The organism is Methylophilus sp. Leaf416 (genome assembly GCF_001424665.1).
Lineage (GTDB): Bacteria > Pseudomonadota > Gammaproteobacteria > Burkholderiales > Methylophilaceae > Methylophilus.
In genome coordinates, this window is the sequence record NZ_LMQS01000002.1 from 518,133 (window position 1) to 575,454 (window position 57,322).

Consider the following 57,322-nt stretch of genomic DNA (forward strand, 5'->3'; position numbering starts at 1 on the left):
GTCGGCAGCAGGATACCTTTCAGCAAATCGCTGCAATACTTCTTGGGTAGGAAGATCTCTGAGTTGCAACATAATTAGGATCATTATAGTTAGCTTCCTAATTATGTCAAGCGTAATGAAAGATTTTACTCAGGCGACCATCGGTGTATATTTAGATATTTGTGATCATGATAGGAGGAAGTGATGAAGACTCTTCAGCAAGTACTCAATCAGAAAACTCACCAGGGGATCATCAGCATTGCCCCTAACAGGCCGGTGTATGACGCCCTGGTTATTCTCTCAGAGTACAAAATTGGCGCACTGGCTGTCATCAAGGATGGCGAGCTGGTCGGTATTTTCTCTGAGCGGGATTATGCGCGCGAGATTATTCTCAAAGGCCGCTCCTCAAAAACGACAGACGTAGGGGAAGTCATGACGCAAAAAGTCATCACCGGGAAACCTGACGAACTGGTGGAATCCGCCATGAACACCATGCTTGAAAAACGCTTCCGGCACTTGCCAGTGGTGGATAAAGGGAAAATGCTGGGCATGTTATCGATTGGCGATATTTTGAAAGAAACGATTAGCTATCAGCAGGAGCTGATTAAACAGCTGGAAAGCTATATTCATAGTTGAATCAGTGCTTTCCCTGATTGCACGAGCAATTCAAGCCAACATAAAAATAATGCCGCCCTGATGTGGCGGCATTATTTTTAACGCTCTATTTAAAGGCTACGCTGCCTTATTCACCAATAATCTTGATCAACACCCGCTTGTTGCGACGGCCATCGAACTCACCGTAAAAAATCTGTTCCCATGGGCCAAAATCTAACTGGCCTTCAGTGATAGCGATTACCACTTCTCGGCCCATGATCTGGCGCTTGATATGTGCATCGGCATTATCTTCACCGGTATCATTGTGGCGATAACCACTCACAGGTTCGTGCGGTGCCAGTTTTTCCAGCCAGACTTTGTAATCGTGATGCAGCCCACGCTCATCATCATTGATAAATACACTGGCAGAAATATGCATGGCATTGATCAACACCAATCCTTCTTTCACTTTGCTCTCGCGAACGCAGGCGATGACATCTTCTGTGATGTTTTTAAAATCCATCCGTGCCGGAATGTTAAACCACAACTCTTTGCGAAAACTTTTCATACTTTATTCTCCTGATTCCGATGAGCTTATTTTAACACTGGCTGACAAACTCCAGCGATTGAAGAATGCAGGCCATAAAAGCAAAAGGGCCTCATTCGAGACCCTTTATTAACCCGTTATGCAATTTAGCTGTGCACATCAACGCTTTGCGTAAAAGTTTTGCCCTCATTATCGGTGGCGACTATTTCCAGTTTACCTGGGGCATCAGGCACGAAGCTGAATTTCATATACGGATCTTCACTGGTACCCACACCCACATCTACTGTCATCAACTCTTTACCGTTGTAGGTAAATGTCGTCTTATTGATATAAAAAGCCGGCACATACCCTTGTGAAACCAGGTCACGCTGTAAACCTGTGCGCATGACGTGCCTGATATTAAAAGTAGCGGTGGCTGTTTCACCCATTTTGGGCGCATCGACATTGAGTTTGATTTTACCAGCGGCGGTACGCACTTCAGATTCGTTATTGTCCACCGTACCGCCACAGCCGCCAGCTGCGCGAATTTCACGTTTTGCCATGTATAACTTGCCATCGGCAGTTTCGCCAATCAAGCGCACATAAGAATCTGTTTCTTGCCGGATTCGGGTGGCCATGTGAAAACCATTCAAGCTATCGGTTAAATGATAAGTAGAAGCTAACTGAATCGGATTGGCATCGACTATCACATATAATTTCTTAAGATCAACTCCATTCGCGGCCGCTTTGTCATAAGTGAAAGTAACCGGCACTTGTGCTCCACTCTCGGCGCGTTTAGGCGCTTCAATTTTCAGGAAGTCCACCTCCTGAATATCCCGTTTAGGGAAAAATGCCTCTTTCACAATTGCCCATAGTTTAGGATCCGCTTCAGCTTGCGCAAATGTGCTCAAGCAAAGTGCCGACAATGCTATTACCAATATCCATAATCTTTTCATTTGATTCCCCATGTCTCGTGTCTAGCTTATTATTTATTTCAATTTGTTTATATCAACGCCATGAAAGCCATTCTGCTCCGGAAACACAACTTGAATATGTGATACTCATCACACTTTAATGCTTACAAGTATTTCTAATAGTTACGCCTGTTTGCTTGGGTCGCCAGAAGGACGCATCTCATAATCAGGGTCAGCATACTCTTCAAAATTTAGCTCTACGCCATTGCCGGCAGGGTCGCGCAGGTTAATTTGCTGTATGCCATTGGCCAATGTGCGAGTAGTGTATTCCAGCGAATAGGACTTCAGGCGCGCTTCCATCTCCGGCATATCGGTACAGGTAAATGAAACATGGTCGAAAGTGCCATGCACGTGTAGCTTCGGCGCTTCGGCAGTTTTGTATTCGGCCAGGTGAATCACGTCGTTATTGCCAATATACAGCCAATAACCATAGGTGGTACTGGCAACGCGTTTGCCAACCGTTAGCCCTAGAACATCGCAATAAAAATCACGCAGCTTGTGCATGGTGTCGCGATCAGAGCGGAAATTCACATGATTGATTTCGGTTAACGGCATGATTACCTTATGAAAAAAAATGATTACAGTCGGCAACTATAGTACAAAATTTCTTGCGTACAAAACTTAATGCAACGCAATCAGAACTGGCATAAGGCAAATCCCTGCACACCAGCATTCGCCAATTGTTGCATGCCACCCAGTTCGGGCAGGTCAATCACAAAGGCGGCCTGTTCCAGCACACCACCCAACTGCCGGACAAGCGTTACCACCGCCAGTGCGGTGCCACCGGTTGCTATCAGGTCATCCACCAGCAGGATACGCTCACCAGGCTTGATCGCATCTTCATGCATTTCTAATGTATCTATACCATATTCCAGGGTGTAAGCTTGCGAAACGGTAGCCCATGGTAACTTGCCAGGCTTGCGTGCAGGCACAAAACCAATACCCAGTTTGACTGCCAGCGCTGCGCCGATAATAAAGCCTCGCGCTTCCATCGCCACTATCTTGTCAAATGTGTGCTGTTCAAATTGTTTGCTCAAACGATCAATCGCTGCGGAAAACCCTTGTTTATCCTGTAGCAGTGTCGTGATGTCACGAAACTGGATTCCTGCTTTGGGATAATCGGGAATAGTTCGGATCAAAGACTCAAACATAATCACCTTGCAATAAAAAAACGCGCCCTGAGGACGCGCTTGAACTTACTGAGCGCTTGCAGAAACCATGCAAGCATACCCATCATCAACTGGTAGCAGTATTTTGCTGACGTACGCGAATATGTAATTCGCGCAACTGCTTCTCATCCACCTCGTTTGGCGCATTGGTCATCAGGCACTGCGCGCGCTGGGTTTTCGGGAAAGCAATCACGTCACGGATAGACTCGGCCCCGGTCATCAAGGTTACCAGGCGGTCCAAACCAAAGGCTAAACCACCGTGCGGAGGCGCACCGTATTGCAATGCATCCAGCAGGAAACCGAACTTTTCTTGCGCTTCTTCCTTGCTGATTTTCAATGCATCAAATACTTTCGATTGCACGTCCTGTTTATGGATACGCACAGAACCGCCACCCACTTCCCAGCCATTCAGCACCATATCATAAGCCTTGGACAGGCAAGCGCCAGGATTGCTGACCAGCAAGTCTTCATGGCCATCTTTAGGGGCAGTAAACGGATGGTGCAGCGCAACCCAACGATCACCTTCTTCATCATGCTCGAACATCGGGAAATCAACCACCCACAATGGTGCCCACTGGCGACCATCGACATGGCCTTTTTCGTGGCCGACTTTGGTACGTAATGCGCCTAATGCTTCGTTGACGATCTTGGCTTTATCGGCCCCGAAGAACACAATATCGCCATTTTGCGCGCCAGTACGTTCAATAATTGCTTGCAGCGCATTGACGTGAATGTTTTTCACAATCGGGCTTTGCAGACCTTCCTCGTTCAACTTGGTAATGTCATTGATCTTAATGTAAGCGAGGCCTTTTGCACCGTAAATTTTGACGAATTCGGTATACGCATCGATTTCAGAACGGCTGATGGCCGCGCCGTTAGGGACGCGAATCGCCGCTACACGGCCACCTGTCATATTGGCCGCACCGGCAAACACTTTAAAATCGACATCTTTCATCACGTCGCTGAGCTCAGTGATTTCAAGCGTAACCCGCATATCCGGCTTGTCTGAACCGTAACGGTTCATCGCTTCACTGAAAGGCATGCGCGGGAATTGCGCTGGCAGATCCACATCCTGTACTTTTTTCAGCATGCGGCGGATCATTTCTTCCACCAGGTCCATGATGTCGTTTTCTTCAAGGAATGAAGTTTCGATATCGACCTGTGTGAATTCCGGCTGACGGTCTGCGCGCAGATCCTCGTCACGGAAACATTTGGTAATCTGGAAATAACGGTCAAAACCCGCCACCATCAGCAATTGCTTGAACAATTGCGGCGATTGCGGCAAGGCGAAGAACTGGCCGTGATGTACACGCGAAGGCACCAGGTAGTCGCGCGCACCCTCTGGTGTAGAACGTGTCAGCATTGGTGTTTCAACTTCTATAAAGCCGTTTTCATCCAGGTAGTCACGCAGGTTTTTTGCCACTTTATAACGCAGCATCAGGTTTTTCTGCATGGCCGGGCGGCGCAGATCGATATAACGATGCTCCAGGCGCACAGTTTCGGTCAGGGTATCGTCATCCAGCATAAACGGTGGCGTCAATGAAGGGTTCAGCACTTCAATCTCGCTTGCCAGCATTTCCACTTCACCGGTAGGCAAATTGCTGTTCACAGTACCCTCAGGACGGGCACGCACTTTACAGACCACACGCAGCACAAACTCGTTACGGACGGTTTCTGCAATGGCAAACGCTTCTTTGGTATCCGGGTCGATCACAATTTGCGCCAGGCCTTCACGGTCACGCAGGTCAATAAAAATCACACCGCCATGGTCGCGACGGCGATGGGCCCAGCCACACAGTGTCACAGTTTGTCCGATATGTTCGCGGTTTAAATGGCCGCAGTAATGTGTACGCATCATAATAATTTTTATAAAGTTGAAAGGGTTGCGGTTAGTGCTATTTTGGCAAAGGCGCCACTGTACCCATGCTGATAATGTATTTCAAGGCTTGATCTACACTCATATCCAGAGTGATCACGTCTGCTTTCGGCAGCATCAGGAAAAAACCCGAGGTCGGGTTAGGCGTGGTTGGCACATAGACGCTGACATATTCACCTTTTAGATGATTGGCAACATCGCCACCCGGCGTGCCTGTCAGGAATGCAATCGTCCATACGCCCTGACGCGGATACTCAATCAACAATGCCTGGCGGAATGCATTACCAGAATCAGAAAACAGGGTATCAGAAACTTGTTTGACGCTGGAATAGATAGATTTCACCACCGGGACCCGGATTAATAAACCTTCCCAAAGTTCAATCAGTTGCTGGCCAAAAATATTCGTCGCTACGAGGCCGGTCGCCAGCACAATCGCTACCGTCAATATCACGCCAAAGCCGGGGATATCCACGCCCAGCAAGGCTTCCGGACGCCAGGCAGCAGGCAGCAAAAACAAACTCTGGTCCAGCGTTTGCACTAAAGTTTTAAGCACCCAGACCGTAATAAATAAGGGGACCAGTACCAGCAAACCCGTGATGAAGTATTTTTTCATGGTGTCAGCTATTTGCTTTTAATGACAGGCGCAGCCAGCAGCGCACTTGACACCTTCTGTAGAAGCGGGCTCTGCAGCTTTACTGGCACTTGAATTACTGCCGCCTTTGAAGTCAGTTGCATACCAGCCACTGCCACTTAACTGGAAATTCGGCGCAGACACTTTTTTAGAAAAGGTCTCTTTTTGACATTGTGGACAGGTGTCCACACTAGGTGCAGAAACTTTGCGCATCAGCTCTTGCTGATATCCGCATTCGCTACATTGGAAATCGTAGATAGGCATATGTAAACGCAACCCAAAGGACAACTTGCTGAAAAAGATTTATTAAGCGGCAAATTATACATTATTCAAGCTGCAAAACATCAAAACGGCGGCGATGTAATTGAATTAAAAAGACTTTAAGGACTCATGCATGCAACAAACAAGCTTTAAAATGGCAGCACTTTCCAGCCTGTTTATCTTTCTGGGTTTAGTTAGCCGCGACCTGAATGCGCATCACCAACGCCTGACGCTCAATAGTGTGCCGTTAAAAACCCGTACCCTTTCAGCACTGGCTACGGATATTTTGTATTCTGAACCGACGCTGACTATTCGCCGGATTCAATAATCAGCGGCTAGAACGGCTGATTAAACTTGCGCTTCGTAAGTGGCTTGATCCAGCAACACTTCAACACCGCCAGCACTTGGCTCGAGCTTGAAAAGCCAGGTCGTATAAGGATGATCATTCACTTTTTCCGGGGATGACAACGCATCCTCGTTTATCGCCTGCACAACGCCAGTCAACGGCGCATAAATATCGGAACCGGTTTTTACTGATTCAATCAGCCCGCACACTTCAAATTGGGTTACGGCCTGACCAACTTTTGGCGGGTCTATAAACACCACGTCGCCCAGCATATTTTGCGCATAATCGCTCACACCAACCAGCCAAGACCCATCCTCAGATTGTGCCGCCCATGTGTGTTCTTTAGAAAAGAGGTATTTCAAGCCTGTTGACATAAGTTTTAAAAAAGAAAAATTAGGTGATAATAATTGTGCCATAGACTATTATTCCGACCAATGCTTATTAAGGTAGCGCTGTCACATTAGCAGTTGTAAAGCTTTAATTTTTTACACTAGAAAATTGCGATAAGTGATTGACTCTGAATAATAACTGGGCAATAATAAAACTGGTTTCTGGAAGGTAGATCATGAGTTTTTTCAAGCATTGTCTTAAAGTTTTACTGGTGAGTTCGATTGCATTTGCGCCAGCAGGCCAAGCGATTGCAAAATCCCCATCGAAAAAACAATCGGTTTCTAGTACCCAGAAGAAATACAGCCCGCGCGTTTCATCCGAATATCGCGTTAATCCAAACAAAACCAGAGCGATGCGTCCGGCCAAAGTCAGGGCGCATGCAAGAAAAGTTTCAAAACCTGCTGTTGATGCAGAGATGTTTGACTCTTTCACAGGCAAGTCTAGCAACAGCAATCTGGCAATTGCTTCGACCAAAGCGCTGGTGATGAACCAGAACACGCACGAAATTATTTACTCCAAAAACCTGGACACCCCTACTCCAATAGCGTCAGTCACCAAACTGATGACTGCCATGGTCGTTCTGGATGCGAAACTTAACCTGGCGGAAGAAGTTTCGATTACCGAAATGGACGTCGATTACCTTAAAGGTACTTCTTCACGCTTGCCGGTAGGCACCACCATGACCAGGGAAGATTTGCTGAACCTGGCACTCATTGCTTCTGAAAACCGTGCCGCATCAGCGTTGGCAACCCATTATCCGGGTGGAAAACAGCGCTTCATCCAGGATATGAATGCCAAAGCCGCAAGTTTGGGCATGATGAATACCCATTTCGAGGACTCCACCGGACTGAACAGCAACAACGTTTCTACCGCGATGGACTTGGCAAGAATGGTACATGCAGCGTATCAATACCCGACAATCCGCCAGATCACGACCACTTCTGATTACGACTTGAATGTTCACAGAAGGCAACCACTGCATTTCCATAACACCAATGCATTGGTGAGGGAAAGTACACGCAGCAGCTGGGAAATCGGGCTCTCAAAAACCGGCTACATCAGTGAAGCAGGCCGCTGTTTGGTGATGCAGGCAACGATTGCAGGCGAACCGCTGATATTGGTCTTACTGGATTCTGTCGGAAAATTGACGCGTATCGGCGATGCGAAACGGATTAAAAAATGGATGGAGCACAACTCCAATACATTAACCTCGCATAATGATGGTCGCGGCGACATCGTGCTGACAGGCTTATCGATGAGCAAAACGCTGGGGGAAGAAGCTAACTGAGCTGATCGTAGTCACTACATAAGCACAAGCAACAAAAAAGCCCGCAAGTAATGTGGGCTTTTTTACGTCATACACAAACCTTAATTAGGCTCGGCGCCGTCAAACTCCGGGTCATACCCTTCGCTGGCTGCGGCTTTGCGCTGATGCTCTTTCCATTGTTTACGCAGCACTTCTTTTTTCTCAGGGCTCAGACTCTGGAACTGCTGATAACGCTTACGTGCATTTTCCCGTTCATAAGGCGTCATGCGACTCCACTTCACTAACTGCTTCTGAACGCGCTGTTGTTTCTGGGCATCCATTTTCGGGTATTGATGGGCAATATCCAGCATTTTTTCGCGTTGCCATGGGCGTAGGGTATCCCATTCGCCTTTCAAAGGTGCCAGCACCAAGCGTTGCTGATCAGTTAATTGCGCCCAGGTAACATTGGCAGCAGGATCATCTGGCGACAGATCATTCTTGATCGCGCCAATATCGGCCATTGCCAATAATGCCGGACGTGAATTGAGATCACCAGCCTGCACTGAAAGTGCGCTTGCAGCGACTCCCAAAGACAACACCACACTCCCGAATACAAATGAATGATTTCGCATCACTTCTCATTGTTCCATTAATTTAAACCTAATAACCAAAGCTTTACTTTAAATGTGTTCTGAATAGTGCCAGGGCTCAAACCCATTATCGACAAAAGCTTCCACCGGCAAATCTGCACTCAGTAACAAAGCATCATCGTTATGCTGGTTAGATATCAACAACATGGTAACTACAAGACAAACAGATAACGCGGCTGCACCCAGCATGCGCGGGTGGCCGAATGACGCCCAGGACAAGATATCGCCAATGATTGGTGATGTTTGTTTGGTTTCGGCAAAGCGCCTTAAGGCATCTTGCCTGGCTTTGGTTAATCGTGCCTCAACCTCCACGGATAGTGGCGTAACATCATTTTTCAATAAATCCACACATTCACGTAGAGGCAATGGCAAGTCGTCTTCCGGATGACGTTGATTGCTCATGACTTTACTCCTCTTTTTTGCAACTTCTGACCACCGAGACCAGCTTGTTCCAACAACTGGGACATGGCGCTAACCGCTCTGGAACAATGCGTTTTCACACTTCCTTGCGAACAACCCATGGCTTCCGCAGTCTCGGCGACATCCAACTCCTCCCAATAACGCAATACGAATGCTTCTCGTTGACGTGCTGGTAACTTTTCTAAAGCTTTTCCTATCAGAATCATGGTTTGCGAGCGCTCGAGCTGGTCTGCAGGATTATTGTCGGCATCTTCAACATCTATTGTTTCCAGCAGATCAAACTCTTCATCATCCTGCGGACCAAAGGAAGAAAACAAAGAAGTCCATAAATTGCGGACTTTTTGCCGACGCCAATAATCACGGGTAGTGTTTTGCAGAATGCGTTGAAATAGCATGGGGTATTCAGCAATGGGCTTGTTGGCATATTTATCTGCCAATTTCAGCATCGCGTCCTGGATTATGTCCAGTGCGGCGTGGTCATCGCGCACAGCATAAGCCGTTTGCCTGAACGCCCGTTTTTCAATCTGACGTAAAAAATCTGATATTTCTTGCGCACTCGCCACTACGGTTCCTAATCCCCGAGATAATCAAAGTTTCCACTCGCCGATGCCCGTTATTCGCCGCATTCATGATTATTTTTTTGGCGGTCAAAGAAATAGGCATCGTTTATCTCCCTGTCGATTGGAGTATATCAGTTTTAATTTTATTACTGATAGAATAAGGCTTGATGGCTGCAAAAGTATGGCTCACCTCATGACAATCAAAAAAGAATTACCTATAAACGAAGGCATGCGCTCACATGCCTTGATCGTTAAACCATGGTTTCAGGAAACTGCACGATGGTCGCAGCAATGAGTACGCCTCAGCCAGAAAAAGCACCAGACTTACAGCATCTCAGACTGTACAGCCTGTATCGACTGTGTGCTTCGGGCATGTTGCTGGGCAGCCAGCTATGGCCGTATTTCAAGCACACCTTTCAGGCTCCTGCTTTTGTGTTCTGGATACTGGTCGTGTTTTTCTTTTATGCACTGACCGTCAGCTTCAGCTTCAGGCATCTTCAGTCTAAAAGCGGGCTCGCGTTAAAACTGCAAACCAGCCTGGATATTGTATTTATTGTCGTGATGATGCATTTTCTACAGGATGGCCAAAGTGGTATCGGTCTATTGCTCATCATTAATATTATCTTCGCCGGGCTTATCAGCGATGGCCGCTTTGCCATGTTTTATGCAGCAATAGCCACGATAGGTATCCTGCTTGAAAACACCCACCAGGTATTAAAACATAGCCTGCAAAATGGTAGTTACAATGATTACAGCAGTTCTGTGCTGCTTTCATTAAGTTGTTTTGCCACGGCATGGCTGGCGCAAACACTGACCTCACGCATGCAGAGCAGTGAAAAACTTGCCACTGAACGCGGGCAGGATATAGAACAGCTCGCGCGGACGAATGCGCTGATTACGCAGGAAATGCCCAATGGCGTGCTGGTGATTGATCAGCATCAGCGCCTGAAACATTACAACTTGCAGGCTTGCAAATTACTCGGGCTGGAAGATAGCCAATGCCAGGAGATCGTAAAATCGCAGGCAACATTGAGTATGCTGACCCCTGCCATCACTCAACTTTTGCACTCATCGCCAGCCAACAGACCGATATCACAGGATGCCACCAAACTTACGATTAATAATCGGGACTTAGGCATCCGCTTTCATGCCATTTCGGAAAATATGGACAATGGCGTGGTGATTTTTATTGAAGACTGGTCACAAATCCAAACCCAGGCACACCAGGTCAAACTGGCAGCCCTGGGCAGATTAACCGCCAATATTGCGCACGAAATCCGCAACCCTTTAAGTGCTATCAGCCATGCCACCCAGCTATTGCAGGAAGATTCGGTTGATCCTGGCACAGAGCGCATGCTGCAAATTATTTCGGATAATGTGCAGCGCCTGGACCAAATCATTAAAGATGTACTGGAACTGAATCGTCGTGACAGAACCAACCAGGAACAATTCAACATCAAAAACTTTATGCAGGAATTTTACCAGCAGTTTTGTGCCGTGGAAAAAATTGACCCTGCCGCCTTCACGCTCAGCATTCCGGAAAAACACGGCATGGTGATGTTTGATCGCAGACATATCAATCAGATATTATGGAATTTATGTAAAAATGGATGGCGTCATAGCAAGCAACAGCCACGTAGCCTGCAACTCAAAGTCACTGGAGATAAAAGCGGCCAGTTCATTCATGTGTTGATTAAAGATGATGGCAGCGGCATCGATCCAAAAATCCAGCCGCATTTGTTCGAGCCGTTTATGACCACGGAAAAAACCGGTACCGGCCTGGGATTATTTATAGCGCGTGAACTTGCAGAAGCAAATGGCGCCAAACTAGATTATTCAAGCAATACAAACGGCACTCAATTTTCACTGACTATTAAGAAGGCAATCGTTTAAATGGCAAACTCCTATCGCTGTCTGGTAGTCGATGACGAAACCGATATCCGTGAATTAGTCGTGTTGACCCTTGAGCGCATGGGCATACAGGCCGAGAGCGCAAGCAATGTCACTGACGCCAAACACATGCTGCACTCTTTCAGTTATGACTTATGCCTGACTGATATGCGTTTACCGGATGGATTGGGGCTGGAACTGGTGCAACATATCAATGCACAATTCCCGGGGTTACCGGTGGCGGTGATCACCGCTTATGGTAGTGCCGAGAATGCAGTTTCGGCATTAAAAGCCGGTGCATTTGACTACATTACCAAACCGATCTCACTGAAACAATTACGCCCATTGGTGGAATCTGCACTTAAGCTTTCTTCGCAAAAAGAATCGAATGGTGCCAATACCGTAGACCTGATTGGTGCATCTCCGGCCATGAGCTATGTGCGCACGATGATTGCGAAACTGGCGCGTAGCCAGGCGCCTGTCTACATCAGTGGCGAATCCGGCAGCGGCAAGGAACTGGCGGCCAGACTTATCCACCAGAACAGCTCGCGCAAGGACCAGGCCTTTATTGCCGTCAACTGCGGCGCCATCCCGGAAAACCTGATGGAAAGCGAATTTTTCGGCTATAAAAAAGGGGCATTTACCGGCGCCATACAGGATACACAAGGCCTGTTTCAAGCCGCCAATGGCGGTACTTTATTTCTGGATGAAGTGGCTGATTTACCGCTAGCCATGCAAGTAAAATTATTGCGGGCAATCCAGGAGAAAAAAGTACGTGTAGTTGGCAGCACCATTGAAGAAACGGTTGATGTGCGCATCATTTCTGCCACCCACAAAAACCTGAACGCCATGATGGAAAAAGGCGAATTCAGGCAAGACCTGTATTACCGCCTGAATGTGATTCAACTCAAAATGCCATCCCTGCGCGAACGGCCGGAGGATATTCCGGAACTCACTGAACGCTTGTTAGCTAAACTCTGCCAGAACCAGAATATCAGCAAACCCGCTATTGCGCCTGAAGCCAAAGTGTATATCCAGCAGCTACAGTTTCATGGCAATGTACGTGAGCTGGAAAACATGCTGGAACGCGCGCTGGCATTATGTGATGGACTTACCATCGCGATTGAGGATTTATCGCTGGAGGACATGCCACCGGTAGTGTTAAGTGACAAACCAGTGTTGCCATGGCACTCGCCCGCTGCTGCCGAAGAAAATGTCGATTCGTCTATATACCATTCTCCACGCACCGAGGCTGCATTAGCTGGTGACAGCGCGATTAAACCAGCCAATGCAGGTAACACCATGCTGCCTATGGATGTCAGCTTGTCAGATTATCTCGAGGATATTGAAAAACGGACCATCTTGCAGGCACTTGAAAAAACTAATAATAACAAAACGGCTGCTGCCAAATTGCTGGGTATCAGTTTCCGTACTTTACGTTATCGATTATCCAAACTTGGTTTATCTAAAGAACAGGATATTGAAGACGTAGAAAATGAAGAGGATTAAGATTTAAGCCGAAGTTGAGACTGGTAAATTAGCCGTTTAAAAAGATTAAGGACCTTCACAGGGCCTTAATCTTTTGTAAAACATGGTCTTAATTCAGAACAATCGCCAGGTAAATTAAATAGAACAGACCATTGACCAACAAGTGCCATACCAGCAAACCACCTTTGGCAACCCGGTAGCGTAACCACACCGCCGCCAGCAGAGTAATCAAAATCCCTAAAGCGACTTCCTGGCGTGGTGCCCAGTCTGTCAGCATAATGCCGATTGCGGGCAACAAGGTGCCTTGAAACACCATGGCGCCGGTAATATTACCGAAAGCCAGTGTATCTTTACCTTTGCGTATCCAAATAATGCTGTTTACTTTTTCCGGTAGTTCGGTGGCAATCGGGATAACCAGTAGTGACAACAACAGCGCTGATACACCAAGAATCGCTGCTGCGGTTTCCACTTCATTGATAAAGCCTTTGGCACCCGCAATCAGCAATCCCAACCCAATCAGCAACTGTACTACGATAGTTACAATATTGGTTGGCAGGCCAAGCTTGGAAAGCATCATGATGTCTTCAGCCTCGGTAGCGTGGCCTTCCTCGACCAACCCTCTAGAGGCTTTAATGGTCATCAACACATAAACAAAATAGATCAGTACCATCAGTATGCTGATCGCATACCGCACTATCGCTTCCGTATGCGGCACAAACATGGCAATGGTCGCAAATATAAATGCCAGGATAAAGAAATTCAGGTCACGGACCAGGCCAGTTCGCTCGGGACGAATATGGCCGGTGCTGCCGCGTCTTTTCCATACCGACAAAGCCATCAAGCTGATAGAAAGTGTACCCAGCATGAGTGGAGCGCCCAGAATTGCGCCTATGCCGATATCATGACCGGCATGGCTATCGCCCGTTGAGGAGGTGTAAGAGAAAATGGCCAGCAGGGGCACCAATGTTTCAGGAAGAGCCGTGCCAACTGCAGCAAAAATAGAGCCGGTCACACCTTCTGAAATACCGAGGCGTTCACCCAAATGCTCCAGTGCATTGGTAAACACTTCTGCGGCAATCAGTATCACCACCAACATTAATAACAACTGTAAGAAAACCATGCTTGTTCCTGTCCTGGCGGTAATCAGTTTCCATGCAGCCTCCGCCAATGCGGCATGGAATGACAAACTTGTGGTTGCGGGCGGAATCATAACGCAATTCGCACAAATTCACCTACAATGTTGGCATGTTGCCTGCGCTTTCCTCCTTCATAGAAATTGATACCCAAGGCATGGCCAGCCCATGCCGGATCATAAACTCACCCAATACGGATGACCGTCCTGCTGGTACCAGCATAGACATGATTGTCATCCATAACATCAGTCTGCCTCCAAACGAATTTGGCGGCCCGGGAATTATCCAGCTATTTACCAACCAGCTGGATGCCAATGAGCATCCGTACTATGCAGAGATTGCGCATCTGAAAGTGTCGGCGCATTTTCTGATCCGCCGTGAAGGTGAATTAATACAATTTGCCAGCTGCGCACAACGCGCCTGGCATGCAGGCGTTTCCTCATGGGAGGGCAGAGAGCGCTGTAATGATTTCTCTATTGGTATAGAGCTTGAAGGCAGTGACGAATGCGTATTTGAAGACGCGCAGTATCTGACCTTGCAAGCGCTGATTGACGCATTAAAAAAACGTTACCCAATCCAGCATATCGTTGGCCATTCAGAGATTGCGCCAGGGCGTAAAACCGACCCCGGTCCTTTTTTCAATTGGCAGCGGATTACACCATCCAGCTAGTCGTGCCAGCTTTGGTTTATAGTGAATATTCGAGGAATGAATTACTAGAACTTCCAGAAAGTACAAGCTTATTCCTTTTGAAACTAAGCTCAGCATTAACTTTTACCTAGACCCTCCCTTGCAGGGCTCCTTACTTTCTGAGATGAGTGGTGTTTTAAAAGTAACCTTCGATGAATAAGCATCGAAAAGCATTCAATTTACAGGCAGGTTCATAATTCACAACACCTTCTGCAAAACAATCAACTGCATATTCTCCACCTGCGCTTGCCACATATCCGGCTGATGCGGAAACGGCACCGTCTCCCCAGTCGCCTGGTATCCCAGCCGCTGATAAAATTCAATCAACTCCTTCCGCAGGCTAATCACCATCATTTCCGCCCGCTGTGCCTCCCACTGTGCTTTTGCCAGCTTTTCCGCTGCCAGTATCATGGTTTTCCCATACCCACGATTCTGCAATAAAGGCGAAACAGCAATCATACCTAAGTGCACCATCTCCGCGGAATCCGCATGCCTCTCCAGGCAAATACAGGCAGCCACTACCCCACCAGCTTCTTCACCTAGCAAAATACAGGTATCCTCGCTTTCAATCAGCGCCTGGATGGTGCGTTCACTGGTGCGCACACCGGAGAGTAAATCGGCTTCTGTAGTCCATCCAGCGCGACTAGTCTCTCCGCGATAAGCGGCATTGACCAATGCGCAAATGACGGGGGTATCTGAAACCTGGGCTATGCGTTGTTCTAACATGGATGGTTTAGCTCGAAGAATGGGATTCAGTCACGTGTTGTACCACCAGGCTGCCTATCATATCGCCTTCCACGTTAACAGCGGTTCTGACCGTATCGAGCAAGCGGTCTATGGGCAATAATATCGCAATCGCTTCCGCGGGCAAGCCTACACTTTGCAATACCATCACCATGGTGACCATCCCGGCACTTGGGATGCCAGGCGCGCCCATAGCTGCAATCATGGTAGTGAAGCACACCACCAGTTGCTGACCAAGCGACAAGTCAATCCCTGCCAGTTGCGCGACAAACAAGGCAGCAGCGGCTTCGTACAAGGCGGTGCCATCCATATTCACTGTTGCCCCTAGCGGCACGACGAACCCGGCAATCTCAGGTTTCACCTGCATATTTTGCGTGGCACAGCGCATGGTGACCGGCATGGTGGCATTGCTCGAGCTGGTCGCAAAAGCAGTGATTAAGGCTTCTTTGGCATTGCGCAAAAACCACCACGGCCGCTTGCGGGTGATCAGGAATAATAAAGCAGGCAACACGACCAGCCCATGCAGCAAAGTCGTACCGGTGACCACCAGCATAAACTTGGCCAAGGTGGTAAACAGGCTCAAATCCTGTGTGGCTACCAGCTTGAACAGCAAGGCACCAATCCCGAACGGTGCCAGGCGCATGATCCAGCCTATCATTTGCATGGATAAACGCATGCCTTCTTCAATCAAACCCAGCAATTGCGGATAGCGGTCTGAAGCCATCACCAGCGCAATACCCAGCAACAATGCGTAAGCGACGATAGCGAGAATATTACCATCAGCCAGCGCTTTGAAAGGGTTCATGAAAATGCCATGCAGAAACTGGGTGAAAAACTCGGGCAAAGTCATTTGCCTGGATTCAAACTGCTGCATTGCATCGGCAAACATGGCCAGATGCAAGCCTTCGCCCGGTTTGAAAATCTGGCTGGCACTAATACCGATGACCACTGCAATGATGGTTGTGGTGGCAAAGAAGAGGAGAGTGGTTTTCCACACCAGGTTAATCTGACTATGCTGCCGCAGATTGGCAATCCCGGTCACAATGGCACAAAACACCAGCGGGATCATCACCATTTTGAGTAAGTCTATAAACAGCGTACCGACCAGATTGGTGGCGTAAAGACTCCACTTTAGTGTTTCTGAATGTGCGGGCAAGCCATGCATCGCCCACCCCCCGGCAATACCCAGCACCGCAGCGATGAGTATTTGCAGATTCAGAGTCAGTTTTGTCATTTCTATGCTTTAAGAATTAATCAATCGTGGATTAAGAATAACTCAAAAAAGTAGTATTGACATGTCCCAGTCGTCTATTGCTGATTGATTGCTGCCTCTAATCTACTGGGACAAAGATAGCTGCTAAGCCCAATCTAATCGATGCTTCAGCAGCTTATAGTGTTTTCTAATCAAGAATCCTTTGCGACCTCGGTTGTTTGACCCGCCTTCTCAAATACCGCCGCAAAAAAGCCATCCGTCCCGTGCAAATGCGGCAGTTGTTTCAGGTATTCGCCAGTATCCAGATCAATGTTCTGCTGTGCCAACACTTGACTGGCAGGGATCAATTTAAAGTCTGGATGCGCTTGCAGAAATGCTTCGGCGATCGACTCGTTTTCATCACGCAACAGGCTACACGTCGCATAAATCACGCGGCCACCTGTTTTGCACAGTTTGGCTGCACGCGCCAGAATATTGGTTTGTTTTACATTTAACTCGGCTACGTCTTGCTCGGTTTGGCGCCACTTCAGATCCGGGTTGCGGCGTAAAGTCCCCAAGCCGCTACATGGCGCATCCACCAGCACACGGTCGAACTTGCCGTTCAGGCGTTTGAGTTTTATATCATTTTCATTGTTGATCAGCTGCGCCTGCAGGTTGGATAATCCACTGCGTTTCAAGCGATGGCCTAAATTATTCAAGCGTTTTTCAGAAACATCGAACGCGTACAAGCGACCGGTGTTTTTCATCAAGGCACCTAGCGCAAGCGTTTTGCCACCAGCGCCTGCGCATAAATCAGCCACCATTTGCCCGCGTTTTGGGGCAACCAGGTAACTCAGCAATTGGCTGCCTTCATCCTGCACCTCAATCTTGCCTTCGGTAAACAGGATGTGTTTGCCGATATTCAGGCGTGAGCCCATGCGGATACCGACTGGCGAATAGGGCGTGGTGGTAATCACATTATCTTTAACGGTATTTTCAGCCAGCATGCGAGCAAGCACTTCTTCGCGGGTAGCTTTGATAGTGTTAACGCGTAAATCCAGGCTGGCTTGCTCGAACATGCTGCGGCAGATGGTCATGGCTTCGGCTTCGCCGTATTGCGCCACCAGTTTGTCCCAGAACCAGTCGCGTACATCGGCCAGAATGGCGGGCGCAAACCCTTCGCTGGTTTTGCTTTTAATTTGCACGGCCCATTCTTTTTGGCGCTCGTCTAGCATCTCGTCGAGGTCGCGTATGCTTTTGCCTTCTATCTTGATCAAATAGGCCAGGATCAGTTTACGCGTGTCTTCCTGTTCATCAGGCTCTGTGATGCTGATTTCGCGCAAGTAGCGATAGCGACGCAATACACCATAGGCGGTTTCAGCGATCCAGGCACGCTCTTTAGTGCCCAGCTCCCTATGCTGGCGAAAAAACTCACTGAGTTTGCCATCGGCCGGGCTTTCGAACTGCAGCATGTCGTTTAATAAAGCCGCCGTTTGGCGCATAAGGGTGGAATTCATAAATGTCTTTCAAATATGTTACGTCTTGCGTTATTCAGTGATCAAACGTGTGGCGACTTGCTCAATCACCATGCCGTTTTTTTCCTGTTTTCTGATCTTGACTGGCACATAGCGGTAATCGCTCGCCAGCCATAATTCAATTTTTTCGTCGGTCTCGCCACGGGTATGCGCTATGTGTACCGTTTGAATGGCCTGGTCAGCGATCACCATCGAATCTTCACCCTCAAACTCGTATTGGTAGGTATTCAGGCGTCGCCCGTTGGTGAGTGCAATATGCATTTCCTGCAGTGGCGGCACAAACATAAACTGGTACATAAAGCTGAGGATATCCTGTGTGTTACGTGGCAGGTCCAGCCGTTGCTCGCCCTTGGACGATTTCAGGGTAATAAAATTGGTTTCCCAATCCAGAGTCGCTTCATATATTTTGTCCGCCTTGCTGCCAAACGCATAACGGTAAAAATGCGGTTTTAATCCATGTGGGCCAATGTCACCGCGGCTTTGTTGCTCAAGCGTCGGGTAGAGCAATTTTAACAGACCACGCCCTTCAACCACCCAGCGGAGGCTGTATTGGCCGGATGGTTCCTGCGCATAATCTATTTTTGCGCTGCCCGCAGGCTGCTTTTCGCCATTTACAAACACCGCATACTCAGTACTTACCCGCTGATAAGGCGGCGGTAGCGCCGCATCCGGCTCTGCGATGGCACTATCAGTTTCATGCCAGGCGGCAATTTCTGCCTGCCGGGCTTCTTCTGCCTGCACTGTGTCCTGTTCGCTCATTTCTGCGGGTTGCGATGCAACAGGAGATTCGGCCACAGGTTCTGGTGGATCTTCAACTGGAATAGCTTTTGGCGCTGGTTCAGACTTGGTTACCGGTGGCTTTTCTTTGGCTACAGCTTTGACTGGTGCTTTGACCGGCGGCTTGACTGGCGCGGCTTCAAGCTGCGCACTTAACAAGGTTGGTGGCGGCTCTTCGCCTGAAAACCAGCTTTGCCAGGCAACCTCCTTCACAAGCAGCACATGCACAAGCAAGGATACGCATAACGCCAACGCTAATCGCCAGGAAACGTGTTGCCGTATCCATTTTCGCAGGCCTTGTGTGTTAATCACGCGCTTTCCCGATGTGGAGAATACCCGTTATTGGCCAGTGATGCTGGTGATCACTTGTTCCATGCGTTTACCGTCATCCTGCACGACTAACTTTACTGGCAGATAACCTTTGTCTTTGGCCAGATAAAGCGTTTTTTCGCCCTCGCTGTCTTCCAGCTTGATCACATTAAATGTACCAGCCTCGGTTTCCAACGGTGTCTTTTCTTCACTTACTACAAATGTGTGTGGCGATAGTTTCTTACCATTATTGATCAACAACTTCACCTGCTTGCCTTTTGGCGGTTGCCACATCCAGCAATACAATATGCTTAATAAATCCTGGGTACCTTTCTCCAGCTTTTCGGTTTCCTGTTCGCCTTTCACCTGCATATTGAGTACTTTTTTGCCCCAGTCAAAATCACTTATCAAGGCTTTATCAGGATGTTTGGATTGACGGGATTCAAAATGTGCAGGGCGTAACGTATTTTGGGCCACATCGCCCTGGCTTGAGAGTGTGCGCTCACCCATTAGCTTGTAAATACCTTTACCTTCGGCCAGCGAGTCGATCTGGTATTTATTACCTGTCACCGTCAGTTGGTCTTTGACACTACCTATAGTAACGCCTTGCTGAAGCAGGTCATACTTGAGGGTGAGCTGCTTGGGCGCTGCCGATAAATTCGCGGAAGCAACAAACAATAGTGCCGCCAGCCCGCTGACGACCCTATGATGTAAGCGAATCGGATTCATTACACCACCACAGTCGGCGCTTCGCCAGCCTGTTGCGTACGAATCTGGCCAATGCGGTATACCGTTTCACCTGAACCAGCCAATACAGTTTGTGCCTGCTCGGCATGTTCGGCAGCAACGATGATGGCCATGCCAATACCACAGTTAAAGGTACGGTACATTTCCACCGAAGCGATATTGCCCTGAGCCTGCAACCATTGGAACAGCGGTGGCAATGTCCAGCTCGATTTTTGCACTTCTGCCGTCAGACCTTCAGGTAACACGCGTGGAATATTTTCAGTAATGCCACCGCCGGTGATATGCGCCATGCCTTTGACCGGCAAGGTTTCCAGCAATTTGAGCACGGATTTCACATACAGCCTGGTTGGTGCCATCACTACATCTTTGAATTTACGGCCATGGAAGTCTGATTCCATATCAATGCCAGATTGTTCAATCAGTTTGCGGATCAGAGAATAGCCATTGGAATGCGCGCCGCTGGAAGCCAGGCCCAAAATCACATCACCTGCTTTGATGGTAGAACCATCAATGATATTGGCTTTATCGACACAACCAACCGCAAACCCTGCCAGGTCATATTCACCCGCCGGATACATGCCCGGCATTTCGGCAGTTTCACCACCGACCAATGCACAGCCGGATTCTTCACAACCTTGGGCAATCCCTTTAATCACGGCGGCGGCCGTGCCAACTTCCAGTTTGCCACAGGCAAAATAATCGAGGAAAAACAGCGGCTCGGCGCCCTGCACCAGAATGTCATTCACACTCATGGCTACCAGATCGATACCTACGGTGTCATGCTTGTCGAGTTGGAATGCCAGTTTGAGTTTAGTACCTACACCGTCAGTACCGGAAACCAGAATGGGCTCCTTGAATTTTTTTGGCATGGCGAACAATGAACCAAAGCCGCCAATGCCACCCATGACTTCCGGGCGCATGGTGCGTTTGGCAAATGGCTTAATCTGCTCGACCAGCGCATCACCAGCTTCCATATCCACACCGGCGTCGCGGTAAGTGACTGAAGTTTTATCAGAAGAAGTCGTCAAAGTACTCTCGTTTCTTTCTATGCTATGAATATTTAATTCAATATAAATTCATGGATATTGCAACAAAGCGTGTTACATCCACGAAATTCAGTATAATTTTAAGAATAATCATTATTTTAACGCATCTTGCCAGTTCGACCTATGCCGGATTGAGTGTATGCATTACAGGCGCCCATGTCAGATCACGAGTATCAAACGTCCAGTGTGACTCAGTTTGTCAGCGAAAATCGCTGGTGGATCGTGGCTGCGCTTTTCATTTATCTGTTTTATTTGCTGGAACCTGTGCTGACGCCCTTTCTGGCAGCCATGGTGATTGCCTACATGCTGGACCCGCTGGTAGACCGGCTCAGTGAAGCCGGATACCGTCAATGGAAAGTTGGCCGCACTCTGGCGACTTTGCTAGTGATGGCTGGCGTGATTCTGGCGCTGATTGGTTTGATGCTGATTATTCTCCCGCTGTTGCAACAACAATCAATGCTCATTGTGCAACGCTTGCCGGCAGTGGTGGATCATTTTCATCAGCAGGTGGAGCCCTGGCTGCTGCAGCATTTTGGCATTCGTTTCAATGTGAACCCGGCCTATATACAAAAACTGTTGACCGAGCACTGGCAATCAGCGAGCAGCTTTGTTGGCAGCGTATTATTGAGTGCCGGTCAAAAAGGCCTGAACCTGATTGGCATGCTCGCCAACATACTCTTGCTGCCCGTGGTGCTGTTTTATTTTTTGCGCGACTGGGACGATATGATGACCAAAATTGGTGAGTTGATTCCACGCGACCTGATAGGCCGTGTCAAAAAAATCGTCAAGGATATAGACAGTGTAGTGGCCGAATTTCTCCGCGGGCAGTTATCAGTGATGCTGTCGCTTTGCGTGTTTTACAGTGTTGGCTTATGGCTGGTTGGCCTCGATATGGCACTGTCTATCGGCATGATTGCCGGCTTACTCAGCTTTGTACCTTATCTCGGTTTTGCCCTGGCGTTTATTTTGGCCATGATCCTGGCATTATTACAATTCGCCTCACTGCCAGAAGTGGTTCCAGTGCTACTGGTGTTTGGCGTCGGCCAGTTTGTAGAAAGCTTTTTCCTGACACCTATCTTGGTCGGTGACCGTATCGGCCTGCATCCGGTACTGGTGATTTTGGCTTTAATGGCGGGCGGGCAATTATTTGGTTTTGCCGGGGTGTTGCTGGCGTTGCCGGTCAGCGCTGCCATTGCCGTCGGTTTACGCTACGTCAAAAATAGTTACTTGCGTAGCGACACTTACCTGCACAGCCAGGCATCAGTAATTCACTTATCGGATGACTGACCTTTTAATTTTTAAGCATTCGCTGTGAAACAATTATTACTGAATATCCAACCCCCGGCCGCACCGGGGTTTGGCAATTTTATTGTCGGCCAGAACCAGGAAGCTCTCAGCAGCCTGCAAGCAGCACTGGCCGGGCATGCGCCTTCACCTTTTGTATATTTATGGGGTGTTGCGGGCAGTGGTAAAACGCACTTGCTACTGGCAGCCCAGGCCATGGGTGCGCATATCGCCGATGATGTGCATACCCTGGATGAAGAATCACAAATCATCCTGTTTGATACCTTTAACCAAATCAAAGCCGAAGGCGGTGTATTGGTGACCGCCGGCAACCATGCACCCACGCAAATGGGTTTGCGGGATGATTTGGCTACCCGTTTAGCGTGGGGATTGGTCTACCAGTTACAGCCATTGAGTGATAACGAAAAAGCCGATGCTCTGCGTGCGCATGCGCGTGACCGGGGTATGAAATTACCCGATGAAGTGATCGCTTACTGCCTGAAATACTTACGCCGCGACTTACCGACACTAGTGGCAGTACTTGATGCGCTGGATGAATGGTCACTGACGACTAAAAAGCCGGTGACAGTGCCTTTGCTAAAAAACATGCTGCAACTTGAACTGGCAAATTAATGCACTATTCACCATTAAAACTGTAAGAATTTTTACCGTTTTTCTTCGACACATACATCGCCTTATCGGCCGCATGTAATAGCTGTTTCACTTGTTTGCCATGCCGCGGATACTCGGCAACGCCTATACTCACGCCAATATTAAGTGCCATGGTTCTGACAATCACCGGGCGCGAAAATAACTGTATCAATCGTTGCGCGAGTTGCACTAACTCCATGCGGTGCATATAACTGCCCACCACCAGCACAAACTCATCGCCACCCTGGCGGGCAAGAAAGTCCGTTTGCCGGAGCACTTTCTGGAACATATGAGAAACTTCAATCAGCAGTGCATCGCCAATTTCATGACCATACTGGTCATTCACCTGCTTGAATCCATCTAAATCCATAAAGAAGATGGCAAACGGTTTTGAAGTGTGTTTTGACCGCTGGAAAACACTTTCCAAATGTTCATCCACACTGCGCCGGTTTGGCAAACCGGTCAGCAGATCATGGTCAACCTGATGGCTTAACTGCTCGGTGACCGCCTGGGTTTCCAGCATCTTGCCTAACAAATCGGTGGTACTGCGGTACGAAAACAGCAACACGCCGATAATCAGCATACACAGCAAAATAGCGCCGATCACCGCCTGGATCACGCGCTGGCGTATTTCTTTTTCGTAATCCGCCCGCAAATGCTCAAGCTTGCTATCCATCTCGCCCAAGCGATCATCAATCAGCTTCATCAACTCTCGGCTTTTATCTTTACTCAGCGTAAGGTGTGAGGCATAGGAACCGGCGCGCATTTGCACCTGGATGCTGATATCCATGGCATCAAATTTTCGATTCACTAATTGTTTAACCGTTTCCAGTTCGGGGCGAACTTCACCCACAGAGGCTACACGCCTATCCAGGCTGGCAAGCACTCTACGCGTGTCTGTACGGCCCTGCTCCATCGTATCGAGGAACAAGGTATGCCCGGTCAGCAAATAGCCACGCTGGCCGCTTTCAGCATTGGTGATGGCTTTACCTAGTGCAGCCACGTCATAGCGCTGCCGGTCTACCGAATCTTTTTGCTCCGAAAAGGCCACCAGCTGATACATAGCGATAAATAACCATATCATTGAGACGCACAGAATAGTTGCGGCAATGATTAACGGGGTAAGTATTTGGCGCTTGTAATTAAACATAATTCCTCTAACGACCAAATTCGACACTAATTAAATAGAACCGATATAAAAATCTACCATACGCTAAGACTGGATGTAATAAAATACGTTTTTGATAGATAACCACTATCCATGAGATATTTATGCTACGAATTACTGAAATCAAGCTTCCATTAGTACAAGCGGAGACGCTTAAGCATCAAGACGATAAAATCAGGGCTGCTATCCTCAAGCGGCTGGAAATTCCTGAGAGCGATTTGATCCATTTTGAAATTTTCAAGCGCGGGGTGGATGCGCGTAAATCACATGCCATTCTTTATGTGTACAACATCGATATCGAGGTCAAAAACGAGTCTCAGATTCTTGCCAGGTTTAAAAAAGATCCCCATATCAAACCTGCGCCAGATACCAGCTATAAATTCGTTGCCACCAATACGCAGGCTTCGGAACACAGGCCTGTCGTAGTCGGCTTTGGCCCGGCAGGTATTTTTGCAGCCCTGATATTGGCGCAAGCCGGTTTTAAGCCTATCGTGCTGGAGCGTGGCAAAGAGGTACGTGAGCGGACCAAAGACACCTGGGGATTATGGCGTAAAGGCAAATTGAATCCTGAATCCAACGTGCAGTTTGGTGAAGGTGGCGCAGGCACTTTCTCCGACGGCAAACTGTATAGCCAGATTAAAGACCCCAAACATTACGGGCGCAAGGTATTGCAGGAGTTTGTCAAAGCTGGCGCGCCGGAAGAAATTTTATATATCAGCCATCCGCATATCGGTACGTTCAAGCTGGTCAGTATGGTCGAGGAAATGCGTAGCACCATTATCAGCCTGGGCGGTGAAATCCGTTTCAATCACCGCGTCACCGAGATTGATGTGCAGGACCAGCAAGTGCATGGCGTTTTCTTGCAAACAGGCGAATATTTATCTACCCGCCATCTGGTACTGGCCGTCGGCCACAGTGCCCGGGATACTTTTGAAATGGTTTACAACAAAGGCATTTTTGTCGAAGCAAAACCGTTTTCAATCGGCTTCCGCATTGAGCATCCACAAAGCCTGGTAGACCGTGCACGCTATGGCAAAAGTTACAGCGATGACATCCTGCAAAAACTGGGTGCAGCAGATTACAAACTGGTACATCATGCGAAGAATGGCCGTAGTGTGTACAGCTTCTGTATGTGCCCAGGGGGAACTGTAGTCGCCGCCACGTCTGAGCCTAACCGCGTGGTGACCAACGGCATGAGTCAATACAGCCGTAACGAGCGCAATGCCAATGCGGGTATTGTGGTCGGCATCACGCCGGAAGTAGATTACCCCGACCATCCATTGGCAGGCATTGAGTTACAGCGTCAACTCGAAAGTCATGCGTTTGTATTAGGCGGCAGCAACTACTCGGCGCCGGGGCAATTGATTGGTGACTTTCTGGCAAATCGCCCTTCTACCGAGTTTGGTGAAGTCACGCCTTCCTATACGCCAGGCGTGCATCTGACTAACCTTGAATCCGCCTTGCCAGAATTTGCGATCAACGCCATCCGCGAAGCAATTCCGGCGTTTGCCAAGCAGATCCCCAATTTTGATTTGGCAGATGGTATTTTAACCGGTGTGGAAACACGTACTTCCAGCCCGATACGCATCAAGCGTGACGATGACACGCTACAAAGCCTCAACACCAAAGGCTTGTTTCCCTGTGGTGAAGGTGCTGGTTATGCTGGCGGTATTTTGTCAGCGGCTGTGGATGGCATTAAAGTGGCTGAAGCAGTTTCTTTATCGCTAAACTCATCAATGAACAGCCTTAAATAAAAAAACCTGCTTCGGCAGGTTTTTTTATTGCTATATCATTACTGGCGAATCAGGTAATCAAATGCGCCCAGAGCAGCATTCGAGCCTTCGCCCATTGCAATCACGATTTGCTTGTAGGGAATCGTTGTCACATCCCCCGCTGCAAATACACCCGGCAACGAAGTCGCATTATGGTTATTAATTTCAATTTCACCATACTTGCTCAGGTCTATCGTACCTTTCAGCCAGTCCGTGTTCGGTACCAGGCCAATCTGGATAAATACACCTTCCAGGGCTACATGCTTGCTTTCGCCACTGACGCGGTCTGTATAGGTCAAACCATTGACACGCGTGCCATCACCGGTAATTTCAGTGGTTTGTGCACTGGTCAGAATAGTGACATTTTCCAGAGTGCGTAATTTGCGTTGTAACACGGCATCCGCTTTCAGCTCGGTATCAAATTGCAGCAAAGTCACATGGCCCACTACACCGGCCAGGTCAATCGCCGCTTCCACACCGGAGTTACCACCACCAACCACTGCCACGTGCTTGCCTTTAAACAACGGGCCATCGCAGTGTGGGCAATAGGCAACACCTTTGTTTTTGTACTCTGCTTCACCTGGCACATTCAGGCTTCTCCAACGTGCCCCGGTTGCCAGAATCACTGACTTACTACGCAAGGTCGCCCCGCTTTCCAGTTTCACTTCAATCAGGCCGCCATGCTTTTGGTCGGTCTGTTTAGGTTCAGCCAGACTAACTGCACGTTGCAACGGCATGATGTCGACTTCATAAGTTTTCACGTGTTCTTCTAGCGCTGCCACCAATTTAGGCCCTTCAGTTTCCTTGACCGAAATAAAGTTTTCAATCGCCAGCGTGTCGTTGACCTGGCCGCCAAAACGGTCCGCCACGATGCCGGTACGGATACCTTTACGTGCAGAATAAATCGCCGCTGAAGCGCCAGCCGGGCCACCGCCCACCACCAGCACATCAAATGGCTCTCTGGCATTCAGTTTTTCAGCTTCTTTCGCTACCGCGCCAGTGTCCACTTTCGCCAGAAACTCTTCCACCAGCATGCGGCCAGAAGCAAACATCTCGCCATTCAGGAAAGTGGCTGGCACCGCCATGATGTTGCGCTCGTTCACTTCGTCCTGGTATAGGCCGCCATCAATCACCGTCACATTGATGCGCGGATTAAATACCGTCATCAAGGTAGTCGCCTGCACAACATCCGGGCAGTTATGGCAAGACAGGCTCATATACACTTCAAAGTTCAGGTCGCTATCCAACGCCTTGATCTGGTCGAGCACATCCTGCTCCACTTTTGGTGGATGGCCGCCGGTCCACAACAAAGCCAGCACCAATGAGGTGAATTCATGACCCAGAGGAATCGCTGCAAAGCGCACGCCATGCGTTTCACCTTCCTTGGCGATCACGAATGAAGGTTTACGCGCATCATCGCCGGTTTCATCCAGGCTGACTTTGTCCGATAAGGCGGTAATCTCTTGCAGCAATTCGCGCATTTTTGCGGCATTGTCGCTGTTATCCAGGGATGCGATCAGACGGATAGGCTGACGCAGCATACCAAGGTAGGTTTGCAGTTGTGTCTTTAAGGTATCGTCTAACATTTTTATTCTCCAAAATTCCTGCCCTTATTTCAGGCGGCAAGAAGCCCTGGCCATTCCACATGGCATTTAAAACGGTTGGGGGAAGCTCAGGTAAACCCGCTAGCAGGCATAAAACCTTTAGTGACTTTACCTGAGCGCCCTGCTCTCGCAGGGCGATGCTAAAACTAATCTCAGAGAGATTAAATCTTACCTACCAAGTCCAGTGATGGTGTCAATGTCGCAGCACCGTCATTCCATTTGGCTGGGCAAACCTGGCCTGGGTTGGCAGCGGTGTATTGTGCCGCTTTCAACTTGCGCAAAGTTTCTTTCACATCACGCGCGATTTCGTTGCTGTGTACTTCAGCAGTCTTGATCACGCCTTCGTTGTTGATTACGAAAGTACCGCGCAATGCCAGACCTTCTTCATCAATATGCACGTCAAAGGCACGTGTCAATTGGTGAGTCGGGTCGCCAACCAACGGGAATTTTGCTTTACCCACGGCTGGTGAAGTCTCGTGCCAAACCTTGTGAGAGAAATGCGTATCGGTGGTCACGATGTACACTTCAGCACCAGCCTTCTGGAACTCTGCGTAGTTGTCAGCGGCATCTTCAACTTCTGTAGGGCAGTTGAACGTGAACGCTGCCGGCATGAAAATCAATACAGACCATTTGCCCTTTAAAGATTCTTCAGTCACTTCGATAAATTTACCGTTGTGAAATGCCTGGGCCTTGAATGGTTGAACTTGTGTATTAATCAATGACATTGTGCTCTCCTTTTAATAATGGTTTAAAACGTTGTTTCACTTAACTAGTGATCTGATACTGCTATTTAAACTTTGTTTGTTTAAGCGAATGCATGCATTGTAGACAACTTTAATACATATGCATAATTGATTGTTTTAATTTTAATGATAAATATTACTTATCAAAAATTAAAGTGATACGGTGACTTCACCGTGGCCGCTGAAACCGCGATTATCCTGCCAGTTAACTGCAATCACATCACCAATTCTGGCGTCTTTCAAATAAAACGTAAAGTAGGGGTTACGCGAAATGCCGGTGCCGGTTTGCGCATCGACAACGACCGTTCCATTCAGTATCACCTGCATCAGCTGCATGAAATGCGCTGGCATCAATTGCCCATCGTCATTTTTACTGCGACCAGTGCGCATCGGGTGCACGATAATAATCTTGAGCTCGGTAATGTTCTTGCCTAACGGCCCGTCTGCAAGTGGCCTTGCGCGCATTTTCATGCTGCTGGCGAATGGCTCTTCACGCTCACTACCTGCACAGCCATCCTCCAGCACAATCACGTCACGGCGTTGTTGTTGAAATTGGCCGCCAGGATTCTGCACTAACGCGATTAATTCACCCGATTGCGCCAGCTTGATGCGCGTTACCAGCTTAGGCAATACCTGCTTGCCTAACTCAAAACTGGCGATCAGCGGCGTCGGGTTGGCATCGGCCAGCAAACGCATGTTACTGACACTACCCGCAGGCTGCTGGCTGGAAATCTCCACTTGCACCACAGCCCCATTTTCGGCTTTTTGTGGTGCTTCGATATGAATCTCCTGCGAAACCGGTACTGCTTTCGCCTGCAATGCTGACATGACCTCATCAGTGTGCTTGGCTTCAAACGCCTGCATAAACCAGGTGGCAGCCTGTACTTTCTGAATCATCATCCAGAACGGTAAGGTCGCCAACGCGAAACAGCCCTTTAATAGTGTCCGTCTTTGCATTAAACGCTCCTGCAACCAGTTAGCCTTTGTCATCATCTTTTTCCAATGCTTGCTGCAAACGGAGCGCCTTCAGTCGAGCTTCGACTTTGGATTGCAAATAAAAATCCCCATCTTTGGCTTTACTGGCGATTTCAAACTGATCTACCGCACGCGGCAAATCGTATTTGCGCACATATGCCTCACCCAATGCCTGATGTCTCAGCATTTGCTTGCCTTGCCCCTGGTAAGCCGCGGCCAGCCATTCATACAGTTTGGGATCATCAGGAAACGTTTGCAGCTGCTTCTGGATAAAACTCACTGCCGGCGCCCACTGATTGCTATTAATCAATGACTCCGCCTGGCCCTGGGCAAATATTCTATGCTGCGGGTAACGTTGCAGACCTTGTAAAAACTGCGCTTGCGCTTCCGGCACTTGGCCGAGCTTGGCCAACGTCACCGCTTTCAGGGTAATAATGTAAGGATTGACCATGCCATGCTGCTCCAGCCATTGCACTTCCTGCTGGGCATTTTTTGCCTGGTTCGCCCGTAAATAAGCATACGCCAACCCGAAGTGTTCGGACTGCTCATTCTGGAATCGGCCTTCCTCCAGGTTATTCTTGAACTCTTCGACCATTTGCGTGGGAGAACCCTGGAACGCGCGTATTTTTGCCCGCATCAACGAAAAAGCCGGGTTTTCATTAACCTGCTTATAAGGCAGGTTTTGCACACGGTTACCCATATCGGCAATCCGCTCGCTGGTCATCGGGTGAGTACGCAAATAACTAGGCATATTGCCATCAGAAAAACGCGTCGCCCGCTGCAAGGTATTAAAAAAAGCTGGCATGGCGCGTACGTCAAACCCGGCATCTTGCAAGATAGTCAGGCCGACACGGTCCGCCTCGCGCTCATGCTCACGCGTATAATCAATCTGGCGCTGGATACCGGCAGCCGACGCCGCTGTCATCGCGCCCATCCCCGCTTGCGGATTTGACCTCATCACTAGCAAAGCCAGCGCAGTCGCAGCAATATTCTTGAACATATCGTATTTTTGCGAGGCCAGCATACGCGCCAAGTGATGCTGGGTAACATGACCGATTTCATGTCCCAGTACACTCGCCAGTTCAGACTCGCTATTGGATGATGTAAACAAGCCGGTATGCACACCGATCACACCGCCAGGCATCGCGAACGCATTAATGCTTTTATCCTGCAAAACAAAAAAATAGAATTTCTGCTGTTTGTCCGGGCTACTGGCCCCCAGACGCTTGCCTAATGCCTGTAAATAATCAGTGACCTCGGCATCATCAAATACATCCTGGCTCACAGCCACCTGTTTGAGAATCTGGTTAGCGATTTTTTCCTCATCGCGCGCAGACAATACGGTTTGCGAAGCATCCCCCAGTTCAGGCAACTGGTTGGAAGAGTCTGCCGGTAAATTTAAATCCAGCTCGGGCTCATAAGGTTTACCGGAAAACTGGCCAACCGCACTTTCTGCCAGCATGGGGAGCCCGGATGGCATCAGCAAAGCCAACGTGACACTCCATCGCCCAAGTGCGCGGCGCGAGTAGGGATCAACAAGTTTGAGTGGGTTAAAAACCATGTACCTTTGAGTAAAAACGATCCTGAAAATCACATTATTCCTGAATCAGCATGGACCGCTGACCCAAACTTGTTATGATAGCGGCTTCACCGCTTGAGTTCATCATTTTTCAACATGTCCGAATTAACGCATTTCAACGCACAGGGCCATGCGCATATGGTCGATATTGGCGATAAAGCGCACAGCAAACGTGTGGCCATTGCTGAAGGCACCATTCATATGCAAGCGGCGACATTGCAAACCATTTTGCAAGGTAATGCAAAAAAAGGCGATGTGCTGGGAGTTGCGAGGATTGCAGCCATTCAGGCCAGTAAAAAAACCAGCGATCTGATTCCGCTTTGTCACCCGCTGAGCTTAAGTCGTGTTGATGTGAGCTATGTGACAGATGAAATTAATCATCGTGTTGTTTGCCGTGTGCAGTGTGAAACTACCGGACAGACGGGGGTTGAGATGGAAGCATTGACGGCGGTTCAGGTGGGTTTGCTGACGATTTATGATATGTGTAAGGCGATAGATCGTGGCATGACGATGGATGGTATTCGATTGCTGGAAAAGCATGGCGGGAACAGTGGGAATTGGGTAGCTGCTGAGAACAGTAGCAATTAAATTCTTGCTGACTTCAGCTTAGCTTCTAATGCTAGATTTTAAAGATTAGCTTAAAAAGTAATTCTCATTTTTTAGCTTGGTGGTCATTCTTTTTCACCCCTAGGCGACCTTCTTTCTTATGCTTGTCCATGAGAAAGAGGTAAAGAACAGGACACCCTAGCTTCCGCTTATTTCCAGCGTTGCTTAACGTGGGCGGCCGATAAAAACAAAGACAAAAGTAAAAGACAAGACAACGTAATTGGATGCTTGGTCTAGTCTTCAGATTAAAAAAGTCACTTAGTCACATCTGTCGATTGCGTCTCGCCCCAGTTTCATAGTGGTGGTTTAACCGGCCCCCTATCTGACGCGCCGAGTAGCGCAGTCAAAATAAGAAACAAGGGAGCGACTGTATGAGCTCCGCAACAAGCCACGAAGTGTGTGGCTTGTCAGGGCGAGTTTCGCGACCGCTTATTTTGACGAGCAACGCAGGAAACAAGCGGAAGCTAGGGTGCCCTTTCTTTTGGTTACTTGTTCTTTGGGCAAGCAAACAAAAATAACTCGCCTAGGGGCGAAAAAAGGAATAGTGAATAATCCAAGTTAAGACTTCCAGCCAGTAGGGCACTCTTCTCTTTAAGGAACTGAGCCAAGCAATAATGCTGCCTGGATTCTGGCCTCCGCCAGAATGACGACCCCTGCTGTTCTTATGATTTGCGCACAGGCCTGCCGTTAAGCTATGTACTGCACACGCCGCACTGTCAGGCAATCAACGCGGCAATTCTCCGTGCACACTCCGGCGCCATCGTCACCCCATAGCGAAAATGCCCGGTATTCAAATACAAATTCTCAATCTGCGGATGCCGTCCTATCATCGGGATATTATGCGGCGTTCCCGGCCGCAACCCACTCCAGTGTTTGATAATCGGCTGTCCACGCAATTCTGGCAATATTGCCTCTGCCTTCGCCTGCATTTCTAGCCGCATGCTCTCGGTCACACCTGTATCAAAACCGACATCCTCAAGGCTACTGCCAGCCAGCAAGTGGCCATCCGCACGTTGCAGCATATAAAAACCATTCCGGTAAACAATATGTGGCAACAAGCCAGGTTGCATTTGGTATAGCAGCATCTGTCCGCGCATGGGTTTGATATCCAGCGAGAGGGCAGTCTGTTTAAGCAACTCAAAGCTCCAGGCGCCTGAAGTGATTACGTAGGTATCCGCGTACAAGGTTTCACCTTCAGTAGTTTTCCAGCCACTGATAGGCAATTGCCCTTCTTGCAATGGCATTAAACGGGTTTGCTCACGTAACTTGACGCCGTGTTTAATCAACCAGGCTTTCAGGGATTGCAACAGGCGAGGATTACGGATTTGTATCACTTCAGGGATCAGCAGGTTTTCGCCATGTGCCTCTACTGCCAGGCCAAATTTGCTACACCATGCCAGTGCCAGTTCGCGCTCAAAGGATGGCTGAATCAACATGCCACTTTGAATACATTCAGGATCAATGCCGGTTTCTGCAAACAACTCGGCGCTGACTGCTGGGTAAGCCCTGGCACCGGCCAGTGCTAATTCGTTGACCACATCCTGGTAAAACCATGGCAACAGCGGAAACGCGATACCCGCCCCGGCCCAGGAGGATTCCCCAGACGTTTGCGCGGCGATAACATTACGCTCTACCACCGTGACTTCATGACCTTGCTTGCGCAATTGCATGGCGGTCAAACAGCCGACAATGCCGCCGCCCACAACTAATACCGAAGTGTTTGCCATTAAAGAATTTTCAGGAAAAAAAGCGTATGTCTAACAGTGGATTAAATAGGAATTAAATTAAACAGGCTGCAGACTTTACACTGTTAGCAGCCTGCTTGAAATCAGGAGTGGATTTTCTAGGGTTTGCGGCCGGAAATCAAATAGACTTCCATGGCGATCAGGGCGGCATTACTGCCCAGCAATACCAGCACATCACCTTCGTTCAGCACGATATCACCGCGCGGGACGATAGGTTCCGGCATGTTAGGGCGGCGTAGCTGTTTAACCTCGACCGCAAAATCTTCAAACGGAACATGATCCAGCCGTAAGCCATGCGCATAGAAATTTTTATACATTTCCACCGAATGCAGTTGTGGCAAAGAGGCGGTAGACGCATCGGCATCGCTGACACCGCGGAAATAACCCTTGAACATTTTGTAACGTTCTTCTCGGAACAGACGGATCCGTTTGACCACCCGATTTAGCGGCACACCCAGGGTAACCAGGGCATGCGAAGCTAACATCAGGCTGCCTTCGAGAATTTCCGGCACCACTTCAGCGGCACCGGCGGCGCGCAACTCATCCATCTCGCTGTCATCATGCGTGCGCACAATCACCGGCAGGTTAGGATGGCGTTCCTTGATTACATCCAGCACCTTCATGGAGGCACGTGTTTCGGCATAGCTGATAATCACGGCCTTGGCACGACCCAGGCCAGCGGCTTCCATCACTGAACGCCTGCTGGCATCACCATAAATCACGTTTTCACCGGCAGACGCGGCTTCCTGCACGCGGCTGGCATCCATATCCAGGGCAACATAGGGAATATTTTCTTCACGCAGAAAACGACCCAGATACTGACCGCTACGGCCATAGCCACAAATAATAACGTGACCACTTAATTCCTGGCTGTGCTCCTGGATAGTGTCAACGCCTTTGATGCTATTGCGGGTATAGCTTTTTACCAGGTAACGCGCGATACGGCCGTTGTACTGAATAATAAATGGCGCCACCAGCATCGAAAGTATGGCCACGGACAACACCAGTTGCAGGGCCTCTCCATCGATCAGGCGCGTTTGCAAGCCCAGAGCCAGAATCACAAAAGTAAATTCACCTGCCTGGCCCAGGATAATGCCGGTACGCACACCCACCCCCATCTCAAAACCATAGAATTTAGTCAGGAAAGCAATCAGGGCTATTTTGAACATCAGGTAAACCGCAAGCAACACAACGATCAAGCCTGCATGTTCAAGAATGACCCTGACATCCAGCAGCATACCGACACTGATAAAGAACAAGCCGAGCAGAATATCGCGGAAAGGCGCGATATCCGACTCCACCTGGTAGCGGAACTTGGTTTCTGAGATCAGCATGCCAGCGACAAAGGCACCCAGTGCGAAAGATAGACCGGCAAAATTGGTGGCCGCCGACATGAGCAAGGTCACCATCAGCACGTTTAATACAAACAGTTCGCGTGAACGCTGTTTGGCTACCAGCTCAAACCAGAAGTTGAGGATATTTTTACCAAATTTGAATAACAGGAATAGCAGGACTGAAGATTTCAACAATGTCAGTCCAAGCACATCCAGCCAGTTATTACTGTGCGCACCCAATGTTTGAATCAGCACCAGAATTGGAATCACTGCCAGATCCTGGAATAACAATACCCCGATACTCAAACGTCCATGACGTGAGCTGAGGTCCACACGTTCCATCAGGATTTTTGAAACGATTGCAGTGGATGACATTGTCAACGCTGCACCGATAATAAAGGCAGTGGTCAGGCTTAACCCGGCCATTTTGCCAAGCAACAGGCTGACAACCAGCGTGAGAATCACTTGCCCGCCACCCAGGCCAAAAAGGGTTTTACGCATGGCATATAGCTTGGGCAGGCTGAATTCCAGGCCTATGCTAAACATCAGGAACACAATGCCGAATTCAGCTACCTGGCGACCGGTTTCTTCATCCTCGAGCAGGCCCAATGTGTGCGGACCGAGGACGATGCCGATCATAAAGTAAGCCAGTATTGCCGGCAGTCCCAATATGCGGAACAAACCGACGGCAAATACCGAACTGGTGAGCAATAAAAGTAAATGGATTAGGGAGTCAAACATGCAAAAATTCTAAGCAACTAATTAAAACCACTGATTTAGACCACATTGCCGATATACAGAGAATACGCCGCTTGTGGTCGTTAATTTATTATAAAACCGGATTATGTCAGCTTAATTATGCCGCCACAAAACTTTTGTTCAATGCAAAAAATGTGCCTGATATTAAAAAAACGGTAAAAAAGCCTAGATTCGCTTTCTTGCCGGGGCTGTCACTTGCTATACTTAGTGACCATGAGTATAGCAAAATCAGGTGTCAAACTTGCTGAAAGTTCTGGCATCGTAGAAAAAGCGCGCAATGTGTTATTGCACGAAGCAGATGAGATCCGCCAGCTGGCCGGACGCCTGGGCGCTGAGTTCGAAGCTGCGGTCCATATGATTCTTGACTGCCGCGGCCGTATTGTTGTCACCGGCATGGGGAAATCCGGCCACATCGGCGGCAAAATTGCAGCTACACTCGCCAGCACAGGGACCCCAGCATTTTTTATGCATGCGGCTGAAGCCAGCCATGGCGACCTCGGCATGATTACCGCAGAAGATGTGGTCATTGCGCTTTCCAACTCGGGCGAGAGTGATGAAATCATCAATATTCTGCCTGCTATCCGTCGCATTGGCGCCCGTATTCTCAGCATTACCGGCACCCAAGATTCAACCTTATCGCGTGAATCGGAAGTACATTTAAGTGCTGCAGTTGGTCATGAAGCCTGCCCGCTAGGCCTGGCACCGACCGCGAGCACCACCGCGGCACTGGCTTTGGGCGATGCACTGGCGTTATGCGTGCTTGACCTGCGCGAATTTACTGCCGAAGACTTCGCCCGTTCGCACCCCGGGGGTAGTCTTGGCCGCCGGTTACTGGTCAGGATTAAAGATGTGATGCGCACTGGCGATGCTATTCCAAGTATCAGTGAAAAAGCCACTGTGCAGCAAGCAATCCAGGAAATCACCAGCAAAGGCATGGGGTTTACTGCCATTGTGAATGCTGAACAAAAACCGACCGGTATATTTACTGATGGCGACCTAAGACGCCTGTTCGTACAGGGACTCACGGATCACCAGGCGCCTATTTTAAATGTGATGAGCAAGCAGCCCCGACTGTTGGGTACCCAGCAAATGGCCGTTGAAGCAGTCAGTTTGATGGAGCAGCACAGAATCAATGGTTTTCTGGCCGTGAATGAACAACAGCAACTGGTAGGCGCATTTAATATGCATGACTTGCTCAAGGCGAAAGTCGTTTAGGCAGACTAGTAGAGATTACACATGCTTAAATATCCGATTCTGCTGCCGATTGGTTTGATGCTGTTTTTGGCACTGCTGACTTTTTGGATTAACCAAACAGTGCAAGAGCAAGCGGCGCGCGTGACTGGTCTGAGCCGTCATGCGCCCGATTACATGCTGTATAACTTTGTCAGCACGCGCACCGATGCGACTGGAAAAACAAAATATGTGCTGGCTGCTGCGCAGATGCGCCACTACCCGGATAGTGACCACACTGAACTGGACAGGCCACGTTTTACCCAGTTTGGACAAGAGTCGCCATACACACAGATTCACGGTCAGCGCGGCAAAATATTCGGCAATGGTAAACTGGTGGAGTTTGACAAACAGGTCAAAGTGATTCGCCAGGCCACGGCTGAAAAAGGTGAAATGCAAATGCTTACCGAGAAGTTATTCGTAGAGCCGGATACGGATATTGCTTATACCGATTTGCCCGTCACTATCCATCAGAAACCGGCGACAGTGATTACCGGTACTGGTATGCGTTTTGATAAAAAATCGGAAACCATGCAATTATTTAACCGGGTGCATGTTCATTATGAGCGAGCGCCCGATGCAGCACCCACAAAGGCTGTGGTCAAGCCAGCTAAAAGCGGCACCAGCAATAATACAAGTACTAAGAGTCGATGATTCTGGAGAGATGAGTTGAAAACGCGCACGCAATTATTTTATGTTACCTGCCTGATGCTGGGCACGCTATGCTCAGCTACCGGTTGGGCTGAGGAGTCAGATCGTGACCAGCCGATAGAGCTGGAAGCCGATACCGTCAGCGTCAACGATGCGAAAAAAATCAGCGTCTATACCGGTAATGTGATCCTGAACCAGGGTACTTTGCAAATCAAGGCCGACAAGATGATAGTACGTGAAGACCAGGATGGCTTCCAGCATAGCACTTGTACCGGCACTCCTAGCACGCCAACCACATTTAAACAGAAACGCACCGGCAAAAATGAGTGGATGCAAGGCAGTGGTCAGCGCATTGAATACAATGCCCGCATGGATAAAGTGCAACTGTATACCAATGCCTGGGTCAAACGTGGCGAAGACGTAGTGACGGGTGATTACATCAGTTATGACGCCAATGCCGAATATGCAGAAGTGATTGGTGGCACTAAAGCAAACCCGAATGGCACCGCCAACAGCCGCGTGAAAGCTACCATACAGCCAAAAAACAAAACAACCCCGCCAGTGTTAGATAACAAATCTAATACCCAACAAGGGTTGCGGATGAATCGCTCGTTGCAGTTAAGGACTGAACCGGTACCCGATGCACCTGAAAACGGATCCAAGAAAGAATCACAGTAAAGACTGGCAATATGCAAACAACCGTTTCTCCAGACAACAGCCATTTGTGCGTCAGCCATTTAAAAAAAACCTATCAGGGCCGTACCGTCGTCAGAAACACCACGCTTGATTTGCACAGTGGTGAAGTGATCGGATTACTGGGCCCGAATGGTGCAGGCAAAACCACTAGCTTCTACATGATTGTTGGCCTGGTGGCATTGGATGACGGCCGTATCACCCTGGATGGTACCGATGTTAGCCACGCCCCCATGCATGAGCGTGCGCGTATGGGTCTGGCCTATCTGCCGCAGGAAGCCTCCATTTTTCGCAAGATGTCTGTGACCGATAATATTCTGTCGATACTGGAAACCCGTCCTTATACCGCTGAACAGCGTGAAGCCAAACTGGAATCATTGCTGGATCAGCTACATATCCAGCATATCCGCAATAGCCAGGCTGTCAGTTTGTCGGGGGGTGAGCGCCGCCGGGTTGAAATCGCGCGTTGCCTAGCCACTGACCCGAAATTTATTCTGCTGGATGAGCCATTTGCCGGGATTGACCCGATTGCGGTGATCGAGATCCAGAAAATTATCCGTTACCTCAGCAGCCAGAATATAGGCATTTTAATCACAGACCATAACGTGCGTGAAACGCTGGATATATGTGACCGCGCTTATATTGTGAATGAAGGCGCCATTTTTGCCGCGGGTACGCCGGATGAGATCATCCAGAACGAAGGTGTACGTGAAGTATATCTGGGCAAAAACTTTAGGCTGTAATTTGTTATGAAGCAAAATCTGCAATTACGCATGTCGCAAAACCTGGCTCTGACGCCGCAGTTGCAGCAGTCTATCCGTCTGTTGCAATTGTCGACGCTGGAACTTAACCAGGAGCTGGAAGCCATCTTGCAGGAAAATCCTTTACTGGAAATGGCTGACAATGAAGAAGGCGAGTTTGAAGATAACACGCCCGAAACACCGTTGCAGGCTCAGGCTGAAGTGGAAGATGCCAGTTCATTTGACGTTGCCATTCAACAGGATATTTCTTCGCCAGCCGATACTTTGCGTGAAGAATTACGGGATGACCTTAGCGGTAACGAAGGCGAATTACCCAACCTTAATGAAGAATTCACACCGCCGGAATTTGAAGATGATTATGGCGAATTTGGCAGTACCAGCAATTGGGACGAAGCAGGCCGCAACAATAATGACGATGAAGACGGCGATTTCTCCCGCCAGGATGCCAGCAGCATAAGCTTGCGTGAGCACCTCATAGACCAGATCCAGCTGGCGCATTTATCGCACCGTGATATGAGCCTGGTTAAACTGCTGCTCGACAGCATTAATGATGACGGCTATCTCGAACAGGATCTGCAGGAAGTCGTTGAAAACCTGCCGCTTGAACTTGAAGTGGACTTGCTTGAACTGGAGACCGCACTCAAGCTGATCCAGAATCTCGATCCCATCGGCATAGGCGCACGCGATTTGCGTGAATGCCTGTTATTGCAACTTAATGCCTTGCCTGCTGATACGCCCTACCTGAAAACCGCCATTGCACTTGTAAAAGACCACCTGGCACTGCTTGCCAATAAAGATTTTGTGAAGCTGCGCAAACAATTGAGTTGCGATGAAGCTTCACTCAAAGGCGCGCAACAACTAATCCGCCAGCAAAACCCGAGGCCGGGTAGCGAATTTTCCAATTTCAGCCACGATCATTTTATCCAGCATGATGTGGTGGTCAAAAAAATCAAAGGCATCTGGGTGGCAACCCTGAATGACGGCGTGATCCCTAAATTGCGCATCAACCAGATGTATGCCGACATCCTTAAACGTAATCGTGAGAGTTCCGGCCAGTATCTGCAAAGCCAGATGCAGGAAGCCAAATGGATGATCAAGAATATCCAGCAACGCTTCTCGACCATATTGCGCGTATCGCAAGCAATTGTGGATAGGCAGCGCAACTTTTTTGAGCACGGTGACATTGCCATGCGCCCGCTGGTATTACGTGAGATTGCTGAAGAACTCGAATTGCACGAAAGCACCATTTCCAGGGTGACTACGCATAAGTACATGCTCACACCACGTGGCGTCTATGAACTGAAATACTTCTTCGGCAGCTCGGTTGCGACAGATGCTGGTGGTTCCTGCTCGGCGACGGCGATCCGAGCACTGATCAAACAGATGGTCGCAGAAGAAAACGTCAAAAAACCATTATCAGATAATCAGATTACCGACACCCTGGCACAACAGGGCATTGTGGTAGCGCGCCGGACCATTGCCAAATATCGTGAATCATTGAGCATTCCACCCGCCAATTTGCGTAAGTCACTTTAAAACGCAATCTCTATCTTTCAGAAAAAAGCCGCTAAGAAGCGGCCTTTTACTTTCAAGCAGTTAATTACTTAATGGTTATTTTGGCGAACTTGCGTTTGCCAACTTGGGCCACCACCACGCCTTTTTCCAATTGCTGATTTTTGTCTTCCACTTTTACGCTATCCAGTTTCACGCCACCTTGTTGAATAGCACGCATCGCTTCACTGGTGCTTTCTACCAGGCCAGCCAGTTTCAGTAACTGGCTGATACCAATACTCTCGCCTTCAATAGCCACTTCCACTTCCGGCACATCATCAGGGATACCACCTTTGGCGCGCGTCTGGAAATCTGCCAGTGCTTTTTCTGCTGCTGCCTGACCGTGGAATCGGGCTACGATTTCCTGCGCAAAACCTACCTTGATATTACGCGGGTTTTCGCCACCGGCAACTTGCGCCTTCCATTCGGCGATGGTTTCCAATGAGGCAAAAGACAGCAAATCAATATAGCGCCACATCAGCGTGTCGGAGACAGACATGATTTTGGCAAAAATTAATTCGGGTGCCTCGCTGATACCAATATAGTTGCCCAGCGATTTGGACATTTTATTAACGCCATCAAGACCTTCCAGCAATGGCATCATCAGCACACACTGCTGCGCCATTCCTGCCTGCTTCTGCAACTCGCGGCCCATCAGCAAATTAAATTTTTGATCGGTGCCGCCCAACTCCAGATCGGACTGCAAGGCGACAGAATCGTAGCCCTGTAACAACGGGTATAAAAACTCGTGAATCGCAATCGGCTGATTACCTTTGAAACGCTTGGAAAAATCATCACGCTCCAACATACGCGCCACAGTATGGCTGGCAGCCAGTTTAATCATGCCAGCTGCACCAAGCTCGCTCAACCATTTGGAGTTGAACACAATTTCAGTCTTAGCCGGATCCAGGATTTTGAATACTTGCTCTGAGTAAGTGTCCGCATTGATTTTGACCTGCTCTACCGTAAGCGGCGGGCGGGTAGTGCTTTTACCAGTGGGATCACCTATCATGCCGGTGAAGTCACCGATCAGGAATAAGATCTGGTGACCAAGATCCTGCAACTGGCGCAATTTATTGATAAGTACCGTATGGCCTAAATGAAGATCAGGTGCGGTTGGGTCAAAACCTGCCTTGATGCGCAGTGGCTTACCGGTTTTGAGCTTTTCAACCAATTCTTGCTCGATCAGCAATTCATCCGCACCGCGTTTGATAATAGCCAGTGCTTTGGCAATCTCGGGGGAAATTTCCGTGCTGATCGCCTCGGCTGAAGGTTTTGAGTCTGTCATAAATACATTTCTGTCACGCTGTTAGCGAAGATACTTCTTAACAGCATGGTTTAAATTAAAGCGGCTATTTTAACGTAATCTGGTGCATTACTGTAGGCATATCCCGCGACGATGTTACTATGTGGGCCTATGATTTCACAGTCAGCAGTCCCCGATACGCGTTACTTTATTGGCATCATGTCAGGCACCAGCCTGGACGGTGTTGATGCGGCATTGGTCGCGCATACCGGTGATTGCTTTGAACAAGTTGACCAGGCATTTGTACCATATCCATCCGTCATCAAACAGGCATTGCTGGCGTTGCACCAACCTGCCATCAATGAACTGCATGATGCAGCACTGATGGCAAATAGTTTGGCCGAGCTCTACGCAGAGTCTGTATTAAAAATTTTGCAGCAAAGCCAATTGCCGGCATCAGCAATTACCGCGATTGGCTGCCACGGGCAAACCATACGCCATTGCCCGGACCTGCCAGATGGCCAGGCTTATACCTTACAAATAGGTAACCATGCCCGGCTGGCAGAACTCACGAATATCACAGTAATAGGTGATTTCCGCAGCCGGGATATGGCAGCAGGCGGTCAGGGCGCACCTTTGGTACCGGCCTTTCACCAGGCGGTGTTTGCCAGCCTTACTAAAAACCGCGCTATTATCAACATCGGCGGCATTGCCAATATTTCGTGGTTACCAGTGGATGGGCAAGTGACCGGATTCGATTCCGGCCCCGGCAATATGTTGCTAGATCAATGGACGCAACAACACACAGGTCAGGCCTTTGACGCCAATGGTGCCTGGTCTGCCAGCGGACAGGTAAATAATGTTTTATTAGAAGCCATGCTGGCTGAACCCTATCTGGCGCAGACTGCACCAAAAAGTACAGGACGGGATTTGTTTAACCAACAGTGGCTGGCGCAACATTTAAACGTGGTTGATGACCGCCCGGAAAATATCGCGCGAACCTTGCTGGAGCTTACAGCGCTTAGTATTGCCGATGCCATCAAACGCTTTTGCCCGGCTATAGACGAAGCATATGTCTGTGGTGGCGGTGCGCATAACGGCCTATTGATAGAGCGCTTATCCGCACTGATTGGCTGCTGCATTGATCCAACCGACAAACTGGGCGTAGAGGTGGATTGGGTAGAGGCAGTAGCGTTTGCGTGGCTGGCGCAACGCTGTGTCGATGGCTTGAGTGGCAACCTGCCCGCCGTCACTGGCGCACGCGGCCTGCGCGTGCTCGGCGCCATCTATCCCGCGTAGCGGATTTTCACGCAAGCAGTGCAACTGCACCATGCTAGCGGTTAATTCTGGTGCATGTTTTGACAGCTTTTTCGGTGTTTTCACTTTCAATCTCCCCGCAAGTGCGCATTTTGGAGAGTTGATTGCGTATAATTTAGCCTTAATCCCGTCTACCCATTTTGAGTATGTTATGGCAACCAAAGCGACCATTTCTTTTGATAACGACACCCCCGCAATAGAACTCCCGATCCTCAAAGGCTCGCTGGGCACCGATGTGATCGATATTCGCAGCCTGGGCAAACACGGTATTTTCACTTATGACCCGGGATTCATGTCCACGGCGGCTTGCGATTCTGGCATCACCTTTATTGATGGTGAAGAAGGCTTGCTGTATTACCGCGGCTACCCTATTGAAACCCTGGCTGAAAATTGCGACTTCCTGGAAATATCCCACCTGCTGTTACATGGCGAGCTGCCAAATGCCGCCCAGAGTGAAGAGTTCGTCAACGCGATCCGCAAAAACAGCATGTTGCACGACCAGATGAGCAATGTCTTCCGCGGCTTTAGGCGCGACGCTCACCCAATGGCCGTGATGATAGCCGTCGTCGGCGCGATGGCTGCTTTTTACCCTGACAACAATGATGTCAGCAACCCGGAGTCACGCAAACGCGCGGCAATGCGCTTGCTGGCAAAAGTGCCGACCATTGCAGCATGGAGCTACAAATACAATATCGGCCAACCGTTTATGTACCCTAAAAACAACCTGGGTTACGCCGAGAATTTCATGCACATGATGTTCGCCACGCCCTGTGAAGAATACGTGCCTAACCCTATCCTGGCGCGCGCGTTCGAACGTATCCTGATCCTGCACGCAGATCACGAACAGAATGCTTCTACGTCAACCGTGCGTCTGGTCGGCTCCAGTGGCGCGAATCCATTTGCGTGTATCGCGGCCGGGATTGCCTCGCTGTGGGGCCCTTCACACGGCGGCGCCAACGAAGCCACACTGAACATGCTGGAAGAAATGGGTGACATCAGCCGTATCGGGGAGTTTATCAACCGCGCCAAAGATAAAACCGACAGCTTCCGTCTGATGGGGTTTGGCCACCGTATCTACCGCAACATGGATCCACGTGCTTCCATCATGCGCAAGACTTGCCATGAAGTACTGAATGAATTGGGCTTGCAGGATGACCCTATGTTCAAGCTGGCAATGGAGCTGGAGAAAATTGCATTGGAAGACGAATACTTCGTTTCCCGCAAACTATACCCTAACGTCGATTTTTATAGCGGTATCGTCATGCGCGCGATGGGGATTCCTAACTCCATGTTCACCGCGATTTTTGCATTGGCCCGTACAGCCGGCTGGATTTCACAATGGTGTGAGATGAATGCCGACCCGGAACAAAAAATCGGCCGCCCGCGTCAACTTTACGTCGGCGAAACGCGCCGCGAATTTGTACCATTGGATCAACGCTGATTTTTGAGTCTGCTAAAAAATAAAAACGCCGGGATCCCGGCGTTTTTATTGTGCATGAACTAGGGTTAAACCGAGAAAGAGCTACCACAACCACACGTCGTCGTGGCATTCGGGTTACGAATCACAAACTGGGACCCTTGCAAGCTATCGGTATAATCAATTTCCGCCCCTGCCAGATACTGCAGGCTCATCGGGTCAATCAATAAAGTAACACCATCTTTATCCACTTGCGTGTCGTCGTCGTTCACCTCTTCTTCAAAGGTAAAGCCGTATTGAAAGCCGGAGCAACCGCCACCGCTTACAAATACGCGTAACTTGAGGTCGGGCGTGCCTTCCTCATCAATCAGTTCTTTCACCTTTTTGGCGGCATTATCGGTAAATACCAATGGGGTTGGCATTTCAATATCAATCATAGCTTCTGCGGTCATCATAGACTCCTGTCAAACTCTCAAACTCAATATGGCGGCGAAATTAAATATTTCAAGTTAATTCTGGTACAGCCACTTCGGGTGGTTGTTCTCCGAGGTAAATCAACTTGCCTTCAATCACAGCGCCGGTATGCATTTCCAGTGACTTGTAGTACAAATCACCCACTATCCGTGCCTTGCTTTGCAATTCTATAAATACTGAGGATTTCACCGGCCCGCGGATAATCCCGTTCAACACAATCTTCGAAGCTTCTACTGCCCCGGTAATAGCGCCATTCTCACTGATAATGAGCGTGCTCGGGTGCTCTCGTTTTTCAATCAGGTTTCCGGCTATCTGGCCATCTACCCGCAAGCCGCCAGCGAAGTGCATATTGCCTTGAATCTGTGTTTCGTGACCGACTAGTGTATCAATATGGCTGTCGATATGAACGCTTTTTTTGAAAAACATGGCATTTCCTGTTCCGAATCAATTATTCTGAATGCGCGCTTGTTCTAGAACCGATACAAGCAAATATTATGCACATACTTAACGCTTGGTAATTTTCTTGTAAAACACCAGTTCTTCTTTCAGTTTGATGTTTTCATCTTGCTGGGCCGTGAGCGTTTTTGCTAGATTATTGCTGGTAGCCAGTTCCACCTGTAACTCACGTTGCGAAGCAATTAATTTTTTCTGAAACTCAATATTTTCTGAAGTCACCTGACGCAGGCGTTCGCGGACATACTGGCTATTATCATCATGCAGTGCCCAGTAAGCCAGTGCGAAACCAAGCAACAAATTGATGACAGCCAGTGTACCCTGAAAATACCAAGGCCTGTGTGAACGCACTGCGACTTGCTTGGCTGTTAATCCAAAATGGTTCCTGAGTCTTCTACGTATGGGTCTTATCATTATGGCAATAATGGCAACACTTGCAAACCTGTATCTGACGCCAATCCAAACATGATGTTCATATTCTGAACCGCTTGGCCTGAAGCGCCTTTCACCAAATTATCTTGCACGACAATGATCGTCACATAATCATTTGCCTGTGGATATAAAGCCATCCGCAAAAAATTAGAGCCGCGCACTGAACGTGTTTCAGGCAAAGCACCTACAGGCATGACATCCACAAAATAATCATCCTGGTAATGCTGCTCATACACTGCTTGCAATGCCTGCTTGGCGCCTTCTGCATTCAGCTTCACATGCAGAGTCGTCAACATACCGCGAATCATCGGGATCAGATGTGGTACAAAGATTAGGTTGACCGCATCATTGCCCGAGAGTTTCTTCAATTGCGCCAGAATTTCCGGGTGATGCCTATGCCCGGCCACACCGTAGGCTTTGAGGTTATCACTGGCTTCGGAGAATAAAGTGCTGACTTCGGCTTTTCTGCCCGCGCCGGATACCCCAGATTTGGCATCTGCAATAATTGGTGCAGAAAAATCAATCCAGCCATTTTGCAGTAATGGGGCCAGACCCAACAAAACCGTTGTTGGGTAACAGCCTGGATTACCGATGACTTGCGCGTGTGCAACTTCATCTGCATATAACTCCGGCAGACCGTACACCGATTGTTCCAATATATCGGTACAGCTATGCGGCAGTTTGTACCATTTTTCAAACTCTGCTGCATCCTGCAGGCGGAAGTCCGCCGCCAGATCAATAACCTTCACACCTGCCGCGACTAACGCTGGTGCCTGGCTCATTGCCACTCCATGCGGGGTAGCAAAAAATACGACATCGCATTGGCTTAAATCAATGGTTGTGGGATCGCTAAAGGTTAAATCAACCACACCCCGCAAGCTTGGAAACATATCAGCCACCGGCAAGCCAGCTTCACCACGGGATGTAATGACCTGCAATTGCACTTGCGGATGCCGTGCCAGCAAACGCAATAATTCAACACCTGTATATCCGGTGCCACCGACAATGCCGACTTTAATCTTTTCCATAGACTTCAACCAAACTTGCGATTCATGCAGAGAAAAATAAAACAATAAATGAAAAAGGCCGCCAACGCGACCTTTTTGCACAACTCTCTTGTAACAAACGTGAAATTAACGTTTGGAGAACTGCTTCCGGCGACGTGCTTTGCGCAGGCCGACTTTTTTACGTTCAACTTCGCGAGCATCACGGGTAACGAAACCAGCGTGAGACAAAGCGCTCTTCAACGCTGTATCGTAGTCGATCAATGCGCGAGTAATGCCGTGACGCACAGCACCAGCTTGACCAGACTCACCACCACCGTGCACGTTGACCAAAATGTCAAATGTCGCTGTGTTATTTGTTAATTCCAGTGGTTGACGCAGAATCATGCGAGATGTTTCGCGTGAGAAATAAACGTCAACTGGCTTGTCGTTCACTACGATGTTGCCACTACCGGACTTAATGAACACACGTGCCACTGAGCTTTTGCGGCGGCCTGTGCCATAGTTGTATTTACCGATCATGCTTTATCCTAATCGTCTGTATTTAGATAGTTAATGTTTGCGGTTGCTGAGCAATGTGCTCGTGCTTGTCACCGGCATACACTTTCATTTTCTTGATCATGGCATAGCCCAAAGGACCTTTTGGTAACATGCCTTTTACTGCTTTTTCCAACGCACGACCTGGGAAACGGTCTTGCATTTTAGAGAATGTGGTGGTTGTGATACCACCTGGGTAACCGGAGTGGCGGTGATACAATTTGCCGCCAGCCTTGTTGCCAGTCACTTTAATTTTGTCTGCATTGACGACAACGATATAGTCACCGGTGTCTACGTGCGGCGTGTAAATAGCTTTATGCTTACCACGCAGGCGGTGAGCAATAGCGCTGGCCAAACGACCCAAGACTAAATCTGTGGCGTCGATCACGAACCAATCACGTTGTACTTCATGCGATTTTGCTGAAAATGTTTTCATTTTATAACTACCGAGTTATAGCGTGTAAATTAAGAGGGCGGATTATAAGCCAGCTTGAGAAAGCTTGTCAACGAATTAATCCGAAAAAGAATTGACGGTTACGCCGGATCGCAATCTTTCATGCGTGCTATTTGACCAACATTGTTTTTTCTCGTGTCAATTATGCAAATTAACGGAAAATAAACCTGGTTTATGGTCAATTCCCCTTGATATTTAGGGGTTTTATACAGTCAAGTGTTATATTAGGCCATTCATTGTGTTTCCAAGCAAGCTTCAATTTAAAAATAAACATTTGCATCATGCTTTTTTGCAACACGCATACACAAAGCAGACGCTTCGCAGCTTTTCACCGGTTGCGACTTATCTCTTTATTTTTTCTCGGTTTGGCGTCCGTTTCAAATGCCGCCGAGTTAAATACACTCAGTATCGAATCTGGGTTGAATGAACCGTTTCTCGCGCAATTCAGAATATATAACGCACAATCGAGCACAGACCTAAGCTGCTTCACCCTGCAACAACCACCTTCACCTGATCCTATCCAACTCGAATACACCACCTTGAGCAATCAGCAAGGTAGCATCATGTTGTGGTCAAACAGCCCGATTTCCGCACCACTAAAACTTACCCTTATTGATCACTGCCAGCATAGCAGCCAAACTTTAAGTATCCAGGCCGATAATACTGTCACTGTTTCACCGCCAGTTTCCACCAATAAAGTGGTCACTGAGGCTATAACTTTGCAACCTGCAACAGCAGAAACCATTGCTGACACACCTTCTGTGCAGACTGAGATAATTTCAGCGCCGACCCTGATATCTCCAGATGTTCCACTAGATACTTACAATGCATTGCAGCAACAAATTAACGCACTTCAAGTCGACTTTAAACAATTACAGAAAAAATCCGACACGCTTTATGCCAGCAATCTTGCCCAGGCAAATATATTAATGACATTAAAAAGCCAGCTAACCCAACTGCAAAATGAAAATCACTTGTTGCGTACGCTGGTATTGACACTGAGCCTGGCATTAATCGTCAGCGGCTATTTCTTCGCCGATTGGCTGCGTCGATATGCAGCGATCCCTAAAACATCCAAAGTGCGCGAGAAAGCTAAAGACAAAACTAGCAATCCTGCACAAACTGGCCATAATCAACCTGCAGATACATTTGCCAGAACTCAGCATGCGGCACCTCACACACAATCTCCTTATCAGCCAACAAACCAGTCGACGAACAGACTGCAATCTGTTCCGCTACATGCGAATGATGATGCGGTATCACCGGCTAGCACACCGCAGAGAATCAGTTCTCAGCAGAATACTAATGCAGTGATGCAGGACGCTTCCCGGCTATTTACCCATGGCCGCGCTAATCAGGCGATTGAGCATTTGCAGCAGCACCTGGCGCGCCACCCGAAATGTTCACCTTGGATGTGGCTTTATCTACTCGATTTATTATCCAAGGAGGATAAGCAACAAGAGTTTGATATTGTGGCCGCGGACTGCAGGAAACACTTCAACCTTAGCGTGGAGCGCAGTCCCGACCTTAAACAGCAGGGAATAGAATCCTATCCTCGCATCATGAAAGCTTTGCAACAGACCTGGGGTACCCCACAGGTGATTTCACTGATTGACGACCTGGTATACAACACGCGCCTGGTACCGCGAATGGGATTTGAACGCAGTGTGTTTGAAGAGTTGATGATGCTTAAAGAAGTGGCTTGCCAGACCCAGAATCTGCCTACGGTACAGCCAACGGTCAAGACCACTGCGGATGCAGAATCGATGAGTGATAATTTGCGTGAATTGCAAAAACTCTCAGGTGATATTTATGTGCTGGCACCAGTCGACCAAACGCCATTCCAGTACTGGACCGATTTCACCTTCGAGCTGGATGAGCCTTCAACGGCACGCAAATCAGCCTAACCAGTAAGCCCCTGCAAACCCTGCGGTTAAGGCAGCGCCTATCCACACATTATCCAGAAAAGCCTTAAAACACTGTTGTGGATCGCGTTTGCTGATGAGTTTATATTGTCGCGCAATCAACACACACGCCAACAACCAGCCCAGCCAGAAGGACCATGCGAAACCCGCATATATCGCAACAGCTGCCAGGATCAGCATCATGACAGTAAAACAGCCCATGATTGCCATCACATCAAAGCGCCCGAAGGTAATGGCTGACGAGCATATACCAATCTTAAGATCATCTGCACGGTCTACCATGGCATAAGCCGTATCATAGGCAATAGACCAGAACATATTGGCCAGCAATAACCACCATGCCACCGCTGGCACCTGCCCTTGCAAAGCAACAAATGTCATCGGGATACCGAAGCCAAATGCCAGCCCGAGATAAGCCTGCGGTATGGCCAGGAAACGTTTGGTATAGGGATAACTGATGGCAAGAAATAATGCGGGCACCGACCATGCCACTACTTTCCAGCCCAAGGTGCAGACTAGCGCAAAAGCAATCAGTGCCAGGATGACGGCCACCAGATAAGCTTCTTTGACTGAAATTTCGCCGGTTGCCAATGGCCTCGCCTGCGTACGTGCTACAGCACCGTCCCAATGCCGGTCCGCGATATCATTGAGTGCGCAACCCGCCGAACGCATAAGGATAGTGCCTAAAACAAAGACAGCCACTACATGCAAATCAGGTTGCCCTTGTCCGGCAATCAGCAAACCCCATAAAGTTGGCCACATCAATAACCAGATCCCAATGGGTTTATCCAGCCGGGTCAGGCGATAGTAGGCATTCCATTTGGCAAACGACAACATTATTCTTTTAATCCATTATCGGTATTCGTTAACAGGCTTGGCAGAAAAACTTCAGTGACCAGTAAGTGATGGCGTTGCAGGCAAAATAATGAACGGCGCGCCCATAATGGGTGGTTTGTCTTGAGCGTCAATTTTTTTGACACTGCTTTGTAAAGAGCGTGCGCAGGAGTGAGTTTTCTAAAATGCAAAGCGCCACGCTTAACTTTAGGATTAGCAAACAAAGCGGCCCCCAATGGTAACCTTCCCATTTTGCGCAGGCCATACCATGGACCTCGCAAATCTTTGCGCGCAATCACGCTATGTGCAAACACGCGTGGTTGCCGGTCGCCCATCAGCCATACTTCGCGCACCCATGTTTGGGTATCGGCTGGTAATCGCAATAGTTGTCGCTCATCGACATGTGGCTTGCCCCATGCTTCATGGTAAGGCTGCACAGAAAAATCCGCATACTGCTGTTTTAACTTGGCAGTCAATGAACCGCGCTCTTGCAACCATGGACGCAAGGCGCTCCTGATTATCAACTTAGCGTGCCAGCGGGCGTCATTGCGATAATGAACGCGTTGCATCTAGGTTACTGTTGGGGCAGTTTAAAGGTTTTAGGCAACCACACCCACAATTGCCCTTGCTGCCGCATCGCGCCTGCCAGTTTACCGGCAGCTTCGCCGTCACCCCAATAAATATCGGCACGCACACCACCTTTGATGGCACCGCCTGTATCTTGCGCCACCATTAGTTGTTGCAGCAGAGCATCCGAATTCGGGTAAGGATAAGTCGTTGCCATGTATACAGGGGCACCCAATGGAATATAGAACGGGTCTACCGCAATACTGCGGGCAGGTGTTAATGGCACGCCGAGCGCACCGAGCGGGCCTGATAGACCTGTTGGTAATAATTTAAAAAATACATAACTGGGGTTGGCATTTAGCAAGCCCTGCAATTGATCCGGATGCTGTTGCCCCCAGGTTTTAATGCCTTGCATGGAGGCTTCGCTGGCAGTGAGCTCGCCGCGCTCGACCAGCACTTTACCGATAGACTGGTAAGGATGTCCGTTTTGGTCGGCATAACCAACAGGGATACGCTCGCCACTTTCCAGCTCGACAATGCCTGAACCTTGCACCTGCAGGAAGAATGCTTCCACAGCGTCATTCACCCACAACAATTCATTGCCCAGCAATGGCGACTGTTGCTGCTCAATTTCGGTACGGGTGTAATAAGGCACCAGTGTTTGCCCCTGTACACGACCACGCACGCGCTTGTATTTAAGGTCAGGGAATAAATTCGACAGATTGACCGTAATCAGGTCTGCGGGCACTTTATACAATGGAACAGGATAACGCTCACTGGCTGCTCTAGCGCCTTTTAATACCGGCTGGTAATAGCCGGTAATCAGCCCCTGCTGGGTGCCTTCGACTTGCTGTGTGGCATAGACATTGAAATACTGCTGCCAGTAAGCCTTGATCGCATTGGCATCATCACTTTTGACGGTCGGTGCCGCAGCGCATACGGCTTGCCAGTCAGGTTTTTTCCTTAATCCCTGGCAGCTTTGCAACCATGCTGCCCAACTGGCAACCCAGTTCTCGTTATCGACACCTGGCATCTCTGCCCAGCTCGCTGGGGTTAATAATGCATAAGGTGAAGTTGGCACCGGACGGCTGCCTTGTGTGGCTAGGTCAGGCTTTTCAGCCGTCGTAGTCACCGATGGTTTGGATGCAGATTTTTTGGGAGGGATAGGCGCAGCCGATTGGCAACCAGCCAGGCCAAAGGCCATCAAAACAGATATCAACAACAGGCCTGATTTACTTGCGCTGATTTTTCTTGCTAAAAACACATCAATTAATTTCACTTGAATCTTTTCATGACTAGCTCACCCATGAATGAGCGTCAGCCTTAATGTAATCCTGCCGCCTGATGCAGCCAGAAAGTCGGGATATCCACCTCAAACCAGTGACCATCAACCGCCACCATCTGGTACGTACCGTACATTTCGCCACTCGGCGTATTAAACATCACGCTGCTGGTATATTTGTATTCAGCATCGGGCGCCAGCAATGGCTGCTCGCCAATCACCCCCAGGCCTTTGACTTCGCGCACCTGCTGCATGGCATCGGTGATCACCCAGTGCCTGCTGATCAGTTGCGCCGGTGTTTTTCCGGTATTCCGGATAGTGATGGTATATGCATAAACATATTGCCCGGCTTCAGGGGACGATTGATCGTGCAGATACTCGGTGATGACCGAAACCTCGCATGCATATAGTTCGTTATCTTCCACGGTTTACCCAATCATGCCGGTAGTAGGTGAACTTGGGCTGGCGGAATAAAGCTTTTTCGCCATACGCCCAGCCAGGAATGATTCGCGCCCGGCTTCCACTGCCTTTTTCATGGCACCGGCCATCAGCACCGGGTCTCGCGCAGCGGCAATCGCGGTATTCATCAACACCCCGGCACAACCTAATTCCATAGCTATCGCGGCATCAGAGGCACAGCCTACGCCAGCATCCACCAGCACAGGAATCTTGGCGTTTTCAATGATGATCTGCAGGTTCCATGGATTCAAAATCCCCATCCCGGAACCAATCAGTGACGCCAGCGGCATCACTGCAACACAGCCGATGTCTTCAAGCTGTTTGGCAATAATCGGATCATCCGAGGTGTACACCATGACTTCAAATCCTTCTTTCACCAATACTTTGGCAGCTGCAATCGTTTCTGTTACGTTAGGATATAAAGTATTCGGGTCACCGAGCACTTCAAGCTTGACCAGGCGATGATCGTCCAGCAGCTCACGCGCCAGGCGCAACGTACGCACCGCGTCATCAGCACTATAACAGCCTGCCGTGTTCGGCAGATAAGTAAATTCGGTAAGTGGCAGATAATCCAGCAACGAAGGCTCATTAGCATTCTGGCCGATATTAGTGCGTCGGATGGCAACAGTCACAATTTCGGTACCGCTGGCATCAATCGCCGCGCGGGTTTCCGCAAAATCTTTATATTTACCAGTCCCCACCAGCAGGCGGGATTCATAACTTTTACCGGCAATTACCAGTGCATCACTCATGTATTTATTCTCAAAAAATCTTGTTTCTGTAACAGGGATAGGATTAGCAAATGCTATTTTGGTTGCAGATGATTCAACCGCCGCCAACCGCGCCAACGATCTCCAGCCTGTCGTTCCCTTGCAGATGCACCTCCGGAAACTGGCTGCGCGGCACAATATCACCGTTACGTTCGATGGCAATGCGCTTGCCAACCAATTGCATATGTTCAACCAGTGCCAGCACTGTCATCGCCTCCGATGGCAATTGCATGGCTTTACCATTGACAAGAATTTGCATCCCACTCTTCATTTTGTATTTATCCAGCCGTTATTTTACGAAATATTGACGCATTTGGCTTTTAGTTTTTAAGTGCTGTTTTAGGTTGTCATCCAATGGTCATGGCTGTGCGTTAAACTAAGCAAACATGGCATCATGTTTGCTTAGATGTTGTAGCGGCGCAAATACAGCATCGCAATTGGACCAAATTGGGCACTTTAACGTTTAACCCTTTGCTCAATCAGGAACTTTTTGTTAATTTTGTCGCCACAGACACGACGAACAAAATTCGTTATGTCGTACTGGAAATATTGAATCCCAAAAGGAAAAATTGAAATGCAAATTGTAGAGTCTTACCAACAAGCTTCGTCTATTCATTTTTTAACGGACGAAATTTATTCACCAGGCTTAAATACTGCTGCTGATGTGAGTGCTTCAAAAGCTTCGCTTAAAGCTCAGGAACATAAAAAGGCCATTCTCGAGTTACATCGTTTTCTGGAATCCAGTTGCGATTGCGTTTAAAGCTTTAACACACGCTCGACCGTGACCCAGGGTGGGTCAACGTTTTATCTGTGCCATGCGAAAAAATGATTGACGAAATAAATGATTGATTAGTGCAGTTGCAATATTTCATTTTTCTGCTGCTAACAGATAAAGACAAAAAAGATGGCATCTAGCCATCTTTTTATTTTCTGCCTGACCAACGCGCAGATGCCAAAACGGCATCCACACATCAGATTTAATTACCAGAAATTACTCAATCACCAATTCAGGACGACCTTGTTCCGGCCAGTCCAGATGGAAGAATTGACCACGTGGATGATCTTTACGCTCATAGGTATGTGCGCCGAAGAAGTCACGCTGGCCTTGTAACAGGTTAGCAGGCAAGTCAGCACTTCTGTAGCCATCGTAATAGGCCAACGCCGCAGCAAACCCCTGTGCAGGAATACCGTTGGTCACTGCCAGTGCAATCACCTTACGCCAGCCTGCCTGGCCTTCATTCATTGCATTCGTAAAGTATGGGTCCAGCATCAGGTTTTTCAGGCGTGAATTCAATGCATAGGCATCGGTAATTTTTTGCAGGAAGCGCGCGCGGATAATACAACCACCACGCCAGATTTGCGCGATTTCACCAAAATTGAGTTTCCAGTTGTAAGCCACTTGTGCTTTATCAATCAGTTGGAAACCTTGCGCGTAAGCGCAAATTTTGGAGCAATACAATGCATTCTTAATCGCTTCAATAATCGCTGGCTTGTCAGTTTCCTTAACAATCTCCGGACCTTTCAGAATGCGGCTCGCTTCCACACGTTCTTCTTTGAGGCTGGATAATGCCCGCGCATACACAGCAGCGGCAATCGCGTTGGCAGGTGCGCCCAGCTCCAAGGCGTTGGCAGCTGTCCATTGACCGGTACCTTTCTGACCCGCAGTATCCAGGATATTATCGACCAGGAAGCCTTTACCCCCCGGATCTCTCTGTTGCAGGATATCTGCCGTGATTTCAATCAGGAAGCTGGACAGTTCGCCCTTGTTCCATTCCGCAAATACCTTACCGATTTCATCTGCTGGCATACCCAGCAGGTTTTTCATCAACCAGTAGGCTTCGCAGATCAACTGCATATCGATGTATTCGATACCGTTATGCACCATTTTAACGTAGTGACCGGCACCGTCAGGGCCAATATATTCCGCACAGGAGAAACCGCCTTCTACTGGCTTGCCTGGCTCGCCACCTTCCATAGGTGTACCAGTAACCGGGTCTACCTTGGCGGCGATATCACGCCAGATCGGCTCCAGGCTGGACCAAGCCTTGCGTGTGCCGGATGGCATCAATGAAGGACCGAAACGGGCACCGGTTTCACCGCCTGAAACACCTGAACCAATGAACTCAATGCCTTTTGCGGCCAGCTCTTTTTCGCGGCGGATAGTGTCTGTCCACAAAGCATTACCGCCATCAATAATAATGTCGCCCTGCTCTAGGAAAGGCAATAAAGCATTGATAGTCACATCGGTGGCGCTACCGGCTTTTACCAGTAACACAATTTTGCGTGGACGTTTGATACTTAACACGAAAGAAGCCAGATCAGCGTGGCCGACTACGCGTTCATGCGATGGCTCCTTGGCCTTGCACTCTTCAATAAAATTCAGCATTTTTTTCGGGTCGCGGTTGTATACCGCAATGGTGTAACCGTGATCGGCAATGTTCAGGGCCAGGTTTTGGCCCATCACTGCGAGGCCCACCAGGCCGATGTCAGCATTTTTTGTGGTCATATCAGTCTCTTAAATTTTTGATTTGGTTTAAAAAAAAGCACAGGCTTTTGGCCTGTGCTTGGACTTCAAAGTGCAATTGAACGTTCAATGCTTGCTGAAAAACCAATCTTAACAACAGTCATTTATCGCTCAACCCAATTACTTATTTTAATGCGTTGCCCAACAAGTGCAGAGCAAGCTGATAACCGATGCCCGCCACCTGCGCATCATATCTTTCACCCTCATCGCGCATAAAGGCATGTTGCCCGTTGACTTCATGCCAGGTGTAATTCAAACCTGGGATATTAGCGAAGCGGTTGTATAACTCAGCACGCTTATCGCCAGGAATATGTGGATCCTGTTTACCCCAGATCATCAGCAATTCGCCTTTAATCTCGTTCACCCGTTCCATGCTGTGCTGGCCAGGTTTATTAGGAATAAGGTTGGTATGTAAATCGGTCGCGTAGAAGCAAGCGGTGGCTTTCACTTCTGGCTGCAACGCAGCACGGAATGCCAGATGACCACCGATACAGAAACCGGCTGCGCCCAGCTTACCGCTGTACCATGGCTGCGCATTGAGAAACTCAATCATGGCGCGATTATCAGTGTCGTAAGCCTGCACATCTTTGGCAAACTTATCCGCATTCCCCTTATCGCGACCGGCATCGTCATAGCCAAGCACAGTACCAATCGGGTTCAGCTCATGAAACACTTCCGGCACTAACACCGCATAGCCATGGCTGGCCAAGAAGCGTGCGGCACGTTCGATTGGGCCGGTTTGCTGGAAAATTTCCGAGTAAAACAAAACCGCAGGCACTTTACCATCCTGCTTTGGACGATGCACATAGGTGCGCATCACCCCGGTCGGCGTGTCCAAATCAACGATTTCGCTTGTAATCAGCATAACTATCCTTCAACAATCAAAAATATCGGCTATTCTAGCGCTGTTTCGCTGGCTTTTCACTGTATTAATGGCTAGTCGCAGATTTTTTTGCATTTTTCGCTTTAAATTAAGTCTCATCATTACCTAGCAAAACAGTCACAAGGAGTTGGCATGCGCACTCTGTTTCAAGGCTTTATCGCACTTACATTGTTATGGTCCATAGATGTTGCGTTTGCAGAGCCAGACCGTGAACTGGTGTACAAGCTAAAAGCATCCATTGTAAAAGTGCATGTGATCACACAAACAGGAGGTCATGGCGTTGGCACTGGCGTGGTGGTCGCTAAAGACACAGTCGCCACCAATTGCCATGTACTGGCAAACAGTAACGGCATCAGCATTTCAAAATTCGGCGAGAGTATTAGTCCGGTCGGCATGGTGGCAGATTGGCCGCATGATGCGTGTTTGCTTAAGTTCCAATATCTGGAACTGGCACCAGTCAAACTGGC

The 57,322-nt window shown here is 48.8% G+C and carries 61 protein-coding genes (2 of these 61 only partly in view); 20 read left to right on the top strand and 41 right to left on the bottom strand.

Annotated features, from left to right (window positions below):
* A protein-coding gene (locus ASG34_RS07390; protein ID WP_055828760.1) for a MarR family winged helix-turn-helix transcriptional regulator crosses the window boundary here: on the bottom strand, positions 1-72 show its start. Its footprint begins 441 nt before the window's first position; only the first 72 of its 513 coding nucleotides appear in the window; the start codon lies at positions 70-72; the stop codon falls past the left edge of the window.
* Positions 73-183: 111 nt separating this feature from the next.
* On the opposite strand from ASG34_RS07390, the gene ASG34_RS07395 reads away from it, so the two are divergent.
* Positions 184-615: a CBS domain-containing protein gene (locus tag ASG34_RS07395; protein ID WP_055828763.1), complete on the top strand. Its 432-nt coding sequence runs from the start codon at positions 184-186 to the stop codon at positions 613-615.
* A gap of 106 nt (positions 616-721) precedes the next feature.
* Here the strand turns inward: ASG34_RS07395 and ASG34_RS07400 are convergent, their stop codons facing one another.
* The 7 genes from ASG34_RS07400 to ASG34_RS07430 form a co-directional block, all read right to left on the bottom strand.
* Positions 722-1,141 (bottom strand): secondary thiamine-phosphate synthase enzyme YjbQ, encoded by a 420-nt coding sequence (locus ASG34_RS07400; protein WP_055828765.1) that lies wholly within the window; start codon positions 1,139-1,141, stop codon positions 722-724.
* A gap of 125 nt (positions 1,142-1,266) precedes the next feature.
* Entirely contained in the window at positions 1,267-2,055 is a 789-nt protein-coding gene (locus tag ASG34_RS07405) for a quinoprotein dehydrogenase-associated SoxYZ-like carrier (RefSeq protein ID WP_055828768.1), read from the bottom strand.
* A gap of 141 nt (positions 2,056-2,196) precedes the next feature.
* Positions 2,197-2,628 (bottom strand): VOC family protein, encoded by a 432-nt coding sequence (locus ASG34_RS07410; RefSeq protein WP_055828769.1) that lies wholly within the window; start codon positions 2,626-2,628, stop codon positions 2,197-2,199.
* An 80-nt stretch (positions 2,629-2,708) separates the two neighbouring features.
* Positions 2,709-3,227 carry an adenine phosphoribosyltransferase gene (locus ASG34_RS07415; protein WP_200934472.1) on the bottom strand — a complete coding sequence of 173 codons (519 nt, stop codon included), beginning with the start codon at positions 3,225-3,227 and terminating at the stop codon, positions 2,709-2,711.
* 82 nt (positions 3,228-3,309) lie between these two features.
* A complete protein-coding gene (aspS, locus tag ASG34_RS07420; RefSeq protein WP_055828775.1) occupies positions 3,310-5,100 on the bottom strand; it encodes an aspartate--tRNA ligase in 1,791 nt (596 codons plus the stop codon).
* 37 nt (positions 5,101-5,137) lie between these two features.
* Positions 5,138-5,731: a DUF502 domain-containing protein gene (locus ASG34_RS07425; RefSeq protein WP_055828779.1), complete on the bottom strand. Its 594-nt coding sequence runs from the start codon at positions 5,729-5,731 to the stop codon at positions 5,138-5,140.
* A gap of 18 nt (positions 5,732-5,749) precedes the next feature.
* Complete coding sequence (locus ASG34_RS07430) at positions 5,750-6,013, bottom strand: FmdB family zinc ribbon protein (protein WP_055828782.1); 264 nt, start codon at positions 6,011-6,013, stop codon at positions 5,750-5,752.
* Between the two features lie 130 nt (positions 6,014-6,143).
* Here ASG34_RS07430 and ASG34_RS07435 point away from each other — a divergent pair, with 130 nt between their 5' ends.
* Positions 6,144-6,338 carry a hypothetical protein gene (locus tag ASG34_RS07435; protein ID WP_055828784.1) on the top strand — a complete coding sequence of 65 codons (195 nt, stop codon included), beginning with the start codon at positions 6,144-6,146 and terminating at the stop codon, positions 6,336-6,338.
* A gap of 20 nt (positions 6,339-6,358) precedes the next feature.
* Here the strand turns inward: ASG34_RS07435 and ASG34_RS07440 are convergent, their stop codons facing one another.
* Positions 6,359-6,772: a glycine cleavage system protein H gene (locus ASG34_RS07440; RefSeq protein WP_235559700.1), complete on the bottom strand. Its 414-nt coding sequence runs from the start codon at positions 6,770-6,772 to the stop codon at positions 6,359-6,361.
* A 185-nt stretch (positions 6,773-6,957) separates the two neighbouring features.
* Between ASG34_RS07440 and pbpG the strand changes: the two genes are divergently transcribed.
* The gene (gene pbpG / locus ASG34_RS07445) at positions 6,958-8,034 is read left to right on the top strand and encodes a D-alanyl-D-alanine endopeptidase (protein WP_055829171.1); all 1,077 of its coding nucleotides are present in this window, start codon (positions 6,958-6,960) and stop codon (positions 8,032-8,034) included.
* 80 nt (positions 8,035-8,114) lie between these two features.
* Here the strand turns inward: pbpG and ASG34_RS07450 are convergent, their stop codons facing one another.
* Genes ASG34_RS07450 through ASG34_RS07460 form a run of 3 tightly spaced genes read right to left on the bottom strand, consistent with a single transcriptional unit; the run spans position 8,115 to position 9,625 of the window.
* Positions 8,115-8,624, bottom strand: coding sequence for a DUF3106 domain-containing protein (locus ASG34_RS07450; protein WP_082504835.1), 510 nt, complete (start codon positions 8,622-8,624; stop codon positions 8,115-8,117).
* 48 nt (positions 8,625-8,672) lie between these two features.
* The gene (locus tag ASG34_RS07455) at positions 8,673-9,044 is read right to left on the bottom strand and encodes a DUF3619 family protein (protein ID WP_055828787.1); all 372 of its coding nucleotides are present in this window, start codon (positions 9,042-9,044) and stop codon (positions 8,673-8,675) included.
* On the bottom strand, positions 9,041-9,625 hold the full coding sequence (locus ASG34_RS07460) for an RNA polymerase sigma factor (RefSeq protein ID WP_055828790.1): 585 nt from the start codon (positions 9,623-9,625) through the stop codon (positions 9,041-9,043). The genes ASG34_RS07455 and ASG34_RS07460 overlap by 4 nt, the downstream gene beginning before the upstream one ends.
* Before the next feature lie 276 nt (positions 9,626-9,901).
* Between ASG34_RS07460 and ASG34_RS07465 the strand changes: the two genes are divergently transcribed.
* Both ASG34_RS07465 and ASG34_RS07470 read left to right on the top strand, forming a co-directional pair.
* Positions 9,902-11,515: a sensor histidine kinase gene (locus ASG34_RS07465; protein WP_082504836.1), complete on the top strand. Its 1,614-nt coding sequence runs from the start codon at positions 9,902-9,904 to the stop codon at positions 11,513-11,515.
* Positions 11,516-13,021, top strand: coding sequence for a sigma-54-dependent transcriptional regulator (locus ASG34_RS07470; RefSeq protein ID WP_055828795.1), 1,506 nt, complete (start codon positions 11,516-11,518; stop codon positions 13,019-13,021).
* A gap of 88 nt (positions 13,022-13,109) precedes the next feature.
* Here ASG34_RS07470 and ASG34_RS07475 read toward each other — a convergent pair whose 3' ends face one another.
* Positions 13,110-14,120, bottom strand: coding sequence for a sodium:calcium antiporter (locus tag ASG34_RS07475; protein ID WP_055829177.1), 1,011 nt, complete (start codon positions 14,118-14,120; stop codon positions 13,110-13,112).
* Between the two features lie 125 nt (positions 14,121-14,245).
* Between ASG34_RS07475 and ampD the strand changes: the two genes are divergently transcribed.
* Positions 14,246-14,803, top strand: a complete 558-nt coding sequence (gene ampD / locus ASG34_RS07480) for a 1,6-anhydro-N-acetylmuramyl-L-alanine amidase AmpD (protein WP_055828799.1) — start codon at positions 14,246-14,248, stop codon at positions 14,801-14,803.
* A 216-nt stretch (positions 14,804-15,019) separates the two neighbouring features.
* Here the strand turns inward: ampD and ASG34_RS07485 are convergent, their stop codons facing one another.
* The 6 genes from ASG34_RS07485 to purM form a co-directional block, all read right to left on the bottom strand.
* Positions 15,020-15,547: a GNAT family N-acetyltransferase gene (locus tag ASG34_RS07485; protein WP_055828801.1), complete on the bottom strand. Its 528-nt coding sequence runs from the start codon at positions 15,545-15,547 to the stop codon at positions 15,020-15,022.
* Positions 15,548-15,554: 7 nt separating this feature from the next.
* Entirely contained in the window at positions 15,555-16,799 is a 1,245-nt protein-coding gene (locus ASG34_RS07490; protein WP_055828805.1) for a dicarboxylate/amino acid:cation symporter, read from the bottom strand.
* Between the two features lie 170 nt (positions 16,800-16,969).
* Positions 16,970-18,274, bottom strand: coding sequence for an RsmB/NOP family class I SAM-dependent RNA methyltransferase (locus tag ASG34_RS07495; RefSeq protein WP_055828808.1), 1,305 nt, complete (start codon positions 18,272-18,274; stop codon positions 16,970-16,972).
* A 30-nt stretch (positions 18,275-18,304) separates the two neighbouring features.
* Positions 18,305-19,381: a DUF3108 domain-containing protein gene (locus tag ASG34_RS07500; protein WP_235559701.1), complete on the bottom strand. Its 1,077-nt coding sequence runs from the start codon at positions 19,379-19,381 to the stop codon at positions 18,305-18,307.
* A 27-nt stretch (positions 19,382-19,408) separates the two neighbouring features.
* Positions 19,409-20,107: a DUF3108 domain-containing protein gene (locus tag ASG34_RS07505; protein ID WP_055828811.1), complete on the bottom strand. Its 699-nt coding sequence runs from the start codon at positions 20,105-20,107 to the stop codon at positions 19,409-19,411.
* Positions 20,107-21,153 carry a phosphoribosylformylglycinamidine cyclo-ligase gene (gene purM / locus ASG34_RS07510; protein ID WP_055828814.1) on the bottom strand — a complete coding sequence of 349 codons (1,047 nt, stop codon included), beginning with the start codon at positions 21,151-21,153 and terminating at the stop codon, positions 20,107-20,109. The genes ASG34_RS07505 and purM overlap by 1 nt, the downstream gene beginning before the upstream one ends.
* 174 nt (positions 21,154-21,327) lie before the next feature.
* Here purM and ASG34_RS07515 point away from each other — a divergent pair, with 174 nt between their 5' ends.
* Both ASG34_RS07515 and ASG34_RS07520 read left to right on the top strand, forming a co-directional pair.
* The gene (locus tag ASG34_RS07515; protein WP_055828816.1) at positions 21,328-22,458 is read left to right on the top strand and encodes an AI-2E family transporter; all 1,131 of its coding nucleotides are present in this window, start codon (positions 21,328-21,330) and stop codon (positions 22,456-22,458) included.
* 24 nt (positions 22,459-22,482) lie between these two features.
* Positions 22,483-23,088: an HdaA/DnaA family protein gene (locus tag ASG34_RS07520; protein ID WP_055828820.1), complete on the top strand. Its 606-nt coding sequence runs from the start codon at positions 22,483-22,485 to the stop codon at positions 23,086-23,088.
* Positions 23,089-23,092: 4 nt separating this feature from the next.
* Here the strand turns inward: ASG34_RS07520 and ASG34_RS07525 are convergent, their stop codons facing one another.
* Entirely contained in the window at positions 23,093-24,190 is a 1,098-nt protein-coding gene (locus tag ASG34_RS07525; RefSeq protein WP_055828823.1) for a diguanylate cyclase domain-containing protein, read from the bottom strand.
* 188 nt (positions 24,191-24,378) lie between these two features.
* Between ASG34_RS07525 and ASG34_RS07530 the strand changes: the two genes are divergently transcribed.
* Positions 24,379-26,028 (top strand): NAD(P)/FAD-dependent oxidoreductase, encoded by a 1,650-nt coding sequence (locus tag ASG34_RS07530; RefSeq protein WP_055828825.1) that lies wholly within the window; start codon positions 24,379-24,381, stop codon positions 26,026-26,028.
* A 38-nt stretch (positions 26,029-26,066) separates the two neighbouring features.
* On the opposite strand, the gene ahpF is transcribed toward ASG34_RS07530, so the two are convergent.
* From ahpF to ASG34_RS07550, 4 genes are all read right to left on the bottom strand, one after another.
* A complete protein-coding gene (ahpF, locus tag ASG34_RS07535; protein WP_055828828.1) occupies positions 26,067-27,632 on the bottom strand; it encodes an alkyl hydroperoxide reductase subunit F in 1,566 nt (521 codons plus the stop codon).
* Positions 27,633-27,811: 179 nt separating this feature from the next.
* Positions 27,812-28,375, bottom strand: coding sequence for an alkyl hydroperoxide reductase subunit C (gene ahpC / locus ASG34_RS07540; RefSeq protein WP_055828833.1), 564 nt, complete (start codon positions 28,373-28,375; stop codon positions 27,812-27,814).
* Positions 28,376-28,543: 168 nt separating this feature from the next.
* Positions 28,544-29,350 carry a thiosulfate oxidation carrier complex protein SoxZ gene (gene soxZ, locus ASG34_RS13845; protein ID WP_082504849.1) on the bottom strand — a complete coding sequence of 269 codons (807 nt, stop codon included), beginning with the start codon at positions 29,348-29,350 and terminating at the stop codon, positions 28,544-28,546.
* 19 nt (positions 29,351-29,369) lie between these two features.
* Positions 29,370-30,929, bottom strand: coding sequence for a beta-barrel assembly-enhancing protease (locus ASG34_RS07550; protein ID WP_082504837.1), 1,560 nt, complete (start codon positions 30,927-30,929; stop codon positions 29,370-29,372).
* Positions 30,930-31,043: 114 nt separating this feature from the next.
* On the opposite strand from ASG34_RS07550, the gene moaC reads away from it, so the two are divergent.
* Positions 31,044-31,535, top strand: coding sequence for a cyclic pyranopterin monophosphate synthase MoaC (moaC, locus tag ASG34_RS07555; RefSeq protein ID WP_055828836.1), 492 nt, complete (start codon positions 31,044-31,046; stop codon positions 31,533-31,535).
* A gap of 734 nt (positions 31,536-32,269) precedes the next feature.
* Here moaC and ASG34_RS07560 read toward each other — a convergent pair.
* Both ASG34_RS07560 and ASG34_RS07565 read right to left on the bottom strand, forming a co-directional pair.
* Positions 32,270-33,280 carry an NAD(P)/FAD-dependent oxidoreductase gene (locus ASG34_RS07560; protein ID WP_055828838.1) on the bottom strand — a complete coding sequence of 337 codons (1,011 nt, stop codon included), beginning with the start codon at positions 33,278-33,280 and terminating at the stop codon, positions 32,270-32,272.
* Positions 33,281-33,396: 116 nt separating this feature from the next.
* Positions 33,397-35,373 (bottom strand): cation:proton antiporter, encoded by a 1,977-nt coding sequence (locus ASG34_RS07565; protein WP_055828841.1) that lies wholly within the window; start codon positions 35,371-35,373, stop codon positions 33,397-33,399.
* 231 nt (positions 35,374-35,604) lie between these two features.
* Between ASG34_RS07565 and ASG34_RS07570 the strand changes: the two genes are divergently transcribed.
* From ASG34_RS07570 to ASG34_RS07590, 5 genes are read left to right on the top strand one after another with little or no spacing between them, the layout of a single operon-like run.
* Positions 35,605-36,606 carry a KpsF/GutQ family sugar-phosphate isomerase gene (locus ASG34_RS07570; protein ID WP_055828844.1) on the top strand — a complete coding sequence of 334 codons (1,002 nt, stop codon included), beginning with the start codon at positions 35,605-35,607 and terminating at the stop codon, positions 36,604-36,606.
* Positions 36,607-36,627: 21 nt separating this feature from the next.
* Complete coding sequence (lptC, locus tag ASG34_RS07575) at positions 36,628-37,275, top strand: LPS export ABC transporter periplasmic protein LptC (protein WP_055828847.1); 648 nt, start codon at positions 36,628-36,630, stop codon at positions 37,273-37,275.
* A 54-nt stretch (positions 37,276-37,329) separates the two neighbouring features.
* Positions 37,330-37,950, top strand: coding sequence for a lipopolysaccharide transport periplasmic protein LptA (gene lptA / locus ASG34_RS07580; RefSeq protein ID WP_055829188.1), 621 nt, complete (start codon positions 37,330-37,332; stop codon positions 37,948-37,950).
* A gap of 11 nt (positions 37,951-37,961) precedes the next feature.
* Positions 37,962-38,708 (top strand): LPS export ABC transporter ATP-binding protein, encoded by a 747-nt coding sequence (gene lptB / locus ASG34_RS07585; protein ID WP_055828849.1) that lies wholly within the window; start codon positions 37,962-37,964, stop codon positions 38,706-38,708.
* 6 nt (positions 38,709-38,714) lie between these two features.
* Positions 38,715-40,262 carry an RNA polymerase factor sigma-54 gene (locus ASG34_RS07590; protein ID WP_055828853.1) on the top strand — a complete coding sequence of 516 codons (1,548 nt, stop codon included), beginning with the start codon at positions 38,715-38,717 and terminating at the stop codon, positions 40,260-40,262.
* A 64-nt stretch (positions 40,263-40,326) separates the two neighbouring features.
* Here ASG34_RS07590 and tyrS read toward each other — a convergent pair whose 3' ends face one another.
* Positions 40,327-41,565 (bottom strand): tyrosine--tRNA ligase, encoded by a 1,239-nt coding sequence (gene tyrS, locus ASG34_RS07595; RefSeq protein WP_055828855.1) that lies wholly within the window; start codon positions 41,563-41,565, stop codon positions 40,327-40,329.
* Positions 41,566-41,694: 129 nt separating this feature from the next.
* On the opposite strand from tyrS, the gene ASG34_RS07600 reads away from it, so the two are divergent.
* The gene (locus ASG34_RS07600) at positions 41,695-42,822 is read left to right on the top strand and encodes an anhydro-N-acetylmuramic acid kinase (RefSeq protein ID WP_055828858.1); all 1,128 of its coding nucleotides are present in this window, start codon (positions 41,695-41,697) and stop codon (positions 42,820-42,822) included.
* 169 nt (positions 42,823-42,991) lie between these two features.
* Entirely contained in the window at positions 42,992-44,281 is a 1,290-nt protein-coding gene (gltA, locus tag ASG34_RS07605; RefSeq protein ID WP_055829191.1) for a citrate synthase, read from the top strand.
* Between the two features lie 65 nt (positions 44,282-44,346).
* Here the strand turns inward: gltA and erpA are convergent, their stop codons facing one another.
* From erpA to rplM, 6 genes are all read right to left on the bottom strand, one after another.
* Positions 44,347-44,709, bottom strand: coding sequence for an iron-sulfur cluster insertion protein ErpA (gene erpA / locus ASG34_RS07610; RefSeq protein ID WP_055828861.1), 363 nt, complete (start codon positions 44,707-44,709; stop codon positions 44,347-44,349).
* Positions 44,710-44,761: 52 nt separating this feature from the next.
* Positions 44,762-45,157 (bottom strand): bactofilin family protein, encoded by a 396-nt coding sequence (locus ASG34_RS07615; protein WP_055828864.1) that lies wholly within the window; start codon positions 45,155-45,157, stop codon positions 44,762-44,764.
* Between the two features lie 78 nt (positions 45,158-45,235).
* A complete protein-coding gene (locus ASG34_RS07620; RefSeq protein ID WP_229008705.1) occupies positions 45,236-45,535 on the bottom strand; it encodes a hypothetical protein in 300 nt (99 codons plus the stop codon).
* A gap of 62 nt (positions 45,536-45,597) precedes the next feature.
* On the bottom strand, positions 45,598-46,644 hold the full coding sequence (gene argC / locus ASG34_RS07625; protein ID WP_055829194.1) for an N-acetyl-gamma-glutamyl-phosphate reductase: 1,047 nt from the start codon (positions 46,642-46,644) through the stop codon (positions 45,598-45,600).
* A gap of 105 nt (positions 46,645-46,749) precedes the next feature.
* Positions 46,750-47,142 (bottom strand): 30S ribosomal protein S9, encoded by a 393-nt coding sequence (gene rpsI, locus ASG34_RS07630; RefSeq protein ID WP_055828869.1) that lies wholly within the window; start codon positions 47,140-47,142, stop codon positions 46,750-46,752.
* A 22-nt stretch (positions 47,143-47,164) separates the two neighbouring features.
* Positions 47,165-47,593, bottom strand: coding sequence for a 50S ribosomal protein L13 (gene rplM / locus ASG34_RS07635; protein WP_055828872.1), 429 nt, complete (start codon positions 47,591-47,593; stop codon positions 47,165-47,167).
* Between the two features lie 581 nt (positions 47,594-48,174).
* Here rplM and ASG34_RS07640 point away from each other — a divergent pair.
* Complete coding sequence (locus ASG34_RS07640; RefSeq protein ID WP_235559702.1) at positions 48,175-49,518, top strand: hypothetical protein; 1,344 nt, start codon at positions 48,175-48,177, stop codon at positions 49,516-49,518.
* Here ASG34_RS07640 and ubiA read toward each other — a convergent pair.
* The 6 genes from ubiA to thiS all read right to left on the bottom strand — a co-directional run bounded on the left by ubiA (position 49,510) and on the right by thiS (position 53,707).
* Positions 49,510-50,373 carry a 4-hydroxybenzoate octaprenyltransferase gene (ubiA, locus tag ASG34_RS07645; protein ID WP_055828874.1) on the bottom strand — a complete coding sequence of 288 codons (864 nt, stop codon included), beginning with the start codon at positions 50,371-50,373 and terminating at the stop codon, positions 49,510-49,512. The genes ASG34_RS07640 and ubiA overlap by 9 nt on opposite strands.
* Entirely contained in the window at positions 50,373-50,939 is a 567-nt protein-coding gene (locus ASG34_RS07650; protein WP_055828877.1) for a chorismate--pyruvate lyase family protein, read from the bottom strand. The genes ubiA and ASG34_RS07650 overlap by 1 nt, the downstream gene beginning before the upstream one ends.
* A gap of 5 nt (positions 50,940-50,944) precedes the next feature.
* Positions 50,945-52,141 carry a murein transglycosylase A gene (gene mltA / locus ASG34_RS07655; protein WP_369814568.1) on the bottom strand — a complete coding sequence of 399 codons (1,197 nt, stop codon included), beginning with the start codon at positions 52,139-52,141 and terminating at the stop codon, positions 50,945-50,947.
* A 119-nt stretch (positions 52,142-52,260) separates the two neighbouring features.
* Complete coding sequence (gene apaG / locus ASG34_RS07660; RefSeq protein ID WP_055828879.1) at positions 52,261-52,644, bottom strand: Co2+/Mg2+ efflux protein ApaG; 384 nt, start codon at positions 52,642-52,644, stop codon at positions 52,261-52,263.
* A 3-nt stretch (positions 52,645-52,647) separates the two neighbouring features.
* Positions 52,648-53,430, bottom strand: coding sequence for a thiazole synthase (locus ASG34_RS07665; protein ID WP_055829202.1), 783 nt, complete (start codon positions 53,428-53,430; stop codon positions 52,648-52,650).
* A gap of 73 nt (positions 53,431-53,503) precedes the next feature.
* Entirely contained in the window at positions 53,504-53,707 is a 204-nt protein-coding gene (gene thiS, locus ASG34_RS07670) for a sulfur carrier protein ThiS (protein WP_055828882.1), read from the bottom strand.
* Positions 53,708-54,022: 315 nt separating this feature from the next.
* Between thiS and ASG34_RS07675 the strand changes: the two genes are divergently transcribed.
* Positions 54,023-54,208 (top strand): hypothetical protein, encoded by a 186-nt coding sequence (locus tag ASG34_RS07675; protein WP_055828884.1) that lies wholly within the window; start codon positions 54,023-54,025, stop codon positions 54,206-54,208.
* Positions 54,209-54,439: 231 nt separating this feature from the next.
* On the opposite strand, the gene gndA is transcribed toward ASG34_RS07675, so the two are convergent.
* Both gndA and ASG34_RS07685 read right to left on the bottom strand, forming a co-directional pair.
* Positions 54,440-55,954: an NADP-dependent phosphogluconate dehydrogenase gene (gene gndA, locus ASG34_RS07680; RefSeq protein ID WP_055828887.1), complete on the bottom strand. Its 1,515-nt coding sequence runs from the start codon at positions 55,952-55,954 to the stop codon at positions 54,440-54,442.
* 142 nt (positions 55,955-56,096) lie between these two features.
* Complete coding sequence (locus tag ASG34_RS07685; RefSeq protein WP_055828890.1) at positions 56,097-56,837, bottom strand: dienelactone hydrolase family protein; 741 nt, start codon at positions 56,835-56,837, stop codon at positions 56,097-56,099.
* Positions 56,838-56,987: 150 nt separating this feature from the next.
* Here ASG34_RS07685 and ASG34_RS07690 point away from each other — a divergent pair, with 150 nt between their 5' ends.
* Positions 56,988-57,322, top strand: partial view of a S1 family peptidase gene (locus ASG34_RS07690; protein ID WP_055828891.1) — the beginning only. Its footprint extends 682 nt past the window's final position; 335 of the gene's 1,017 nt are visible here — the first part of the coding sequence; it begins with the start codon at positions 56,988-56,990; its stop codon lies off the right edge, out of view.

Coding starts and splice junctions, on each gene's coding strand:
- ASG34_RS07395 (WP_055828763.1), top strand. CDS start 184: ATGAAGACTCTTCAGCAAGTACTCAATCAGAAAACTCACCAGGGGATC.
- ASG34_RS07400 (WP_055828765.1), bottom strand. CDS start 1,141: ATGAAAAGTTTTCGCAAAGAGTTGTGGTTTAACATTCCGGCACGGATG.
- ASG34_RS07405 (WP_055828768.1), bottom strand. CDS start 2,055: ATGAAAAGATTATGGATATTGGTAATAGCATTGTCGGCACTTTGCTTG.
- ASG34_RS07410 (WP_055828769.1), bottom strand. CDS start 2,628: ATGCCGTTAACCGAAATCAATCATGTGAATTTCCGCTCTGATCGCGAC.
- aspS (WP_055828775.1), bottom strand. CDS start 5,100: ATGATGCGTACACATTACTGCGGCCATTTAAACCGCGAACATATCGGA.
- ASG34_RS07425 (WP_055828779.1), bottom strand. CDS start 5,731: ATGAAAAAATACTTCATCACGGGTTTGCTGGTACTGGTCCCCTTATTT.
- ASG34_RS07430 (WP_055828782.1), bottom strand. CDS start 6,013: ATGCCTATCTACGATTTCCAATGTAGCGAATGCGGATATCAGCAAGAG.
- ASG34_RS07435 (WP_055828784.1), top strand. CDS start 6,144: ATGCAACAAACAAGCTTTAAAATGGCAGCACTTTCCAGCCTGTTTATC.
- ASG34_RS07440 (WP_235559700.1), bottom strand. CDS start 6,772: ATGGCACAATTATTATCACCTAATTTTTCTTTTTTAAAACTTATGTCA.
- ASG34_RS07450 (WP_082504835.1), bottom strand. CDS start 8,624: ATGCGAAATCATTCATTTGTATTCGGGAGTGTGGTGTTGTCTTTGGGA.
- ASG34_RS07455 (WP_055828787.1), bottom strand. CDS start 9,044: ATGAGCAATCAACGTCATCCGGAAGACGACTTGCCATTGCCTCTACGT.
- ASG34_RS07465 (WP_082504836.1), top strand. CDS start 9,902: ATGGTCGCAGCAATGAGTACGCCTCAGCCAGAAAAAGCACCAGACTTA.
- ASG34_RS07470 (WP_055828795.1), top strand. CDS start 11,516: ATGGCAAACTCCTATCGCTGTCTGGTAGTCGATGACGAAACCGATATC.
- ASG34_RS07475 (WP_055829177.1), bottom strand. CDS start 14,120: ATGGTTTTCTTACAGTTGTTATTAATGTTGGTGGTGATACTGATTGCC.
- ampD (WP_055828799.1), top strand. CDS start 14,246: ATGTTGCCTGCGCTTTCCTCCTTCATAGAAATTGATACCCAAGGCATG.
- ASG34_RS07485 (WP_055828801.1), bottom strand. CDS start 15,547: ATGTTAGAACAACGCATAGCCCAGGTTTCAGATACCCCCGTCATTTGC.
- ASG34_RS07490 (WP_055828805.1), bottom strand. CDS start 16,799: ATGACAAAACTGACTCTGAATCTGCAAATACTCATCGCTGCGGTGCTG.
- ASG34_RS07495 (WP_055828808.1), bottom strand. CDS start 18,274: ATGAATTCCACCCTTATGCGCCAAACGGCGGCTTTATTAAACGACATG.
- ASG34_RS07505 (WP_055828811.1), bottom strand. CDS start 20,107: ATGAATCCGATTCGCTTACATCATAGGGTCGTCAGCGGGCTGGCGGCA.
- ASG34_RS07515 (WP_055828816.1), top strand. CDS start 21,328: ATGTCAGATCACGAGTATCAAACGTCCAGTGTGACTCAGTTTGTCAGC.
- ASG34_RS07525 (WP_055828823.1), bottom strand. CDS start 24,190: ATGATATGGTTATTTATCGCTATGTATCAGCTGGTGGCCTTTTCGGAG.
- ASG34_RS07530 (WP_055828825.1), top strand. CDS start 24,379: ATGCTACGAATTACTGAAATCAAGCTTCCATTAGTACAAGCGGAGACG.
- ahpF (WP_055828828.1), bottom strand. CDS start 27,632: ATGTTAGACGATACCTTAAAGACACAACTGCAAACCTACCTTGGTATG.
- ahpC (WP_055828833.1), bottom strand. CDS start 28,375: ATGTCATTGATTAATACACAAGTTCAACCATTCAAGGCCCAGGCATTT.
- soxZ (WP_082504849.1), bottom strand. CDS start 29,350: ATGCAAAGACGGACACTATTAAAGGGCTGTTTCGCGTTGGCGACCTTA.
- ASG34_RS07550 (WP_082504837.1), bottom strand. CDS start 30,929: ATGGTTTTTAACCCACTCAAACTTGTTGATCCCTACTCGCGCCGCGCA.
- moaC (WP_055828836.1), top strand. CDS start 31,044: ATGTCCGAATTAACGCATTTCAACGCACAGGGCCATGCGCATATGGTC.
- ASG34_RS07560 (WP_055828838.1), bottom strand. CDS start 33,280: ATGGCAAACACTTCGGTATTAGTTGTGGGCGGCGGCATTGTCGGCTGT.
- ASG34_RS07565 (WP_055828841.1), bottom strand. CDS start 35,373: ATGTTTGACTCCCTAATCCATTTACTTTTATTGCTCACCAGTTCGGTA.
- ASG34_RS07570 (WP_055828844.1), top strand. CDS start 35,605: ATGAGTATAGCAAAATCAGGTGTCAAACTTGCTGAAAGTTCTGGCATC.
- lptC (WP_055828847.1), top strand. CDS start 36,628: ATGCTTAAATATCCGATTCTGCTGCCGATTGGTTTGATGCTGTTTTTG.
- lptA (WP_055829188.1), top strand. CDS start 37,330: ATGCTGGGCACGCTATGCTCAGCTACCGGTTGGGCTGAGGAGTCAGAT.
- lptB (WP_055828849.1), top strand. CDS start 37,962: ATGCAAACAACCGTTTCTCCAGACAACAGCCATTTGTGCGTCAGCCAT.
- ASG34_RS07590 (WP_055828853.1), top strand. CDS start 38,715: ATGAAGCAAAATCTGCAATTACGCATGTCGCAAAACCTGGCTCTGACG.
- tyrS (WP_055828855.1), bottom strand. CDS start 41,565: ATGACAGACTCAAAACCTTCAGCCGAGGCGATCAGCACGGAAATTTCC.
- ASG34_RS07600 (WP_055828858.1), top strand. CDS start 41,695: ATGATTTCACAGTCAGCAGTCCCCGATACGCGTTACTTTATTGGCATC.
- gltA (WP_055829191.1), top strand. CDS start 42,992: ATGGCAACCAAAGCGACCATTTCTTTTGATAACGACACCCCCGCAATA.
- erpA (WP_055828861.1), bottom strand. CDS start 44,709: ATGACCGCAGAAGCTATGATTGATATTGAAATGCCAACCCCATTGGTA.
- ASG34_RS07615 (WP_055828864.1), bottom strand. CDS start 45,157: ATGTTTTTCAAAAAAAGCGTTCATATCGACAGCCATATTGATACACTA.
- argC (WP_055829194.1), bottom strand. CDS start 46,644: ATGGAAAAGATTAAAGTCGGCATTGTCGGTGGCACCGGATATACAGGT.
- rpsI (WP_055828869.1), bottom strand. CDS start 47,142: ATGATCGGTAAATACAACTATGGCACAGGCCGCCGCAAAAGCTCAGTG.
- rplM (WP_055828872.1), bottom strand. CDS start 47,593: ATGAAAACATTTTCAGCAAAATCGCATGAAGTACAACGTGATTGGTTC.
- ASG34_RS07640 (WP_235559702.1), top strand. CDS start 48,175: ATGTTGTGGTCAAACAGCCCGATTTCCGCACCACTAAAACTTACCCTT.
- ubiA (WP_055828874.1), bottom strand. CDS start 50,373: ATGTTGTCGTTTGCCAAATGGAATGCCTACTATCGCCTGACCCGGCTG.
- ASG34_RS07650 (WP_055828877.1), bottom strand. CDS start 50,939: ATGCAACGCGTTCATTATCGCAATGACGCCCGCTGGCACGCTAAGTTG.
- mltA (WP_369814568.1), bottom strand. CDS start 52,141: ATGGCCTTTGGCCTGGCTGGTTGCCAATCGGCTGCGCCTATCCCTCCC.
- ASG34_RS07665 (WP_055829202.1), bottom strand. CDS start 53,430: ATGAGTGATGCACTGGTAATTGCCGGTAAAAGTTATGAATCCCGCCTG.
- thiS (WP_055828882.1), bottom strand. CDS start 53,707: ATGCAAATTCTTGTCAATGGTAAAGCCATGCAATTGCCATCGGAGGCG.
- ASG34_RS07675 (WP_055828884.1), top strand. CDS start 54,023: ATGCAAATTGTAGAGTCTTACCAACAAGCTTCGTCTATTCATTTTTTA.
- gndA (WP_055828887.1), bottom strand. CDS start 55,954: ATGACCACAAAAAATGCTGACATCGGCCTGGTGGGCCTCGCAGTGATG.
- ASG34_RS07685 (WP_055828890.1), bottom strand. CDS start 56,837: ATGCTGATTACAAGCGAAATCGTTGATTTGGACACGCCGACCGGGGTG.